The 57,671-nt window shown below is 38.1% G+C and carries 55 protein-coding genes and 1 other annotated feature (2 of these 56 running past the window's edge); of the genes, 16 read left to right on the forward strand and 39 right to left on the reverse strand.

The window, feature by feature from the left end; translation table 11 throughout:
• Positions 1-842, forward strand: the 3' portion of a protein-coding gene (locus ACXPAV_RS07545) for a tripartite tricarboxylate transporter permease (protein WP_039145512.1). It extends 694 nt beyond the left edge of the window; 842 of the gene's 1,536 nt are visible here — the last part of the coding sequence; its start codon lies off the left edge, out of view; it ends in the stop codon at positions 840-842.
• Complete coding sequence (locus tag ACXPAV_RS07550) at positions 839-2,194, forward strand: sulfatase-like hydrolase/transferase (RefSeq protein ID WP_458003136.1); 1,356 nt, start codon at positions 839-841, stop codon at positions 2,192-2,194. The genes ACXPAV_RS07545 and ACXPAV_RS07550 overlap by 4 nt, the downstream gene beginning before the upstream one ends.
• A gap of 71 nt (positions 2,195-2,265) precedes the next feature.
• Here the strand turns inward: ACXPAV_RS07550 and iscX are convergent, their stop codons facing one another.
• From iscX to trmJ, 9 genes are all read right to left on the reverse strand, one after another.
• Positions 2,266-2,460: a Fe-S cluster assembly protein IscX gene (gene iscX / locus ACXPAV_RS07555; RefSeq protein WP_458003137.1), complete on the reverse strand. Its 195-nt coding sequence runs from the start codon at positions 2,458-2,460 to the stop codon at positions 2,266-2,268.
• Position 2,461: 1 nt separating this feature from the next.
• Positions 2,462-2,800, reverse strand: coding sequence for an ISC system 2Fe-2S type ferredoxin (gene fdx / locus ACXPAV_RS07560; RefSeq protein WP_039086444.1), 339 nt, complete (start codon positions 2,798-2,800; stop codon positions 2,462-2,464).
• Between the two features lie 24 nt (positions 2,801-2,824).
• A complete protein-coding gene (gene hscA / locus ACXPAV_RS07565) occupies positions 2,825-4,678 on the reverse strand; it encodes a Fe-S protein assembly chaperone HscA (protein WP_458003138.1) in 1,854 nt (617 codons plus the stop codon).
• Between the two features lie 18 nt (positions 4,679-4,696).
• Positions 4,697-5,215: a Fe-S protein assembly co-chaperone HscB gene (hscB, locus tag ACXPAV_RS07570; protein ID WP_039134334.1), complete on the reverse strand. Its 519-nt coding sequence runs from the start codon at positions 5,213-5,215 to the stop codon at positions 4,697-4,699.
• 32 nt (positions 5,216-5,247) lie between these two features.
• Positions 5,248-5,571, reverse strand: coding sequence for an iron-sulfur cluster assembly protein IscA (gene iscA, locus ACXPAV_RS07575; protein WP_039094099.1), 324 nt, complete (start codon positions 5,569-5,571; stop codon positions 5,248-5,250).
• 49 nt (positions 5,572-5,620) lie between these two features.
• Positions 5,621-6,004 carry a Fe-S cluster assembly scaffold IscU gene (iscU, locus tag ACXPAV_RS07580; protein WP_013746572.1) on the reverse strand — a complete coding sequence of 128 codons (384 nt, stop codon included), beginning with the start codon at positions 6,002-6,004 and terminating at the stop codon, positions 5,621-5,623.
• Between the two features lie 12 nt (positions 6,005-6,016).
• Positions 6,017-7,231, reverse strand: coding sequence for an IscS subfamily cysteine desulfurase (locus ACXPAV_RS07585; protein WP_039094095.1), 1,215 nt, complete (start codon positions 7,229-7,231; stop codon positions 6,017-6,019).
• 33 nt (positions 7,232-7,264) lie between these two features.
• On the reverse strand, positions 7,265-7,741 hold the full coding sequence (gene iscR / locus ACXPAV_RS07590) for a Fe-S cluster assembly transcriptional regulator IscR (RefSeq protein WP_458003139.1): 477 nt from the start codon (positions 7,739-7,741) through the stop codon (positions 7,265-7,267).
• A gap of 89 nt (positions 7,742-7,830) precedes the next feature.
• Complete coding sequence (gene trmJ / locus ACXPAV_RS07595; protein WP_458003140.1) at positions 7,831-8,577, reverse strand: tRNA (cytosine(32)/uridine(32)-2'-O)-methyltransferase TrmJ; 747 nt, start codon at positions 8,575-8,577, stop codon at positions 7,831-7,833.
• A gap of 145 nt (positions 8,578-8,722) precedes the next feature.
• Here trmJ and suhB point away from each other — a divergent pair, with 145 nt between their 5' ends.
• The 3 genes from suhB (at position 8,723) to ACXPAV_RS07610 (ending at position 16,445) form a co-directional block, all read left to right on the forward strand.
• The gene (gene suhB, locus ACXPAV_RS07600; RefSeq protein WP_039134296.1) at positions 8,723-9,523 is read left to right on the forward strand and encodes an inositol-1-monophosphatase; all 801 of its coding nucleotides are present in this window, start codon (positions 8,723-8,725) and stop codon (positions 9,521-9,523) included.
• 308 nt (positions 9,524-9,831) lie between these two features.
• On the forward strand, positions 9,832-15,948 hold the full coding sequence (locus tag ACXPAV_RS07605; protein ID WP_458003141.1) for an RTX toxin: 6,117 nt from the start codon (positions 9,832-9,834) through the stop codon (positions 15,946-15,948).
• A gap of 35 nt (positions 15,949-15,983) precedes the next feature.
• Positions 15,984-16,445 (forward strand): toxin-activating lysine-acyltransferase, encoded by a 462-nt coding sequence (locus tag ACXPAV_RS07610; protein ID WP_458003142.1) that lies wholly within the window; start codon positions 15,984-15,986, stop codon positions 16,443-16,445.
• A 70-nt stretch (positions 16,446-16,515) separates the two neighbouring features.
• Here ACXPAV_RS07610 and uxuA read toward each other — a convergent pair whose 3' ends face one another.
• The 5 genes from uxuA to ACXPAV_RS07635 are packed head-to-tail and all read right to left on the reverse strand — an operon-like array spanning position 16,516 to position 22,725.
• A complete protein-coding gene (uxuA, locus tag ACXPAV_RS07615; protein ID WP_458003143.1) occupies positions 16,516-17,700 on the reverse strand; it encodes a mannonate dehydratase in 1,185 nt (394 codons plus the stop codon).
• A gap of 35 nt (positions 17,701-17,735) precedes the next feature.
• Positions 17,736-18,497, reverse strand: a complete 762-nt coding sequence (locus ACXPAV_RS07620; protein WP_039134288.1) for an FCD domain-containing protein — start codon at positions 18,495-18,497, stop codon at positions 17,736-17,738.
• An 18-nt stretch (positions 18,498-18,515) separates the two neighbouring features.
• Positions 18,516-20,900: a TIM-barrel domain-containing protein gene (locus ACXPAV_RS07625; protein ID WP_458003144.1), complete on the reverse strand. Its 2,385-nt coding sequence runs from the start codon at positions 20,898-20,900 to the stop codon at positions 18,516-18,518.
• Positions 20,901-20,922: 22 nt separating this feature from the next.
• Positions 20,923-22,224: a TRAP transporter large permease gene (locus ACXPAV_RS07630; RefSeq protein ID WP_039086437.1), complete on the reverse strand. Its 1,302-nt coding sequence runs from the start codon at positions 22,222-22,224 to the stop codon at positions 20,923-20,925.
• 15 nt (positions 22,225-22,239) lie between these two features.
• Entirely contained in the window at positions 22,240-22,725 is a 486-nt protein-coding gene (locus ACXPAV_RS07635) for a TRAP transporter small permease (RefSeq protein WP_039134276.1), read from the reverse strand.
• A gap of 239 nt (positions 22,726-22,964) precedes the next feature.
• On the opposite strand from ACXPAV_RS07635, the gene ACXPAV_RS07640 reads away from it, so the two are divergent.
• From ACXPAV_RS07640 to uxaC, 3 genes are all read left to right on the forward strand, one after another.
• Positions 22,965-23,948, forward strand: a complete 984-nt coding sequence (locus tag ACXPAV_RS07640) for a TRAP transporter substrate-binding protein (protein ID WP_458003145.1) — start codon at positions 22,965-22,967, stop codon at positions 23,946-23,948.
• 69 nt (positions 23,949-24,017) lie between these two features.
• Positions 24,018-24,863 (forward strand): SDR family oxidoreductase, encoded by an 846-nt coding sequence (locus ACXPAV_RS07645; RefSeq protein WP_039134332.1) that lies wholly within the window; start codon positions 24,018-24,020, stop codon positions 24,861-24,863.
• Position 24,864: 1 nt separating this feature from the next.
• A complete protein-coding gene (gene uxaC, locus ACXPAV_RS07650) occupies positions 24,865-26,268 on the forward strand; it encodes a glucuronate isomerase (protein WP_039134273.1) in 1,404 nt (467 codons plus the stop codon).
• Positions 26,269-26,383: 115 nt separating this feature from the next.
• On the opposite strand, the gene ACXPAV_RS07655 is transcribed toward uxaC, so the two are convergent.
• From ACXPAV_RS07655 to pdxA, 6 genes are all read right to left on the reverse strand, one after another.
• Entirely contained in the window at positions 26,384-26,800 is a 417-nt protein-coding gene (locus ACXPAV_RS07655; protein WP_065230681.1) for a type II toxin-antitoxin system HicB family antitoxin, read from the reverse strand.
• Positions 26,801-26,841: 41 nt separating this feature from the next.
• Positions 26,842-27,018 carry a type II toxin-antitoxin system HicA family toxin gene (locus tag ACXPAV_RS07660; RefSeq protein WP_039172947.1) on the reverse strand — a complete coding sequence of 59 codons (177 nt, stop codon included), beginning with the start codon at positions 27,016-27,018 and terminating at the stop codon, positions 26,842-26,844.
• Positions 27,019-27,113: 95 nt separating this feature from the next.
• Complete coding sequence (locus ACXPAV_RS07665) at positions 27,114-27,869, reverse strand: DeoR/GlpR family DNA-binding transcription regulator (RefSeq protein WP_039172949.1); 756 nt, start codon at positions 27,867-27,869, stop codon at positions 27,114-27,116.
• A 118-nt stretch (positions 27,870-27,987) separates the two neighbouring features.
• Positions 27,988-29,223 carry a four-carbon acid sugar kinase family protein gene (locus ACXPAV_RS07670; RefSeq protein WP_458003146.1) on the reverse strand — a complete coding sequence of 412 codons (1,236 nt, stop codon included), beginning with the start codon at positions 29,221-29,223 and terminating at the stop codon, positions 27,988-27,990.
• Positions 29,224-29,225: 2 nt separating this feature from the next.
• On the reverse strand, positions 29,226-30,221 hold the full coding sequence (locus ACXPAV_RS07675; protein WP_458003147.1) for a 2-keto-3-deoxygluconate permease: 996 nt from the start codon (positions 30,219-30,221) through the stop codon (positions 29,226-29,228).
• A 19-nt stretch (positions 30,222-30,240) separates the two neighbouring features.
• Complete coding sequence (pdxA, locus tag ACXPAV_RS07680; protein ID WP_458003148.1) at positions 30,241-31,239, reverse strand: 4-hydroxythreonine-4-phosphate dehydrogenase PdxA; 999 nt, start codon at positions 31,237-31,239, stop codon at positions 30,241-30,243.
• Between the two features lie 303 nt (positions 31,240-31,542).
• On the opposite strand from pdxA, the gene nirK reads away from it, so the two are divergent.
• Complete coding sequence (gene nirK, locus ACXPAV_RS07685; RefSeq protein ID WP_458003149.1) at positions 31,543-32,649, forward strand: copper-containing nitrite reductase; 1,107 nt, start codon at positions 31,543-31,545, stop codon at positions 32,647-32,649.
• Between the two features lie 73 nt (positions 32,650-32,722).
• Here the strand turns inward: nirK and ACXPAV_RS07690 are convergent, their stop codons facing one another.
• The 3 genes from ACXPAV_RS07690 to ACXPAV_RS07700 form a co-directional block, all read right to left on the reverse strand.
• Positions 32,723-33,052, reverse strand: coding sequence for a MaoP family protein (locus ACXPAV_RS07690; protein ID WP_039172960.1), 330 nt, complete (start codon positions 33,050-33,052; stop codon positions 32,723-32,725).
• Positions 33,053-33,121: 69 nt separating this feature from the next.
• A complete protein-coding gene (gene dsbA, locus ACXPAV_RS07695) occupies positions 33,122-33,763 on the reverse strand; it encodes a thiol:disulfide interchange protein DsbA (RefSeq protein ID WP_039153268.1) in 642 nt (213 codons plus the stop codon).
• A gap of 13 nt (positions 33,764-33,776) precedes the next feature.
• Positions 33,777-34,043, reverse strand: coding sequence for a YihD family protein (locus tag ACXPAV_RS07700; RefSeq protein ID WP_013746548.1), 267 nt, complete (start codon positions 34,041-34,043; stop codon positions 33,777-33,779).
• Positions 34,044-34,117: 74 nt separating this feature from the next.
• Between ACXPAV_RS07700 and mobA the strand changes: the two genes are divergently transcribed.
• Genes mobA through ACXPAV_RS07715 form a run of 3 tightly spaced genes read left to right on the forward strand, consistent with a single transcriptional unit; the run spans position 34,118 to position 36,349 of the window.
• The gene (gene mobA / locus ACXPAV_RS07705; protein WP_458003150.1) at positions 34,118-34,708 is read left to right on the forward strand and encodes a molybdenum cofactor guanylyltransferase MobA; all 591 of its coding nucleotides are present in this window, start codon (positions 34,118-34,120) and stop codon (positions 34,706-34,708) included.
• A complete protein-coding gene (locus ACXPAV_RS07710; protein WP_021460760.1) occupies positions 34,705-34,977 on the forward strand; it encodes an ACT domain-containing protein in 273 nt (90 codons plus the stop codon). The genes mobA and ACXPAV_RS07710 overlap by 4 nt, the downstream gene beginning before the upstream one ends.
• Before the next feature lie 10 nt (positions 34,978-34,987).
• A complete protein-coding gene (locus tag ACXPAV_RS07715) occupies positions 34,988-36,349 on the forward strand; it encodes a DUF711 family protein (RefSeq protein WP_458003151.1) in 1,362 nt (453 codons plus the stop codon).
• Between the two features lie 69 nt (positions 36,350-36,418).
• On the opposite strand, the gene ACXPAV_RS07720 is transcribed toward ACXPAV_RS07715, so the two are convergent.
• The 6 genes from ACXPAV_RS07720 to ACXPAV_RS07745 all read right to left on the reverse strand — a co-directional run bounded on the left by ACXPAV_RS07720 (position 36,419) and on the right by ACXPAV_RS07745 (position 43,843).
• Entirely contained in the window at positions 36,419-37,951 is a 1,533-nt protein-coding gene (locus ACXPAV_RS07720) for a pyridoxal phosphate-dependent decarboxylase family protein (RefSeq protein WP_458003152.1), read from the reverse strand.
• A gap of 16 nt (positions 37,952-37,967) precedes the next feature.
• Positions 37,968-39,335, reverse strand: a complete 1,368-nt coding sequence (locus ACXPAV_RS07725) for a diaminobutyrate--2-oxoglutarate transaminase (RefSeq protein WP_039148267.1) — start codon at positions 39,333-39,335, stop codon at positions 37,968-37,970.
• A 354-nt stretch (positions 39,336-39,689) separates the two neighbouring features.
• The gene (gene deoD / locus ACXPAV_RS07730) at positions 39,690-40,409 is read right to left on the reverse strand and encodes a purine-nucleoside phosphorylase (protein WP_210639963.1); all 720 of its coding nucleotides are present in this window, start codon (positions 40,407-40,409) and stop codon (positions 39,690-39,692) included.
• Positions 40,410-40,425: 16 nt separating this feature from the next.
• Entirely contained in the window at positions 40,426-41,658 is a 1,233-nt protein-coding gene (locus ACXPAV_RS07735; protein ID WP_065233100.1) for a phosphopentomutase, read from the reverse strand.
• A gap of 29 nt (positions 41,659-41,687) precedes the next feature.
• Positions 41,688-42,467: a deoxyribose-phosphate aldolase gene (gene deoC / locus ACXPAV_RS07740; RefSeq protein WP_458003153.1), complete on the reverse strand. Its 780-nt coding sequence runs from the start codon at positions 42,465-42,467 to the stop codon at positions 41,688-41,690.
• A gap of 104 nt (positions 42,468-42,571) precedes the next feature.
• Complete coding sequence (locus ACXPAV_RS07745; protein WP_458003154.1) at positions 42,572-43,843, reverse strand: NupC/NupG family nucleoside CNT transporter; 1,272 nt, start codon at positions 43,841-43,843, stop codon at positions 42,572-42,574.
• A gap of 319 nt (positions 43,844-44,162) precedes the next feature.
• Here ACXPAV_RS07745 and mtr point away from each other — a divergent pair, with 319 nt between their 5' ends.
• From mtr to hisD, 4 genes are all read left to right on the forward strand, one after another.
• Complete coding sequence (mtr, locus tag ACXPAV_RS07750; protein WP_458003155.1) at positions 44,163-45,416, forward strand: tryptophan permease; 1,254 nt, start codon at positions 44,163-44,165, stop codon at positions 45,414-45,416.
• A 2-nt stretch (positions 45,417-45,418) separates the two neighbouring features.
• Complete coding sequence (locus ACXPAV_RS07755) at positions 45,419-46,171, forward strand: class I SAM-dependent methyltransferase (protein WP_458003156.1); 753 nt, start codon at positions 45,419-45,421, stop codon at positions 46,169-46,171.
• A 126-nt stretch (positions 46,172-46,297) separates the two neighbouring features.
• Positions 46,298-46,417: a sequence feature (His leader region), on the forward strand.
• Between the two features lie 30 nt (positions 46,418-46,447).
• Entirely contained in the window at positions 46,448-47,347 is a 900-nt protein-coding gene (gene hisG, locus ACXPAV_RS07760) for an ATP phosphoribosyltransferase (protein ID WP_039172982.1), read from the forward strand.
• Between the two features lie 9 nt (positions 47,348-47,356).
• The gene (gene hisD, locus ACXPAV_RS07765; protein ID WP_458003157.1) at positions 47,357-48,643 is read left to right on the forward strand and encodes a histidinol dehydrogenase; all 1,287 of its coding nucleotides are present in this window, start codon (positions 47,357-47,359) and stop codon (positions 48,641-48,643) included.
• A gap of 62 nt (positions 48,644-48,705) precedes the next feature.
• On the opposite strand, the gene ACXPAV_RS07770 is transcribed toward hisD, so the two are convergent.
• From ACXPAV_RS07770 to ACXPAV_RS07815, 10 genes are all read right to left on the reverse strand, one after another.
• Positions 48,706-50,310 carry an ABC transporter substrate-binding protein gene (locus ACXPAV_RS07770; protein ID WP_458003158.1) on the reverse strand — a complete coding sequence of 535 codons (1,605 nt, stop codon included), beginning with the start codon at positions 50,308-50,310 and terminating at the stop codon, positions 48,706-48,708.
• Between the two features lie 130 nt (positions 50,311-50,440).
• Positions 50,441-51,844, reverse strand: coding sequence for a DHA2 family efflux MFS transporter permease subunit (locus ACXPAV_RS07775; protein ID WP_458003159.1), 1,404 nt, complete (start codon positions 51,842-51,844; stop codon positions 50,441-50,443).
• A gap of 3 nt (positions 51,845-51,847) precedes the next feature.
• Complete coding sequence (gene mobB / locus ACXPAV_RS07780) at positions 51,848-52,360, reverse strand: molybdopterin-guanine dinucleotide biosynthesis protein MobB (RefSeq protein WP_458004405.1); 513 nt, start codon at positions 52,358-52,360, stop codon at positions 51,848-51,850.
• 19 nt (positions 52,361-52,379) lie between these two features.
• Positions 52,380-53,279 (reverse strand): c-type cytochrome biogenesis protein CcmI, encoded by a 900-nt coding sequence (gene ccmI, locus ACXPAV_RS07785; RefSeq protein ID WP_065230662.1) that lies wholly within the window; start codon positions 53,277-53,279, stop codon positions 52,380-52,382.
• A complete protein-coding gene (locus tag ACXPAV_RS07790; RefSeq protein ID WP_065230661.1) occupies positions 53,280-53,756 on the reverse strand; it encodes a cytochrome c-type biogenesis protein in 477 nt (158 codons plus the stop codon).
• Positions 53,741-54,307 (reverse strand): DsbE family thiol:disulfide interchange protein, encoded by a 567-nt coding sequence (locus ACXPAV_RS07795; RefSeq protein ID WP_039134201.1) that lies wholly within the window; start codon positions 54,305-54,307, stop codon positions 53,741-53,743. Before ACXPAV_RS07795 ends, ACXPAV_RS07790 begins: the two co-directional genes overlap by 16 nt.
• The gene (locus ACXPAV_RS07800) at positions 54,300-56,258 is read right to left on the reverse strand and encodes a heme lyase CcmF/NrfE family subunit (protein ID WP_039173001.1); all 1,959 of its coding nucleotides are present in this window, start codon (positions 56,256-56,258) and stop codon (positions 54,300-54,302) included. The genes ACXPAV_RS07795 and ACXPAV_RS07800 overlap by 8 nt, the downstream gene beginning before the upstream one ends.
• Positions 56,255-56,794 (reverse strand): cytochrome c maturation protein CcmE, encoded by a 540-nt coding sequence (gene ccmE / locus ACXPAV_RS07805; RefSeq protein ID WP_065230659.1) that lies wholly within the window; start codon positions 56,792-56,794, stop codon positions 56,255-56,257. The genes ACXPAV_RS07800 and ccmE overlap by 4 nt, the downstream gene beginning before the upstream one ends.
• A complete protein-coding gene (gene ccmD / locus ACXPAV_RS07810; RefSeq protein ID WP_065230658.1) occupies positions 56,791-57,003 on the reverse strand; it encodes a heme exporter protein CcmD in 213 nt (70 codons plus the stop codon). Before ccmD ends, ccmE begins: the two co-directional genes overlap by 4 nt.
• Before the next feature lie 12 nt (positions 57,004-57,015).
• Positions 57,016-57,671, reverse strand: partial view of a heme ABC transporter permease gene (locus ACXPAV_RS07815; protein WP_039160543.1) — the 3' portion only. It continues 82 nt past the right edge of the window; 656 of the gene's 738 nt are visible here — the last part of the coding sequence; the start codon falls outside the window, past its right edge — the gene reads right to left on this strand; it ends in the stop codon at positions 57,016-57,018.

Here is a 57,671-nt window from a genome sequence, read left to right on the forward strand (position 1 = left end):
CAGATTCCGAGCAAAAAATTACCTTTGAAAATGAAAAAATGAGCCGTGAAGAATGGAAAAGCATTAGTAAGCCACTCACACTTTCTTCTATTATCGGCTCAATTATTGGGATTATCCCGGGGACAGGGGCGTCAATGGCATCTTTCTTAAGTTATGATGTGGCAAAGAAAATCTCTAAAAAACCACAATTATTTGGTAAAGGTTCTATTGAAGGTATTGCTGCAGCAGAATCAGCCAATAATGCGGTGACAGGGGCAACCTTGATCCCACTTTTAACCCTAGGTATTCCCGGTGATGGTGCCGTGGCAATTATGCTTGGTGCTTTAATGATTAATGGCTTAACACCTGGGCCTAATTTATTCCAAAATCACGGCAGCACAGTCTATGCCATTATGATTGGGCTCATTTTTGTGAATTTATTTATGCTTATCCAAGGCAAATATCTCACCCGTGTTTTTGCCAAAGTGGTGAAAATTCCAAGTGTGATCCTTGTACCAATTATTGCGGTTTTCTGCTTTGCTGGTGCTTATTCCATCAAAAATTCAATGTTTGATGTAGGTACTATCATTGCTTTCGGCATCATCTCTTATGTGATTAGTAAACTCGGATTTTCCGCCATTCCAGTATTACTCGGCTTAGTGCTTGGGGCATTAACAGAAAAGAATTTCCGCCGTTCACTGATGATTTCAGACGGTAACTGGGATATTTTCGTTACTCGTCCTTATGCCCTTGCTTTCCTTATTCTGCTCATTTTGGCATTAATAATGATTATTTACACTAACTATAAAAAATCTAAACAAACCGACCGCACTTATAAAGTGGTCAAGGAGCTTGTAAAATGACCCGTCCAAATATTCTCTTTTTCTTTTCTGATCAACAACGCTGGGACACCATAGGCGCTTATGGTCAGCCACTTGATGTTACCCCACACCTTGATGAACTCGCTAAACAAGGGGTACTGTTTGAAGAAGCCTATTCCCCACAACCAGTTTGCGGCCCGTGTCGTGCAATTTTCCAAACAGGGCTTTATCCAACCCAAACAGGTTGTTTCCGCAATAATATTGCGCTGCCGAAAAATACCAAAACTTTAGCCGATTACTTTACTGAAAACGGCTACGACACCGCCTATATCGGCAAATGGCATTTAGCGAGTGATGGCGAATTGGAGCAAGCTCCAACAGTAGATTACACTATCACTGCTATTCCTCCTGAACGCCGTGGTGGCTATAAAGGCTTTTGGCGAGCAGCGGACGTGTTAGAATTTACTTCTCACGGCTATGACGGTTTTGTTTTTGACGAAAATATGAATAAATGTGAATTCAAAGGCTATCGTGTTGATTGTATTACTGATTTTGCCTTGGAATATTTAGATCAATATAATGGTGATAAACCTTTCTTTATGACGATTTCCCATATCGAACCGCATCATCAAAACGATCGTCAAACCTATGAAGGCCCTGAAGGATCGAAAACGCGTTTTAGCCAATATCAATTACCACACGATCTCAAAGTGCTAAAAGGCAATGCAGATGAAATGTATCCTGATTATTTAGGTTGCTGCCGTAGCCTTGATGATAATTTAGGACGCATCATTGACAAATTGAAAGAAAAAAATCTGTTCGATAACACCATCATTATTTATGCCTCTGATCACGGTTCACATTTTATGACGCGTAATAAAGATGAACATCTTAACGGTTATGATGATTACAAGCGTACTTGTCATTCTTCCGCATTACACGTTCCGCTCATCATTGCCGGTCCCGGTTATCGTGGTGGTTTACGTATAAAAGATTTGGTCAGCACCGCAAGCCTGCCAAAAACATTCCTTGCAATGGCTGGAATTAATGTCGGCGATAAAATGATCGGAGAGAACTTACACGATGTTGTAAAACATACCGATCCACAGCGTCCAAATGAAATTTTCGCTCAGATTAGTGAAAGCCGCATCGGACGTTGTATCCGCACCGATAAATATCTCTACAGCGTCTATGCTCCTAATGTGCAAGGCGGCGAACAAGCTAGCAGCAATTACTATCGCGATGATTTTCTTTATGATTTAGATAAAGATCCATTTGAACTTACTAATGTTGTCGCTGATCCTGCTTATACGGAAATTAAAGCAGACTTACGAGAGCGGTTGTGTGAATTAATGGAAGAAGCGGGAGAAAAACGCCCTGTGATAGAAGATTAATCGAAAAAATACGGCATAGTAGATAATATTTTCTACTATGCCAAACACTTTCCAGTTTGTGTCAGAACAAACTACTCAAATTCATCTAACCAACATAAAAAAATCGCTTCGAGGATTTTTTCATTTGATTTCTTCGGATCATCATCAAATTCTTCTAATTCGCAGATCCAGCGATGCAAATCTGTGAAACGAACTGTTCTTGGATCAAGGTCAGGAAAACGATCATACAGTGCTTCTGCAATTTGTTGTGAATCCTGCCATCTCATCTTAATGTTCCTCTTTTGCGTGGTTAATAGTATAGCGAGGAATTTCAACCACTAAATCCTCATCACCGACAATTGCCTGGCAACTTAATCGACTATCCACTTCTAGCCCCCACGCTTTATCTAACATATCATCTTCCAAATCTGAACTTTCATTCAATGAATCAAAACCTTCACGCACAATTACGTGACAGGTTGTACAGGCACACGATTTTTCACAAGCGTGTTCAATCTCAATTCCAGAACGCAATGCGGCATCTAAAATACTTTCGCCAGTTTCAGCATCAATAATCATTCCTTCTGGACAATGTTCTTCATTAGGTAAAAATACAATTTTTGGCATACTGTTTTCCTTTTATTTATTATTTTATTCAGTAAATTGTTCAACCGAATGACCGGCCAACGCTTGTTTAATAGAATTATCCATTCTTTTAGCAGCAAAATTTCGAGTAGCTCGATCCAGTCGCTTGATACCTTCCGCAATTTTTTGACTATCATCCTGCTGTTGCAACTGTTCCAAATTTTCTATAGCTATCCTGACCTCCGCCAACTCCTGCTCATCTAATAATGATGCATCTTCCGCCAAAGCACTATACACATTTTCTAATACACGTGCCGCCTCAACACGCTGCTCTGCTAATTCACGTGCTTGCATATCCGCTTTAGCGTTTTCGTGCGAAGACTTAATCATTTGTGTAATTTCTTCATCTGTCAGACCGTAAGATGGTTTCACTTGAATTGAAGAATGAACACCGGTGGATTTTTCCATTGCTGTTACACTAAGCAAACCATCAGCATCAACCTGGTAAGTTACTCGAACGTGCGCTGCACCCGCAACCATAGGAGGAATGCCTTTTAAACTGAATCTGGCCAAAGAACGGCAATCCTGTACCAACTCACGTTCACCCTGCACAACGTGTACTGACATCGCTGTTTGCCCATCTTTAAATGTGGTAAATTCCTGAGCCCTAGCAACTGGGATTGTAGTATTGCGTGGAATAATTTTCTCCACCAATCCTCCCATTGTTTCAATCCCGAGCGATAAAGGAATTACATCCAGCAACAACATTTCACTATCTGGCTTATTACCGACTAGAATATCCGCTTGAATAGCTGCACCCAATGCCACTACTTTATCCGGATCAATAGAAGTTAGAGGTGCTTTTCCAAAAAACTCGGCAACCTGTTCACGAACAAACGGTACACGAGTTGAACCACCTACCATTACAGTTTCAATCACTTCATTAACTGAAACATCAGCATCTTTCAACGCACGACGGCACGCTAATAAAGTACGTTTTACTAATGGCTGGATAAGACTATTAAATGTTGCTCTCTCCACCACAATCGAATGATTGTTTAGATTAACTTCAACTTGTTCCGCTTGGGTTAATTCGATTTTTACTTGAGTAGCAAGCTCTAATAAACGGCGTTTTTCTTGATCGGTTGACGCCACAAATTTAGTCTGTTGTGCTAAATAATCCGCTAACAGATGATCAAAATCATCACCGCCTAGCGCAGTATCACCACCGGTTGCTAGAACTTCAAAAACACCTCTGCTTAGACGAAGAATAGATATATCAAAAGTTCCACCCCCAAGATCATAAACCGCAATAATGCCTTCCTGTCCACTATCTAAACCATAAGCAATTGCTGCGGCTGTCGGCTCATTTAATAAACGAAGTACATTTAAACCAGCTAAACGCGCCGCATCTTTCGTTCCCTGACGCTGAGCATCATCAAAATAGGCTGGCACAGTGATGACACAACCGACTAATTCACCTGCTAAACGTTTTTCAGCCAATGAACTCAAGCGACGTAAAATATCGGCTGATACTTCAATTGGGCTAATAGCTCCCTTTTGAGTAACGATCATTGGCAAGCCGTTTTCACTCGCTTGAAAACGATAAGGTAAATTCGGGTAACGGCTCTGTACATCCGCTAAACTGCGACCAATTAAACGTTTGACTGAAATAATCGTATTGTGTGGATCTTGTCCTGCATTTGCTTTGGCTTCATAACCGACTATCGGTTCTTTCGCTCCATAATAAACAACGGAGGGAATTAATGCTCGATCTTGCTCATCTAATAAAATATCAGCTTTACCGCTACGCACAGTCGCTACTAATGAATTGGTTGTACCAAGATCAATACCAACGGCTAAACGAGCCTGATGAGGTGCAGCACTTTGTCCCGGTTCTGCAATTTGTAATAATGCCATTTACCTTGTTTCCCACTGTTAAAAATCAAAAAATTTTTCTTCTAAACGTTCAATTTCTTGTTGTAATTTTCGAATAAACTTTAATCTATCGATAGTCTGTTTAGTACTATTCCAATCCTGTTGTTCAATACTGTCCGATAAAACCTCGATATTTTCTTGATAACTTTGCTCCACTTGTGAATTAAGTTGTTCCAACAACTCCTGATTATGCTCTTGTTGTGCTTGTTCAAGTTGTTCACGTAATTCCATTTGTTGCATTAAAAACTCAAGATCGTGGGTAGTATTCTCACTATCCACCGACTTATCTAAAGCTAATGCCAGAATTGCTTCTGCTCGTAAAATAGGATCTTTTAAAATCTGATAAGCATCATTCACTTGTGTTGACTTCTGCAATGCTAAACGTTGTTCTTGTTCACTTGCAGTTGAAAAATTATCTGGATGTAGTTGTTTTTGCAATTGCAAATATTGTTGAGATAGTTGTGTCGGATCAATCTGAAAACTTACCGGCAATGAAAATAGTTCAAATGGATTAAACATCATATTTTAATAACTTAGAATTTTATCAATACTTACACGTGAAAACTTTCACCACAACCGCACTGCTCTTTGACATTAGGATTAGTGAATTTAAAGCCCTCATTTAACCCTTCTTTCACAAAATCAAGTTGTGTTCCATCCAAATAGACCAAACTTTTATTATCGACAATAATTTTTACGCCGTGATCTTCAAAAACCTGATCATCATCATTCAACGTATCAACAAACTCTAAAACATAGGCCAAACCAGAACAACCAGACGTTTTGATACCTAAACGCAACCCAATTCCTTTACCTCGATTAACTAAAAAATCTTTTACACGTTGTGCTGCACTTTCGGTTAATGAAATTCCCATCGTGATCTCCCAAATGAGCAAAGTGCTATCTAACGATAGCACCTACATTTTATTTACTATTTTTTGCTTTATAATCAGCAATTGCTGCTTTAATCGCATCTTCTGCAAGAATTGAGCAGTGCACTTTTACCGGCGGTAATTCAAGTTCGGCGGCAATATCACTATTTTTAATTGCTTGCGCTTCATCCAATGATTTACCTTTTACCCATTCGGTGATTAATGAACTGGAAGCGATCGCAGAACCACAACCGTAAGTTTTGAATTTAGCATCTTCGATAATGCCGTTATCATTTACTTTAATTTGTAGCTGCATTACATCGCCACAAGCCGGAGCACCAACCATACCGCTACCAACTGCCGGATCTTTTTTATCAAATGATCCAACATTACGCGGATTTTCATAATGATCGATTACTTTTTCACTATATGCCATAATTTTCTCCTATTAATGTGCAGACCATTCAACAGTGCTAAAGTCAACGCCTTCTTTATACATATCCCAAAGTGGCGAAAGTTCACGCAATTTAGCTACTGCTTTTTTCACTAAATTAATGGTGTAATCAATTTCTTCTTCTGTAGTATAACGCCCAACAGTAAAACGAATTGAGCTATGTGCTAGTTCATCATTTAAACCTAAAGCACGTAATACATAAGAAGGTTCTAAGCTAGCAGAGGTACAAGCTGAACCAGATGACACAGCAATATCACGCAATGACATCATTAAAGATTCACCTTCAACATAGTTAAAACTCATATTTAAATTTGTACCAACACGATGTTCCATTGAACCATTGACATAAACTTCTTCAATATCTTTCAAACCGTTGTATAAACGATCTCGTAATGCAGTCAAACGAGGCATTTCAGTTGCCATTTCTTCTTTACAGATACGATAAGCTTCACCCATACCGACAATTTGGTGAACCGGTAATGTGCCTGAACGCATACCTCTTTCGTGACCACCACCGTGGATAATCGCCTCTAAACGCACACGTGGCTTACGACGCACATATAGCGCACCAATACCTTTCGGTCCATAAACCTTATGCCCAGACATAGACATCAAATCTACTTTTAATTTTGATAAATCAATCGGTAACTTACCAACTGATTGTGTAGCATCAACGTGAAAAATAATCTTACGTTCTCGACAAATTTCACCAATTTTTTCAATATCCTGAATCACACCAATTTCATTATTTACGTGCATAATTGATACTAAAATTGTGTCATCACGCATTGCTGCTTTCAGTTCATCTAAATCAATTAAACCATCTGATTTCGGAGATAAATAAGTTACTTCAAAACCTTCACGTTCTAATTGGCGACAGGTATCTAAAACTGCTTTATGCTCAGTTTTTGAAGTAATAATGTGTTTTCCTTTGGTTTGATAAAAATGTGCTGCGCCTTTAATTGCCAAGTTATCAGATTCGGTTGCTCCGGAAGTAAATACAATTTCACGAGCATCCGCACCAATTAAATCTGCAATATGATTACGAGCGATATCAACAGCTTCCTCAGCTTGCCAGCCAAATTTATGCGAACGTGATGCCGGATTACCGAATGTTCCGTCAATGGTTAAATAATCCATCATTTTTTTTGCAACACGTTCATCTACAGGGCAAGTTGCCGCATAGTCTAAATAAATAGGTAATTTCATTTTCACTCCGATTTAATTCGTTAAGCCAGCCACTTAACTATCTATATTTTCATTTTCGAGATGTTGCTGTACGCTGATCTCAGCACGATAACGCTGCTGCATTTTTTCTTGTTGAGAACTGACCAATTCAGCGACAGTAATTTCATTTAAAAAATCTTCGATACGATCACTTAGTTTTTGCCATAATGAATGGGTTAAACATTGAACGCCATCCTGACAATTTCCTTTGCTCTTACATTTTGTGGCTTGGACATTCTCATTTACTGCAGAAATAATCATACCAATCGAAATTTCTTCGCTGGCATAGCCCAATTGATAGCCACCGCCGGGGCCACGGGTACTTTTAACCAAACCGTGGCGACGTAATTTCGCAAATAATTGTTCTAAATAAGAAAGTGATATTTTTTGACGTTCAGAGATATCCGCTAAAGTAACAGGGCCATTGCCTGCATTTAATGCAATATCTAAAATTGCAGTTACCGCATAACGCCCTTTTGAAGTAAGTTTCATCGCAAATTCCCTAACCTTGTTAAAACAGGGGAAATTCTCACATAACCTACTAAAACAGTCAAGTATTATCACGCCGTTTTTAGCTATTGTTATTTCCGATGACTTTCCGTTAGCACTTTTTCTACTGCGGTCAACATTCCTTGCAGAATATTCAGTTCATTACGTTGAATTGCTGTTCTCAAATACAAACGGCGTAATTTTTTCATTACCGCACTGTTTTGAATAAAACCAAGTTGCTGATAAACCTGTTCCGTTTTATTAAAGAAATATTCTAACTCCTCTGCTACCACGCCTTTTGCCGGTATCTCTGCAACTTGTGAATGACGTAATTGATAACCTTGCTGTTTTTGCAAATACGCCATTCTTACTTCATAACTAACTAATTGCACCGCCATCGCTAAATTTAATGAAGAATACTCAGGATTTGCTGGAATATTAAGATGGTAATGACATTTCAACAGTTCCTCATTGGTTAAACCGATCCGTTCACGCCCAAAAACAATTGCCACTTTTCCGTGCGCTGAACGTACAATCGCCAACTCTCCGCAATCCCGCGGTGTTACAGCAGTGGTGGTCAAGTGTCTGGCTCTTGCACTGGTGCCAATCACCAAGGAACAATCAGCAATGGCCTCTTCAAAAGAAGAAACAATATGTGCCTGTTTAACCACATCATCCGCACCGGCGGACAAAGCAATGCTCTCTTCATTAGGCAGGACTTTCGGTGAAACTAAATAGAGTTGGGACAATCCCATTGTTTTCATTGCTCTCGCCGCAGAGCCGATATTTCCCGGATGAGATGTTTCAACTAATACAATTTTGATCTGATCTAATGACATAATGAAACGATTGGATAAAAATAATGGCGGATTTTAACATATTTTCCTTAAGAAAATGACTCGCAATTTAAACGAACATTCCCTATAATGCACGCCGAAATTTGTCAAACTTAAATCCGTTCTTTAAAATCCAGTGGAGAAAATAATGAATCCAATGTTAAATATTGCCATTCGTGCTGCACGAAAGGCAGGCAACATTGTTGCCAAAGGTTTTGAGCGCCGAGATGAAATCGAAACCAGAGAAAAAAGTGCTAATGATTATGTCACCAATATAGATCGCGCCTCTGAAGCTGCCATTATTGATATTATTCGTAAATCTTATCCAACCCACACTATTATTGGAGAAGAAAGTGGTGCGCTGGAAGGCGATAATGAAGTACAATGGGTTATTGATCCGCTGGATGGTACTACTAACTTTGTAAAAGGTTTGCCTCATTTTTCCATTTCAATTGCAGTTCTCGTCAAAGGACGCACTGAAGTTGGCGTCGTATATGATCCAATTCGCAATGAATTATTCACTGCGGTTCGTGGTGAAGGAGCAAAATTAAACGAATACCGCTTACGTTTGGACAGCCGTACCGAATTAAACGGCGCAATTATTGCCACCGGCTTCCCATTCAAAATTAAACGCTATATCCCTGTTCATCTTGAAATGATCAGTTCATTAATCAAAGAGTGTGCCGATTTCCGTCGTACTGGCTCAGCAGCATTGGATCTCTGTTATGTAGCATCAGGTCGTGTTGACGGCTACTTTGAAATGGGATTAAAACCTTGGGATTGTGCAGCAGGTGAATTAATTGTTCGTGAAGCTGGCGGTTTAGTTACCGATTTTATCGGTGGACATAGCTACCTCAAATCAGGCAACATTGTCGCCGGAGGTTCGCGTATCACAAAACAAATCCTCACTAAATTACAGCCTTGTTTAATCCCTGAATTAAAAAAATAATTTGAACGCGCAATAAAGGCGTATTTCCCAAAATACGCCTTTTCCCATTCATAGTGCTTTCCACTCTACCTTTCTACCTCATAAAGTTACCTTCTTATTAGAGGTTAGACCAGAAACCACCCTCTATATAATAATATAGAAAATTAATCAATTTACTGATATAGTTACGTTACTATTTCACACCCTTTATAGGTAGTATATAAAAATTCATTTTTCACTAATTTAATCTTTATCTCTTTAACCGCAAAACTTCAATAACTTAAGTAAAATTCATTTTATTTTTACTATTTTCACCTTGGGAGGTATTAATGTTCGATTCAGGAGTCGAAACTGTAAAAGAAACAGTGCTTTCACTAAAAGAAAAAATTACTGGAATAGATTTTAATTCAATCAAAGATAAAGTGATTTCATTAAAAAACACTGTTTCAACCATTGATTTTAATCTAGTAAAAGAAGATATATCCTCTTTAAAAAGCAATGCTTTATCCATCGCTGCATCAGATTTTAAAAATAAACCGGTGTTATTCAAAGACTCTTTAGACTTACTTACTGATGCTACAAATACACTCAGAAAGATTACCAATCAAATGTCATCAATTAGCGAAATTTCTAATAAGTCATTAGATTTGCTGGATTCTCTTTTTGAGGCTGCCAAAGATATTGTAAACATTGCCTATTCAAAAGGTGGTGTCGAAATTACTAAGTCTGCGACAGAATTAGCGGCAAAAGCGGCATTAATTGTTGATAAAAGTATCATATTAGCAAATAAAGATAATACAATTAGTGAAGCTTTTTATCATTCTATTAACAACTCATTACAAAATATTCAAAAAACAGCTATCAATATTGCTACACATTCACATAATGAAGATAAAGCTGAAATTGCTAAAGCTTCTTTTGAGCTGTTATCTCAAGTTAGTGATGTTATCAGTAATGCCTTAAAAAACTCAGGTGATATAGGTATCGAATCACAACTCTTAGCCGATATTAATCAGTTTTCTCATTCTATTTTGAACACAGCTAAAACAGTTACTGATATAGCTACTATGGATATGAATGATAAAACCTCAATCGCTAAAAATAGCATTTCATTAATAGCCAATGTGAATGATGTTATTTCCGATATTCTAGTAATGACGGATAAAGATACCGAATTATTAAATGCGATTCATAATGTTACTGCGAAAAATCTACAGAATATAGAAGAAAGTGCTGTCAATCTTGCCAATGCGGATGTGCTGTCTCAAGAAGGAAAAGTGAGTATTGCCATTAACTCTTTAACATTAATATCGCAAACCAACAAAATTGTCGCTCAAGTGCTAAATGAAGCTAATTTAAGCACCTCAAAAACCCAGTTTGTTGGTGAATTAACAGATGTATTATTAAATACAGCAAAAAGTATTACATTGTTAGCCACTGGCAATAATTCAACGCCGTTAGGAAAGGAACAACTTGCCGTTGCATCAACAAATCTTATTGGCAATGTGAATGATCTTATTCAATCTATTACAAACTTTAACGGTAAAGAGGATATTGGTAACGCCTTACATAGTGCAGTTGATGGGCAATTATCTCAAATCAAACAGCTTGCTATTGCATTATCAAATAGTGATCTTGATTCTTCTCAAGGTAAAACTGCGATAGCCATTACTTCTTTCGGGCTGATTGCACAAGCAAATAATATTATCAATAAATTCTTGGATAATATGAGTTTAAGTACTAATGTGAGTAAATCGGTTCATAGTTTGACTAATTCAGTGCTAGATGCAGCAAAAATTCTCACAAACGTAGTACAAGTAGATGCTAATAACAATCAAGGAAAGGTCGTGATTGCCAATAGTTCATTAGAACTTTCTAAAACAGCAAGTGATATTGTGTCTACTGTGTTAAAAAGCACATCTATTTCAACACAACATATTGATATAATTCATAATGCAGTAAATAAAACATTAACAGAAATGAAAGATAGTGCGGTAGCAATAGCACTTGCTTCATCTGAAAATAATAGCGCTGAAATTGCAACGCATTCATTAAGTCTGTTATCCGATGCAAGTAATATGTTGAAAGATATTATGCAAGGAATGAGCCCTAATAATGTCATTGCTCCGAAAACATTAGAATTATTTAACTCACTATTTGCAACAGCTCAAAATATCGTTCAATTAGCTGACGCAAAATCTTCAGAAAACATTGCTAAAGCTAGTGTTGATTTGGTGCAAAGCGCAACGATTATCCTCAATAACGTATTAACGTTGGCTAACGTTGATTCTTCTTTAAGTAAAGCTTTTCATCAATCATTTGATGCTTCAGTTTCTCAAATTAAAGAGGTAGCAGCTCAATTAGCTACCGCGTCTTCGGCTTCTGATAAAGCTGAGATTGCAAAACTCTCTTTTGATTTTATTAGTCAAGTAAGCGATTTAGCAACCAACACCTTAACAACAGCTAATACCGGATTAGATACAACACTACTGAATAACGTTAATAGTCTTTCTCATTCTGTCTTAGATGCAGCAAAATCAGTAACTAATATTATTGTTAGTGATAACCCAGCGAATACCGCCAGTTTATCCGTTTCATTAGTTAATAATGCTAATGAAATTGTTTCAAATATCTTAACCTTATCTGGAAAACAAAACGCACTCTCTACGGCAGTACACGATGTAACAGCTAAGCATTTAGCGCCGATTGAGAAAATAGCGATTAACCTTGCGAATGCCGATAACTCAAGCAGTGATGGAAAAGTTGCTATTGCGTTAAACTCATTAACATTAATTGCACAAAGTAATCATTTAATTGAAGAGGTGTTGAAAGAGGCTAACTTAGATAATGCTAAGACTACATTCGCTCACAATTTAACTGATTTAGTATTAGATACTGCGAAAACGATAACTGCATTAGCATCTGCTGACACCAATAAAGTAGATGGCAAACAGCAAATTGCCTCTGCTTCTACACATTTAATCGGACAAATTAATGAGATTGTAAAATCGATCACTACAATAACCAATTCAGAAACAAAAGTTGGTAATGCAGCATATCAATCTTTAAAAAATCATTTAGATCAAGTAGAAAGTATCGCGATGAAACTCGCTGCCGCAAATGCTTCAACAGCGGAGGGCAAAACAGAGATTGCTATTGAGTCTTTCAATTTAATCTCAAAAACCAATGGCATAATGACCGATTTCTTAAATCAAATTGGAATAAAAGAAGAGTTAACCAAACCAATCCAAGGTTTATCTAATTCTATTTTAGATACTGCCAAAACCTTAACTTATGTTGTACAAATTGACCCAACAACAGACAAAGGTAAACTTTCTATCGCAGATAGCTCATTTGAATTGGCAAAATCTGCTAACCAAATTGTCTCATATATTATGGATTTATCCGGCAGCTCAAGTGAACTAAGCCATAATATTGCGAATACGGCTCATCAAATCTTGTCTATATCCCAAGACAGACTATTAAGCATTGGAAATAATATTTCTGCATTGGCAAATGCCGATAAACTCACAAAAGAAGGCGTGAAAATTATTGTAGACAGTTCATTTGCCATCACCAGCGATGTAAATGGCTTTATCACTGATGTGGTGAAAACAGTAGGCAAAGACGGCAATCCTAAAGTGGGGTCAGCCCTATCATTATCCAACTCCATTATTGATATGGGACATTCTATCGCAAACCTAATTCAATCGGATGTTAATACAAGTAGCGGAAAAGCGGCTATTGCTGAAGGCTCAATTAAATTAATTGGCAATATTAATGGCTTAGTCAGTGATGTGTTAAGCCTTTCTAATGCCTCTACCGCCGTTTCTGAAGCAATAAGTTCTTCTGCAGGAGGTATTTTAACTAATTTATCTTCTTTGATAGGTTCATCAATTAAACTTCATAATTGGTCTAATATGACCCAAGCCGATCAAATTGCAGTGGGGTTTGATATTGGATTGAAAGCGGTAAGCACTATTGCGACAGGAGTTGGCACAACAGCACAATCCATTGCAAAAATAATTGGTACTACTACGATGTTGCCACAAATTGGTGCTGCTGTATCAGGAATCGCTCTGGCAGCAAGTCCGTTAGAGATAAAAGGCTTAGTTGACGAACATAAATATGTAAAACAAATTGATTCTCTTGCATCAGAAACAAAAACTTATGGTTATCAAGGTGATGAATTATTAGCCAGCCTTTTAAATGAAAAATTTGCACTTAATACCGCATATACAGCTACAGACATTGCTTTAAATTTAGCAACTACAGCGATCTCTGTGGCAGCAACAGCAAGTGTCATTGGTGCACCGATTGCGGCAATTGCAGGTGTAGTGAGAGGAGCTATCGGCGGTATTATGTCGGCGATCAAACAACCAGCATTGGAACATATTGCTAAACGTTATGTCGATCAAATTGAAAAGTATGGTGATATTCAAAAATACTTTGATCAAAATACTGAGGCGACATTAAATAAATTCTATGCTAACCAAGAAGTGATTCAATCATTTAAGCAATTACACAAATTATATAATGTTGATAACATTATTACTCTGGATGGCGTTTCCAGTTCAAATAGTGCTATTGAATTAGCCGCTATTACCAAATTAGTTGATCAAATGAATAAAGCAAATAATTATGCTCAACTAATTCGTAACGGTGAAATAGATAAAGCTCTCAGCGCTCAATATTTGAGTATGGACGCTAAAACTGGCGTATTAGAAATTACTGCTCCCGGCAACTCATTAATAAAATTTAATAGTCCTTTGTTTGCACCGGGTGTTGAAGAAGCTCGTAGAAAAGCGGTTGGCAAAAATAATTTCTATACGGATCTTATTATTAATGGTCCAAATGAACATACTATTAATGACGGCGCAGGTAATAATATTTTTATTTCTAATGATAAATATGCCTCCGTTTTATATGATGAAAATGGAAAATTATTGAAGCATATTAATCTCAATATCAATGCTGGCGATGGAAATGATACTTATATTGCTGATAACGGACATTCTCTATTTAATGGAGGTAATGGAACAGATAGTGTAAGTTATAATAATGAACATATTCACGGCATTGTTGTTCATGGGCGAGACGCCGGTACTTATTCTGTAACAAAACATATTGCTGATGCAGAAGTGACTGTTGAAAATATTAAAGTGAAAAATCATCAATACGGTAAACGACAAGAACGAGTTGAGTATAGAGAGTTACATATTGAAACAAAATCTTATGATGCAAGCGATATGCTTTACAACGTCGAAGTTATCAGTGCCAGTGACTATGATGATGTTATGTATGGTAGTAAAGGTAATGATTACTTCCTCGCACAAAATGGTAATGATCTCGTTTATGGTAAAGAGGGTGATGACATTATTTTCGGTGGTGCTGGTGATGATAAACTTTATGGAGAAACCGGTAACGACACCTTAAATGGCGGTTTAGGCAAAGATTTAATTTATGGTGGCGAAGGAAATGATACCATTATTCAAGATGATGCTCTTAGTTCCGACACTATCTTCGGCGATGAAGGGATTGATACATTAGATCTTCGTCATTTAGTGATTAATGATGAAGGACTCGGTGTTGTTGCTGATCTCCAGTCCGAGAAGCTTTATAAAGGAACCATCTTTGATCATATCTATGATATAGAGAATATTATAGGTACATCAGGAAATGATAACCTTATTGGAAATCATAAAGATAATATCTTAATCGGTAATGATGGCGATGATATTTTAGAAGGCTATAGCGGTAATGATGTACTTGCCGGAGGAAGTGGCATAAATAAACTTTATGGCGGACAGGGAGCAGATATTTATCTCTTATCCACCAACGCCACAAATTATATCTTCGATCTGACAAAAAATAATTTAGCAAAATTAGAGAATTCAGAAGATCTTAACCTTCAATTCACTAAAGATAGCGATGACAATGTTACCTTATCTTTCAACAAAGATGGCAATACTATCGGTAAAACCATTATAGAAAAAGCGAGCCAATTTGGCACATTCTCAATAGGTGATGGATATTACTTAGATCTTAATGATGGCAAATTTAAGTATATTTTATCCGGAGAAAGCGCCAATGCCGATTTAGCTCAAAATACATTACATTTTAATAAAGGTGAAGAACTTCAAGTTCATGCTGCTGCCAAGGATAACCAAATTATATTAGATCACGAACATCAGCATTACATTAATATTTATAGTAATACGCAGACTAATATTAAAGGCTTTGAAGTTGGTAAAGATAAGCTACAATTATCACTGCTCAGCAACAATTTAAGCTCAGACACCACATTAAGGTTCAGTGGTTATGATGTTGAAGGAGGAGATGTTAATATTACTTCCGGCAATACCTATATTACGTTGTCCGGTGTGGGGCATACAGATTATGCGAGCAAAACATTTAATGAACTGGTCACTATGTATCTTGTTTAATTATTATGGATAACTTCTCAACTTTAGGAAAAGTAATGTGGCTGTGGAGCCATTCGGCTCTACATCGTCGCTGGCCAATTGAATCAGCGATACATTACATTATTCCTGCAATAGAAAAAGCGCAATGTAGACTACTGGTCAATGAGGAAGGAATACCTATCGGCTATGCCAGTTGGGCGTGGTTAAGTGCGGAAGCTGAAAAACGCTATATCTTAGATCCTAACTCATTACGCTACCAAGATTGGCAAAGTGGAGAGCGACTATGGTTTATTGACTTCATTGCGCCATTCAGTTTTCGTGATACGATTAAATTACGCCGATTAATGGGGAAAATTCACGGAAACAGCTATCTTGCTCGCTCAATACGTTTGCGAAAAAACAATAAAGCAGAGGTATTTGAACATATGGGCGGAAGTGTTGATGTGAATGAAAGCAGGAGAATGAAAGAAGCTTTTTATCAAGAAATCAAGGCTTCTTTTATGAAGGGAAATTCATAACTACTTGATAGCAAAAGACTAATTTGCCATTTAGCAAATTAGTCTTTTTTCATATTAACAAAAAATAATGTTATTTTTGAAAATAAATTTTCTTCAGTGCCAACTCTAATCCTCTAAATTCTGCTAAACCACGTAACCGCCCAATCGCAGAATAACCTGGATTGGTTTTCTTTTTCAGATCATCCAACATTTGATGACCGTGATCTGGTCGCATAGGAATTAAACGTTTTTCCCCATTATTCAAACGGCGATATTCCTCATCTAATAAAGCTTTCACTACATTAAACATATCCACATCCCCTTCTAAATGAGCAGCTTCGTGGAAGCTCAAAGGATTATCTTCACGACAAGTTGAACGCAAATGAGCAAAATAAATACGATCAGCAAACTGTTTCGTCATTTTAACAAGATCATTATCAGAACGCACACCATAAGAACCGGTACACATTGTAAAACCGTTCGCTTGAAGAGGTTCAGTTTCCACAAACCATTGCATATCTTCTATTGTTGATACAATGCGAGGCAAACCTAAAATCGGACGTGGAGGATCGTCCGGATGAATCGCCATTTTAATGCCAACTTCCTGTGCAACCGGCACAACTTCGTGCAAGAAATAAGTCAAATGAGTGCGAAATTTTTCTGGAGAAATATCCTTATAGCGATCTAACTGAGCTTGAAATTCATCGAGCGTATAGCCTTCTTCCGCCCCTGGTAAACCAGCAATAATATTACGAGTAAGTTGCTCAATCTCCTCTTTTGACATCTTATCATAATAGACTTTTGCCGCTTGACGTTCCTGTTCAGTATAAACTGTTTCTGCTCCAGGTCTTTTTAATATATATAATTCAAACGCAGCAAATGCAATTTGATCAAAACGAAGTGCTTTAGAACCATCTGGCAATTGGTATGCCAAATCTGTACGAGTCCAATCCAAAACAGGCATAAAATTGTAACAAACCGTATCAATACCGCATTGTGCTAAATTACGCAAAGTCTGCTTATAATTTTCAATCCACTGTTTATAATTGCCTGTCTGGGTCTTAATTTCCTCGTGTACAGGTACACTTTCCACCACAGACCAAGTCAATCCCGCCTGTTCAATTAACTGTTTACGCTGATTGATTTCATTAATATCCCAAATTTGACCGTTTGGAATATGATGTAATGCTGTCACAACACCAGTTGCTCCAGCTTGTCTGATATCCGCTAATGATACAGGATCGTTAGGACCGTACCAACGCCAAGTTTGTTCCATAATTTACTCCTTAATAGTACTTTTGGTCGTTATATTTATTTTGTTTCAATTCCCACCACTACAGGGCTTAGATTAAATAGATACCCATCAAAATTTGGATCATCTACGTCAGAAAGTTCAAACAATTTCTGTTTTACATTTTCTAAATGCTGCCACATTGCTTTACGAGCTAATACTGGATCTTTTTTTTGCATAGCAAATACAATATTCTCGTGATCTTTTATCCATAAATAACGATAATTTTGATTTGGTATATGGGCGTGTAATCCTTGCCACATTTTGCTATTTGTTCGCAAATCCCATAACACTTTCTGCATATGAATAATCACTTCGTTTTGAGTAATCTCCGCAATAGTGCGATGAAAATCTTCATCAGCTACATAATCTTCATCACCGTGTTCTAAAGTTTGCCGCTCACGTAATAGGATTTCTTTTAATTTAGTAATATCTGCTCTTGTTGCTTGAATAGCTGCAAACTCTGCAATACTACTTTCTAAAAGTTGACGAGCTTGTAATAACTCAAATGGTCCAACATCTATTTGTTCTAATGAGTCGTCATTTTCCGCAATACGGGGCAAATCAATAAGATAAACTCCAGATCCTTTTCTTACTTCAACAAACCCCTCAATCTCCAACATAATCAGAGCTTCACGGATTACGGTACGGCTAACATTAAAAAACTCAGCTAAATCCCTTTCTGTAGGTAATTTATCACCAATATGATAAGTACCATTAAATAGTTGTTTTTTTAATTCATTTCCTATTTTTTTATAAGAACGCAAATCTTCAGTAATCATTATGATTTCCTAGTTAATTCAATTAATTTCAGATAAAGAAACCGATACACTCGGAATCCACTGTTTACCATTAACAAATAAAACTCGGCTTTCATTTTTTGGTAATCTGAAATGTAACACGTCATATTTAGGGCTAAAAGAACCTGAACGTTTTAATTTGAGATTAATACTGTTTTCATCACAAATCATAAGGCAATTTATTAACAAATATTTATTCTCTAAATACCCAAAACTTTCACCATCATCATCAAAAATTTGCAATTCCACTTCACCTTTATCAATAAAAGGAACAATGAACAACTCACGATAATCATCTTGTTTTGTATTACTTCCACTATAAGGGTTCAATGGCAATATTGTGCCTGCCTTAATAAATAAAGGTATATGTTCTAAAGGCGCTGGTACAGTGATTGTTTGTTTACCGCTATACCATTGTTCCGTCCAAAAGTCATACCAACCTACGTTATTATCAGGTAAATAAACGGTTCTTTCTCTCTGATTTGGTTCAACTATAGAAGCCACCAATAAATCCCGTCCTAATAGATAATCATCTGTTTCATCAAATGTCTTATGATCACTTTCATGATCTAAAAAAGTCGGTCTTAGTATTGGTTCATCATATTTGTGTGCCATCCATAACAAATTATAAAGATATGGCATTAAATGATAACGAAAACGTATAGTTGCTCTAATGATTTCTGTTACTTGCGGATACATCCAAGGCTCATTTACTGTATGATCATCATTCCAAGAATGAATAGTAAAACGAGGGTGCATTACACCATTTTGAACCCATCGCACAAATAATTCTGGATCAGGTTTATCTCCTGCAAAACCACCAACATCGTGCCCAACATTGTAGAGTGCTGAAAGGCTCATTCCTAAGCCCATTCTGATATTATATTTTAACGTATTCCAACTGGTTCTATTATCGCCACTCCAAGTTTGAACATAACGGTTCATCCCCGGAGAACCGGAACGAGAAATTAAATAAGGTCTTATATTTGGTTTATATTCTAGCTGTGCTTCATAAGAAGCTTTCATCATTAATAATGGCATTAATGGGCGTAATAATTTTATTGGCTTTTCATTACCAAAATAATAACAACGTGCCTGTTCATCCCACACTTCAAATTCATTATTATCATTCCACGTAGAATCAATACCATATTCTAATAATTGTGTTTTTACATTCTGCTTCCACCAATTTATTGTCGCTGGATTGGTAAAATCTAAATGAGAACCTTCATCATCCCAAAACATAGATCTTTCCGGACCTTCAGATTGAGAATCTTTAATAAATAACCCTTCTTCACACGCTTGTTGATATTTAGGATGATCTTGCAATAAACAAGGCTTAATATTAGCCGCTAAATTCATTCCCCCTTGATGGAAATAATTGGTCATTTCCTTTGGTTGAGGGATTTTTTCCCTATTCCAATTAAAAACATAACGTTTATCTTTAATAGAAGTATAGCCGGAAGATAATTGAAATGAATCACAAGGAATATTATATTGTTTACATAAATCAACAAATTTTTTTAACTGTTCTTGTGCATCCGTAGCATCTGTATAATGCATTGTCGAACCGCTATAACCTAAACTCCATTTAGGTCCAAATATAGTTCCACCAGTAAGGCGACAATATTTTTTAGTAACATCAATAATTTTAGGTCCTAAAATAAAATAATAATCCAAGTCTCCATCTTCTGCCCGATAAGAACGATAATAAGCGTGATAATTATCCAACTCATTACCTAAATCGAACCAACAATTTGATAAATTATCATAGTAAATTCCATAACTTCCCTGCTCATTATGTGTAATATAAAATGGAATATGTTTATAAAGAGGATCCGTTTTCTCTGCATTATAACCCATTGCATCAAGATTTCTCATTTCAAATCTACGACCATAACGATTCAAATTTCCTGTTTTTTCTCCTAATCCATAATAATATTCTGAAGTATTTCTTTGCATAAAATGAGAAGTTTTATTCTGTGATATTCCCATTAAATATGCACCTGTCTTCCTATCTCTAGCAATTGTTTTCCAATTTCCTAATTCTGTTTTATATTGCCATTCCAACCATAATGGATGGTGAATAATCACTTTCAACTTTTCAGTTGAAATTTCTAACGTTTCATCTCCTTTAGTCAACTGATATTGAGGCAAACTAAATCCATCTACGGACCACTTATCTCGTCCCGTCCATTCAATATCAGGTTGATTCGGTGAAATAGCCCAAGTATTAGGCAATCTAAATTGATGATCTTTTGCAAAAGCAATTCTAAATATATCTTCTTCTAATACAAAAATATGCAGAAAAAAACCATATTCACATTCAATATCTATTCTATTATTTTGCTGATATTGTAAATTCCAATTCTTTAATGTTTTCATTTTATTTCTCTCCCAATTTTAATTAATATCCTAATAAAACTCTCGGTAAAAATAGGCTAATATCAGGGATATATGTAATTAATAACAAACTAAGAACTAATGCAAAATAAAAAGGTAGCAATGGTTTAATAACCTGATTTATTTTTACGCCACCTACTGAGCAACCAATAAATAATGCACTACCTACTGGCGGTGTACAAATACCGATAGAAAGATTGAATGCCATTAATATACCGAAATGAACAGGATCCATTCCTAATTCAGTAACAATAGGTAAGAAAATTGGTGTGAAAATAAGTAATGCCGGAGTCATATCCATAAATACTCCAACAACCAACAAAATAATATTGATGATAAGTAAAATAATGATTGGATTATCTGAAACGGCTAATAAAGCATCGCTGATTGTATAAGGTATATCAGCATTCGCCATTGCCCAAGACATCCCCATAGAAGTTCCAATCAATAACAAAACAATCGCTGTGGTCACTACAGAATCTAAAATAATTTGTGGAAGTTCTTTTAATTTCACTTCTCTATAAATAACCATTGCTAAAATTAAGGTATATACAACAGCAAACGCAGATGCTTCTGTAGCAGTAAAAATACCACCAATAATACCGCCCATAATTACAATAATTAATCCAAGACTTGGTAAAGCATCTAATGTTTTTTTCAAAGCCTCTTGGCAAGTTGGTTTTGGCGAAACCGGATAATGACGTTTTTTCGCAATAAATCCGATAATCAACATAATCGATAATCCCATCAAAATCCCTGGAATATATCCAGCCAAGAATAATGCTCCGATGGAGGTACCACCTGAAATTAATGAATAAACAATGAAGGTATTACTTGGCGGAATTAATAATCCTGTAGGGCAAGAGGCGATATTTACTGCCGTTGAAAAAGCAGGATCATAGCCTTCTTTTTTCTGTAATGGCGACATTATACCGCCCATTGCCGCCCCAGAAGCCACCGCAGAGCCTGAAATAGAACCAAACATCATATTGGCAAGCACATTAACGTGTGCCAATGAACCAGGTAATCGGCCACCAATTACTTTAGCAAACTCAATAAGGCGTAATGCAATTCCACCTCTGTTCATAATATTTCCTGCGAGAATAAAAAAAGGAATTGCTAAAAGAGAAAAACTATCCAAGCCGGACGCCATTTTTTGCGAAATAACAGCAATAGCTGAGTCAAACGGCAATGACAACATTATGGTTAATAATGATGCAATACCAATTGAAAAAGAGATAGGAACTCCTATAAAAAGGAGTATGAAAAAGCTAGAACTTAATACAATAACTGTAGACCATTCCATAATATGCCTCCGAAACTAATGAGAAATCATTTTAACGTTATCCAATACATCACGAATTAGATAAATCAGCATAAAAATACCGCTAATTGGAATAGCCATATATACCAAGCCCATTTCAATACCCAGTACTGGTGAGATCTGACCGTGAACTATTGTATCCTGTACCAATTTAAATCCACCGTAACACATAATAATGGTAGAAAAGGCGATTCCAACAAGATTAATAAATAGATTTAACAAACACTGTTTTTTAGGATCTGCTTCCAATTTCGTGGCTAATAAATCAATCGCTAAATGTTTCTTTTTCCCTAATGCATAAGCTGCACCGATAAGACCAACCCAAATAAACAAAAAACGCGCCATTTCATCAGTGTAGGTACTAGGCGTATTAAGGATATAACGAGAAAAAACCTGCCATACCACGCAGCACACCAATACTGAACACAAAATGACACACATTGTTGAAAGGATTTTATTAATTAAATTAATGAACTTTTCCATACCAATTATCTCCCCTTTTCAAATTGGTATTCCAATTCTGTTCAAAATAAGAAAAAAATCAACAAGAAGATTTAAATTTTGTGATCTGGTTCACCAATTTAGAAAAATTGGATTGAACTCTTTTTCAATATGATTATATTTAAGCCAACAACGCATTTAACATCGTTGTAAAGGATATGATTGGTTCACCTCTTTAACCTTTCATCTTTTTATTTTGCTAACTGGCAGGAGTAACTTTTATGAAAAAAACTATTCTTTCTACCGCTTTAACAACGCTTTTATCAATGGGTGTTGCCTTTTCAGTTCAAGCTAAAACCGTATTGAAACTTAGCCATAACAACGACAAAACCCATCCTGTACATATTTCTATGCAATATATGGCTGATGAAGTAAAGACACTGACTAACGGTGAAGTCATTATTCGCATCTATCCAAATAGCCAACTCGGCACACAGAGAGAATCAATGGAGTTATTACAATCAGGCTCATTAGATATGGCAAAATCAAATGCTAGTGAAATGGAAGCCTTTGAAGCAGAATACGGTGCATTCAACTTACCATATTTATTCAAAAACAGAGAACACTATTATAAAGCCTTAGTCGATAAAGATGTTGGGCAAAAAATTCTTGAATCTTCTAAAGACAAAGGATTCATTGGTCTTACTTATTATGATGGTGGTGCAAGAAGTTTTTATGCGAATAAACCAATTAAAACACCTGCCGATCTTAAAGGTCTAAAAATTCGTGTACAACCAAGCCCAACAGCAGTTGAAATGATCAAATTAATGGGAGCCTCACCAACTCCTCTCGCCTACGGTGAACTCTATACCGCATTACAGCAAAAAGTTGTTGATGGTGCTGAAAATAATGAAACAGCATTAACTCTCGCTCGTCACGGTGAAGTTGCAAAATTCTTTAGTGAAGATCAACACACTATGATTCCAGATGTTTTATTAATCAGTACTAAATCTTGGAATAAACTTACTCCAGAACAACAAGCCGCCCTTAAAAAAGCAGCCAATGACTCTATGATGTATCACAAAGATCTCTGGACCAAAATGATTGCTGAAGAGGTTGAAAAAGCAAAAACACAATTAAATGTGCAATTTATTGAAGTAGATAAACAACCATTTATTGACGCAGTTAAAAGTATGCACGATACAGCCAAACAAAATCCTGTATTAAAAGGCTATATCGAGCACATTGAAGAATTAGGTAAATAAATCAAATAGATAGCGACATTCTAATACCAATAGTGTGTCGCTTAAGATTTTAAGAGGTATTATATTATGATAGAGATATCCAAAAACCATAATTTCAAAGACAAAGTAATTGTCATTTCCGGAGCTGGCGGTGTGCTTTGCGCCTTTTTGGCAAAAGAATTAGCAAAAACTCAAGCAAAAATTGCATTACTTGATATCAATTTAGAAGCGGCAAATAAAGTAGCTAATGAAATCACCCAACAAGGTGGAATCGCAAAAGCTTATAAAACCAATGTACTTGATTTAGAAAGTATTCAACAAACACGTAATATTATTGCAGAAGATTTCGGCACTTGTGACATTTTAATTAATGGTGCTGGTGGTAATAATCCTAAAGCAACAACCGATAACGAATTTCATCAACTGGATTTACCGGAACATACTAAAACTTTCTTTGATTTGGACAAATCAGGCATCGAATTTGTATTTAATCTCAACTACTTAGGCACATTATTGCCAACCCAAGTTTTCGCCAAAGATATGATGGGGAAAGCAGGAGCAAATATCGTCAATATTTCCAGTATGAACGCCTTTACGCCGCTCACTAAAATCCCTGCTTACTCGGGAGCCAAAGCGGCAATCAGCAACTTCACTCAATGGCTTGCCGTCTATTTCTCAAAAGTGGGGATTCGCTGTAACGCCATCGCCCCAGGCTTTCTTGTCAGCAACCAAAATAGGGCATTATTATTTGATGAAAATGGCAATCCAACCGCCCGAGCCAATAAAATTCTCACCAACACCCCAATGGCACGTTTTGGTGAACCAGAAGAATTATTAGGGGCATTATTATTTTTGATCGACAGCCAATATTCCAGTTTCGTTAATGGTGTCATCATTCCTGTTGATGGTGGATTCTCTGCATATAGTGGGGTGTAAAATGAAAGCGTTTATGGATCAGGATTTTTTATTATCCAGTGAAACAGCAAAATTGCTTTATCATCAATACGCCGCACCACAGCCGATTTTTGATTATCACTGCCACCTTAGCCCGAAAGATATTGCGGAAAATCGTCAATTTAACGATCTCAGTGAAATTTGGTTAGAAGGGGATCATTACAAATGGCGAGCAATGCGAACGGCGGGCATTGATGAAAACCTCATTACAGGAAATGCGTCAAACTATGAAAAATACCTCGCTTGGGCGAAAACCGTTCCGCTTTGTCTTGGTAACCCGATTTATCATTGGACGCATTTGGAATTACGCCGCCCTTTTGGCATTACTCAAATCTTATTTAACCCTGACTCAGCCGAAAAAATTTGGCATCAATGCAATGAAATGTTGCAACAGCCCGAATTTTCAGCACGTGGCATAATGCAGCAGATGAATGTTCAGCTGTCTGGCACAACAGACGATCCAATTGACAGCCTTGAATATCATCAACAAATTGCCAATGATCTTAGCTTTAATATTGAAGTTGTGCCAAGTTGGCGTCCAGATAAAGCATTCAAAATCGAGCTTGATGGATTTTCCAAATATATCTCTCAACTTTCAGAAGTAAGTGATATTGAGATCTGTTCCTTTGATACATTGAAACAAGCCTTATCAAAACGCCTTGAACATTTTGATCGTAATGGCTGTAAATCTGCTGATCACGGGATGGAAATTGTTCGTTTTGCCCCAATTCCTGAAGAACGAGTTTTAGATCAAATTTTACAACAACGTTTACAAGGTAAAACATTAGACGAAGAAAAAATCGCTCAATTTAGCACCGCACTTTTAGTTTGGCTTGCCAAAGAATATGGTGAACGCCAGTGGGTGATGCAAATGCACATTGGAGCTTTACGCAATAATAATACGCGAATGTTTCGTTTATTAGGGGCAGACAGTGGTTTTGATTCCATTGGCGATCGCACTTATGCAGAACCGTTAGCAAATTTGTTGGATTTAATGGATCAAACCAACCAGCTTCCAAAAACGATCTTGTATTGTCTAAACCCCCGCGATAACGAAATGATCGCTAGTATGATTGGTAACTTCCAAACAGGAGGCATTGCAGGAAAAATCCAATTCGGCTCAGGCTGGTGGTTCAACGATCAAAAAGACGGAATGCAACGCCAACTACAACAACTGGCTCAACTTGGACTGTTAAGCCAGTTTGTCGGAATGCTCACCGATTCCCGTAGCTTCCTCTCTTTCACTCGCCACGAATATTTCCGCAGAATTTTATGTGAAATGATGGGAAATTGGGTAGAAAACGGCGAAGCTCCTAATGATCTCGATTTACTCGGACAAATGGTCAAAAACATTTGTTTTGATAATGCGAAACGCTATTTTAAATAAGAAAAAATACTTAATCAGGCAGATTCAGCTAACGGTAAATCTGTCTGATTAACTAAAAAAGAAAAAGGACGCTATTTCTAGCATCCTTTTCCAGCCCTCGATGGGAGTAAGTGCATTACAAAACAGAAATTTCAAGTCTTTTTCCTAATGCCTGAAATGCTCTATTTAATGTATCTATTTTTGTACTATGATTTAAATTAGTAATACGTTGAACCTCTTGTGGTTTTACATGAATACGTTTTGCTAACTCTACATTTGATATATTTTGTTTAATCATTTCATTTAATAACATCACCTTAGCTGTAACACTAGGCGGCAACTCAATTAATACTTCGCCCTCTTTTGCCTCGCTCGGCATTGGCACGCTACGTTTATCTTCAAAATAGAAATCCATTGCAGTAACTAGTGCATCTTTTGCCATAACTAAAGCATCTTCATAGTTATCGCCACAAGTAATCGCTTCCGGAATATCTCTAAATGTTACCGAATATAAACCGCTCTCTTCTTTCTCAAAAATTGCCGGATATAACATATAAATCTCCTCTAAAGATAGCCCTCTTCAGAGGGCTATTATTATTTTAGACCTAATTGCTTTTTAACAGCCATTTCAGTTCCTTTTGCTATCTCTTTGCCGGAATGGCGAGGTAACACGGATTGCTTGCCGTTTAAGTAGAGTTTAATATGATTGCTTCCATCTTTAACTTCTACTCCTTGTGCTTTCAGCCATCTTAAAAACTCACTTTGTTTCACTTAGACCTCCGTTCGTTTTAAGACATAACAACAATAAACAAAAATGTTTACAAGATCAATGAAAATTAACAAATTAAGAAAGCAAAATTATTTGCTCACACCAACACTAATTTAAAATTTTCTTTCGATAAAACAGGACGTATGGAACTAATTAAATTATCATCCGTCACAATATCAGTAAATTCAGATAGTTTTGCTACACCAAATAAAGAATACTTGCCATATTTACTGCTATCAGCAACTAATACTCGACGTTTAGCGTGCTGTAATAAAGCACTTTTTAACTCGGCTTTTTCTTCTGTTGGAGCAGTTACTCCTCTCTCTAAACTCCACGAATTACAGCTAATAAAAGCTAAATCCGGATAAATATTATTCAATAAAGAAAGGCTGTGATTACCAATGCATGATTGGCTAGAACTGTCGATATAGCCTCCTGTAATCATCAATTCAATTTGTTTATATTCGGACAAGAAAAGCGCAATATGAAGATCTGTAGTAATTACTCTTAATGGTAAATGAGCAATTTTTTTTGCAATGCTCAGCGTTGTTGTTCCTGCATCTAAAACGATAGAATCTCCTGCACTGATAAAAGAAGAAACATATTCTGCAATCCGATCCTTTTCCACCATAAACTTCAGTTGCTTTTCATTAGTGGTAGGTTGAAATGGAATAAACTGATTTAGACTCACACCGCCGTGAGTTCGGATAATCGTTCCTTGCTGATTAAGTTTAATCAGATCGCGGCGAATTGTTGCTGGCGATGCATTTGTTGCTTTCACTAGCTGATCAACAGTTGCCAAATTATGATTTTTTAAAAATAACAGGATTTGATCTAAACGGTCTGCAGACATATTCGCCCCTAAGTATGAGAAAACACGCATTAAAGACAATGCGTGTTGAAACGTTTAAGAATATATTAATTATTCACTAAATTTTTGTTTTTCTCAAATAGTCGGCAATACATTAATGTTAATTCAATTTCATAATATCACTTAATAAATGATTATTTCCGAAACCTCCTGATTTTGTCATTACAGTTAAATTTTCATATTGACTATTTTGAATCTGGCAGACCGGCACTCCTGGAACAATCGAATAAAGCAATTTCATCTCTGTTACATTCATTTGTTCCAAAAGTGTAGCTGCCCCGTCACCACCAAATAAAATTAAATGATCAAAATGTTTATGATTTAAACAATATAAACTTAATTCAGCCAAATCTTTTGCAAGCGTTCTAGCGATCATATTTATATCGTTTTCTGCATTAACAACCTTTGTTGGATTAGCTCTAATGATGACATCAGATTCACTAGAGGTAATTAATGCATTTAATTGTTCTCTTAATGCTTTTGCCGAAATTTTATGATTGAGTAATTGCGACGGAGATGGGTTAAAAACTATTGCATCACCACCATTGTGTGCAATATATTCATCCACTTGATTTTGGCTAGTTTCGTGGATAGATGTTACCAAGATTAGGCTTCTTCCATTAGTTAAAGCTCTCTTATTATTTGAAGAGGGTAATGTCTGAAGTTTTAATTTATTAGCCAAACCTGCTGACCCTACAGGAATCACTGACTTACCTAAGTGATCAATAACATGAGCAATTATTTCTAAATCATTTTCTGTTTTTGCATCAACAACTATTTGCTCTAAAGTGGAAGATTGCACTTTTTGCAATAATTCTTGTTCTGTACTGAATGAAACTTGCTCTGCATTCGGTAAAAGATCCGTCATAATTGAAGAGGTTACTGGGCAAATAACATCTTTTCCAGATGGAGTATCTGTAACAGGAATCCCATTAACATACAATATGCCTTTTTCTATTGTTCTTCCCATTTCCGGATACGCTGAACAAATGATTGCTTTTGCATTTGGGTAGCGCGTTTTCCACGCTTTTAATGCACCATCTATCTGATATTGAACAGATCCCCTCATAGTTGAATCTATTTTCAAATACAGTTGAGAAATACCGTTTTCTATAGCAGAGCGAATCACTTTAAATGTTATATCTTCTGCTTTTTGTCGTGATGCCCTTGAATCTGTAGAAACTGTAAATACATCTGCTTGAGAAAAATTTGTTTGATTTAATAATTGCCTATTTATCTTTAAAATAGTCGAATAACCTTTTTCTGCAAACATTACCCCCGTATCATTAGCCCCTGTAAGATCATCAGCAACAACTAATAAACAATTTTGACTCATTTTTAAATTTCTCCTTTTGATTCATTCGCTAAACCACTTTGTTTTTTCAACACCCAAGCAGCAAGCAAAGGAGCAACAATGGCTGATACTAAAACAGCTGCTGCAATTTGAGCTGTTGCAGTTTGTACAAATGGTGCAAAAGTTGGATCAGCTTGAGCTACAATTTCCGGTGTAATAATAGCATTTCCAGCTGTTGTTCCTGCTGCGAAACCTATACCAGATAAATTACCTCTTCTTAAAATTGTCTTATATCCAATGAATACTAAGAATCCGGTTAATACGGATGATATAACCCCTAAAATAACGCCTGTCGCCCCACCTGTAACAATCGCGTGTAAATTAATACCTGTTCCCAAAGCAAAAGCGAAAAATGGGATAACTATTGCGCCTGTTGGTTTCATAAGATCTGTCCATTTAGGATCTAAATTTCCTATTACCATACCGATAATTAAAGGAATAACAGCAGCTAACATTAGTGATAAGGGAATATCCGCTAAGCCTGATGCACCTAAAAACAATAATACGAAAAATGGTCCATCATTCACTGCTGAAGCAATATATGCTCCTCTATCACGATAATCGCCATATTTACCTGTAAATGCCAACCAAATACCACCATTAGAATTAGCAACTACTGTTAACATAGCGAGTAATGAAATTCCTAATACGCCATCATTACCGACAAAAAAGCCAAAAGCAGTTACTAATGCTGCTGGCAAAATGGTTTTAAAGAAAAGAATTACACCTGTATGAGCAAGCACTGGACCAGAACTTTTTAAAGTAATTTGCATCCCTGTAGAAAAAATTAATAATGCGATCAATGGTCCTGCAGAAGATTTAAATAATGCCGTTGTAAACGAGCCTAACCCTAAAAATTCAGGAAAAAATGTACCTATAACAGAGCCTAAGATTAAAGGAATAACCATTGCTCCACCTGGTATTTTATTCATTCCATCATACAGAGGAATAATAGATTTGGTAGCTTGTTGTGTAGACATAATTCGCTCCTAATTAAACTTAATTTCCAAATTTTATCTGTGCCATTTGAGCGGCAAGATAAAGTGATTCAGTCATACTCTTACTGTCCGCGATCCCTTTACCTGCAATCGGGAATGCCGTACCGTGATCGACAGAAGTACGAATAAACGGTAGACCGACAGTAACGTTTACACCGGTATCAAATCCCAACAATTTAATTGGAATATGACCTTGGTCGTGATACATCACCACCACAATATCGAATTCATTTAAATTGGCAGCACGATGAAACACAGTGTCCGGTGGGATCGGGCCACTGACATTAATTCCTAACTGTTTTGCCGCCTCAACAGCCGGTACGATTTCTTTACTATCTTCATCACCGAACATTCCGTTTTCGCCTGAATGCGGATTTAATCCCGCTACTGCAACTCTTGGTTGTTTAAAACCAAGCATTTTTGCGTTTTCATCTGCTAATTTAATGACTGTCAATACCCGTTCTTTTTTCACTAAATCACAGGCTTTACGAAGCTGAACGTGCGTTGTCACGTGAATAACACGAAGTTTTTCACTCACTAACATCATTGAATAATCTTTTGTGCCGCTTAATTGCGCCAAAATTTCAGTATGACCCGGAAACATTTTCCCACCGGCGTGTAACGCTTCCTTATTCAAAGGTGCTGTCACCACCGCTTGAACTTTATTCGCCATAGCGTATTGAACTGCCTTTTCCACATATTCATACGCCGCCTTACCCGCTCGAGGATCTACTTGAGAATAAGGTAAATCCGACGGCACATTGTCCAAATCGACTAAATCGATAGTTCCATATTTCGTATTTAAATTATCTAAATTTGTTACAACATTTATCTTTAACGGTGATTGCAATAAATCCAATGCTCGTTGCATCATTTTCTTATCGCCAATGACAACGGGTTGAGCAATTTCATAAAGATGTTTATCCGCCAGAGATTTAACAATAATTTCAGCCCCAATCCCTGCAGCATCCCCCATTGTTATTCCTAAAACTGGTTTCATTTAACACTCCTATTGATTAAATTTAATCACAAAAATATAAGGAAATCACATAGCACTCCTCATACCTCCTAAATTTCGTTGGAATTATATGCAAAATAAGCTGTAAAAACTGTGAACAAGATCATAAAATGATTAAATTAAATCAAAAAGATTTTATTTAATCATTTTATAGGTTAGATGTGATGATGCGATAAATGATCTATTAAAAATAGGTTGAACTAATAAATCTTTATGATTATTGGAAAAATCTATTTCATTCACTAGAATAGTTCGATTGATATTCTCCTTATACCATTTGAAACTATGAAAAAAACAACTCTAAACTTACTACTTTCTGCATTTTTAATCGGGAATTTGAGCTTATCTGTTGCCGCACAATCTACAGATGCGCCGCATAAGGTGGAGCAAAATGGTCAAGACGAAGTTTCATCTCTTCCGGTTATTGATGCGGAATTGACTGTTGCGCCAAATGTGCCGGCACCCATTAAACGTGATTATCCGGCTCGTGTAATTGTGAAATTAGAAGCGTTAGAAAAAATTATGGAAATTATGCCGAAAGTGCAATTTAAATATTGGACTTATAACGGTTCTACGCCGGCGCCGTTTATTCGTGTGCGTGAGGGCGATACGGTGGAAGTGCATTTATCCAATCCGATTAACTCAAAACTACCGCACAGCATTGATTTCCACTCTTCAGCAGCACCTGACGGAACGGCAATGGCGAGTAATACATTGCCGGGGCACACCAGTATCTATCGCTTCAAAGCACTCTCTCCCGGACTTTATCTTTACCATTGTGCCGCAATGCCCGGCGCACCGACACATATTGGTAAAGGAATGTTCGGGCTAATGCTGGTGGAGCCGAAAGCGGGATTGCCGCCGGTTGATAAAGAGTTTTACATTGTACAAAACGAATTTTATACCAGTGGTGGGTTTGGCGAAGAGGGATTACAAGTTTTCAGTTCACAAAAAGCAAGTTATGAACTACCAGATTATGTCGTATTTAATGGTCATTTTGCCTCAATGATGGGAGATAATGCTTTGAAAGCCAAAGTTGGTGAAAAATTACGTTTTTATGTTGGTAATGCTGGTCCAAACAAAGTGTCATCTTTTCATTTGATTGGGAAAACTTTTGATACGGTATATGTCGAAGCCGGTTCATTAAAAAATCATAATGTACAAACTACCCTAATTCCGGCTGGAGGGGCAATGATTGCAGAAACAACTATTCCAGTGCCGGGTCAATATACTTTTGTAGATCACGCTATTTTTCGTACAGAGATAGGTGCAAAAGGAACACTAATAATAACAGGCGATGAAAACCCTAAAATATTCAGTGGAAAACTAAAAGATGAATCTTATCAAAAACGCAACCCTGACGCAGATGTTTCAACAGGGTTCCAACATTAACAAGAAATTTCAAACAATAAAAAACGGCAACTTATGTTGCCGTTTCGTTTTTTACCATTCACTAGCTTTGAAATTAATCTGCGTTGTAATCATCAACCGCATCGTTTGCCAATACGCCCGATAAGGTATAAACACGTTTTGTGCGAGAAATACGCGCACGATATTTTTCCCAAGTTTTTTCAAAAAAAGTTTCTGCCGGACGTTCACCACGGCAAAAAGCCACAAATTGTTTTTCTTCTTCAGTAACCGGTTCACGATTACCATTTTCTAGCTCAAGAAAAGCTAAACCGTGATTTTCTAACGCTTGAGATTCACGAATAGTATAATCTCCGTGTCGAGCAAAACCACGCGGATAATTTTTATCATCAAAGAAACGGCGAGTAACGCTAAAACTTTCAGACATAGTTAAAATTCCTTCATTTTAATCAAAAAGCGAAAAATCGCATTTAAGCAACTTTTCGCCGTAAGTCAATTATTTTTTCAAAAGATATTGGGTTAAATCGACATAACGCTGAATAAACTCTTCAATCGTCTGCACTTTTGAGAAACCGCTGTCATTGCCGGTTTCGATATGGTAATTCCCGTTGATATAGAAATCCGGCACGCCACGAACTTTAAATTTCTCTGCTGCCATTTCTTGTGCGGATACTAATGCATTAACAGCAAAACTATTAATTGCACCATCGAACTCTTTAGCATCAATACCGTTATCAATAAAGATTTGACGAATATCGTCCATTGAAGATAGGCTGTTTTTCTGAGCTGCTTCAAATAAAGGCGCACGCACTTTATCTTCAGCACCAATCGCCATTGCTAACGCCCAAGCTCGAGTTAGATTTTCTGATTGAGCACCTAAGAAATTAACGTGATATTGTTTAAATTCAACATTTTTCGGCAAAGATTGTTTAATTTTTTCCGGAATATGGAATTTCATTTCATAATCATAACAATGAGGACAATAAAAGGAGAAAAACTCAATCACACCACCATCAGGATGCGGTTTAAAGCCAAGCGAAGTGTAATCCTTTCCTTCAGTAAAATTTTCCGCCGCCACTGCCGGTGACACATTCACCGCAAAAAACAAGGTTACGATTGCCAATAACAATTTTTTCATCGTTGTTAAACTCCTATTTAATAATTCCTCGCGCCTTTAATAACGCCGTTTTAAAATCTTCTTCGTAATCTTTTTTAATTCCCGGAATCGGTTCATTTTTATCTTTATCCGCCATTTTCAGATGATAAATAATAACCTCATCACTTAACTCGCTTAATTCGCCATCAAAACCAGCTTCTTTAGCAATTTTTTGCAAAATTTGCATTAAATTCAAATCCGGATCTTTTGACCAATAAGGTTGCAATAGTTCTAAAACTTCATTTAAACGATGACATTTCATCGGATTTTCCTCACAGTTTTTAGTTGGTGTGCGATAATACCACTTAATTTTTTAATTGCCAAAAAGAGATTACAATGCAGGAACAGATTAGTGCAGTTATTTTGTGTGGTGGGCAAGCTCGGCGAATGAACGGTGTTGATAAAGGCTTACAGCGATTACAAGGAAAACCATTATATCAATGGGTTTATCAAGCAATTGCAACGCAAGTCGATGAAGTGATCATCAGTGCCAATCGTTCATTATCACAATATACCGAAAGCGGATTGCCTGTGATTTCAGATCATATTGAAGGCTTTCTTGGGCCGTTAAGCGGAATGTTTAGCGGATTACAGACAGCTAAACACGATTGGGTGATATTTGTGCCTTGTGATACGCCTTTTTTACCTGTAAATTTAGTAACTCGTTTGTTGAATAAACGCCGTGAGAACACGGAGGTTGTTTATGTTTCTGATGGTGAACGTGAACACCCTACCTGTTGTCTGTTAAAACGAACTTTAAGTGCCGATCTAAAGAGTTATTTGCAACAGGGAAATCGGCGTGTATTACAATTTTTTCAACAACATAATTATGAAACTGCTGATTTTTCCGCACAAAAATCCTGTTTTGCAAACATAAACTCACTTGAACAACTAGCTTTTTATCACCAAAGAGGGAATTTGAAATGAATCAATCTGTATTAACTGTGATCGGCAAAGACCGAATCGGTATCGTCTATGATGTTGCAAAATTACTTGCCGAACAACAAATCAACATTGTGAATATCAGCCAACAATTAATGGATGGTTATTTCACAATGATTTTATTGGTTGATACCACTGAATGTAAAAAAGATTATCAAACCTTAGCCGCTTATTGCAGTACAGAGGGACAAAAATTAGGGTTAGATTTACGCCTACAAAACACTGAAATTTTTAACGCAATGTACCGCATTTAAAGGTGGATATATGAGCAACAGTATTCAATCTTATGAAATTCTAGAGACATTGCGAATGGTATCGGATCAAAATTTTGATGTCCGCACCATTACTATCGGTATCGATTTACACGATTGTATCAGTGATAACATTGATGTATTAAATCAAAATATTTATAACAAAATTGTGCGTATTGGCGGTGATCTGGTGCAAACTGCTCGAGAACTCTCAGCTAAATACGGCATTCCTATCGTAAACCAACGCATTTCCGTCACACCTATTGCACAGATTGCTGCAGCTACTAAAGCAAATTCTTATGTTTCAATTGCACAGACTTTGGATCGTGCCGCCAAAGCTATCGGTGTATCTTTTATCGGCGGTTTTTCCGCCTTGGTGCATAAAGGGATGAGTCCTTCTGATGAAGTGTTAATCCGCTCTATTCCGCAAGCAATGAAAACCACTGATATTGTTTGTAGTTCGGTCAACATCGGTTCAACCAAAGCCGGCATTAATATGGATGCAGTTAAATTGGTTGGCGAAATGGTTAAACAGACCTCTGAAATCACGCCAGAAGGTTTCGGTTGTGCCAAAGTAGTGATTTTCTGTAATGCGGTGGAAGATAATCCTTTTATGGCTGGTGCTTTCCACGGTGCCGGTGAGGGTGATGCGGTGATTAATGTAGGAGTATCAGGTCCCGGTGTGGTAAAAGCTGCTCTAGAAAATAGCCAAGCGGTAACCTTAACTGAAGTAGCAGAAGTGGTGAAAAAAACAGCTTTCAAAATTACTCGAGTAGGGGAGCTGATGGGGCAAGAAGCAAGTAAACGTTTAGGCATTCCGTTTGGCATTTTAGATCTCTCACTGGCACCAACTCCTGCAATTGGAGATAGTGTTGCTCGTATCTTAGAGCAAATGGGGCTAAGTGTCTGCGGAACACACGGTACAACTGCTGCGTTAGCGTTACTTAATGATGCAGTGAAAAAAGGTGGAATGATGGCGAGCAGTTCTGTCGGTGGTTTAAGCGGTGCTTTTATCCCTGTTTCCGAAGATGAAGGAATGATTGCTGCTGCTAAACAAGGCGCTTTAACATTGGATAAATTAGAAGCAATGACGGCTGTTTGCTCTGTCGGCTTGGATATGATCGCCGTTCCCGGCTCCACTTCCGCCAGTACCATTTCCGGCATTATTGCTGATGAAGCAGCAATCGGGATGATTAACAGTAAAACCACCGCTGTGCGTATTATTCCTGTTCCGGGCAAAGATGTCGGTGAGATGGTTGAGTTCGGTGGTTTACTTGGTTATGCACCAATTATGCCGGTTAAAGAGGGATCTTGCGAAATTTTCGTTAATCGTGGCGGACGCATTCCGGCACCGGTTCAATCATTGAAAAATTAATTAAACAAAAGAAAAGCAGACAAAAGATTTGCTACTCTTGTCTGCTTACAACTAATGGTGCTTAGTGTTTTACGCTATCGGCGGCACATAATTGCCGGCAACAATAGCATCCTTAATTCTAGCCGCTTCAGATAAAACCTGATCTAATAAAGATTTCACATCATCCAAAGTCGCAATCGGACTTAATGTCGTCATTTTTAAGGCTTGTTGTTCACCCACTTTTGTTACGCCAATATTGGCTTCACCGCGTGCAAACAGCTCATCCGCCACATTCTGATTTAACAGATCAACATATTCTGCCGGATAACCTTGCGGATTAACACGGAACAGAATAGAGGCAAATTGCGGCTCAACTAACATTTCCAAATCATCGGTAGCATTAATATAATCACGAATTTCTCGCGCCAAATACACGCCGTGATCGATCATCGATGCATAAAGATCTTCCCCTAATGCTTCCATTGTGAACCACAATTTTAAGGCATCAAAACGGCGTGTTGTCTGCAACGATTTCGCCACTAAATTCGGTACGCCATACTCCTCATCATATTCAGAATTGAGGTAATCTGCTTTGTAATCAATGAAACGGAAGTTTCGTTCATCTTTCAATAAAAACGCACCGCAAGAGATTGTTTGGAAGAAATGTTTATGGAAATCCAACGTCACCGAATCGGCTTTCTCCAAACCATTTAACCAATGGCGGAAATCTTTTGATAACAATAATGCACCGCCCCACGCCGCATCAATATGCAACCACGCACCATATTGATCGCTGATAGCACGAATCGCTTCAATATCATCAATCGCACCGGCATCGGTTGTACCGGCAGTTACCACCACACAAGCAACCAGTTTGCCTTGCGCTTGAAGTTCGGCTAGCGTTTTTTCCAATGCCGCAATATCCATTTGTGCATTTTCATTGGTCGGCACAGTCACCACTGACTGAAATCCCATTCCCATCATTGCCATATTTTTTTGCACCGAGAAATGCGCATTTTCCGAACAAACCACTTTCACTTTTTGCAGAGCATCCGGCGGCAGACCGTTTTGCTGCACTAACCACTCCGAGCCATCTTCATTTTGCCAATGTTTAGCAATGCAGGCATCTCGTGCCAACAATACGCCCATCAAATTGGATTGCGTTCCGCCGGAAGTAAATACCCCTGCAGTGCCTTCGCCATAACCGACTTTTTGCCGCAGCCAATTAATTAGCTGCTCTTCCATAATTGAACCGGCAGGGCTTTGATCCCAAGAGTCCATTGATTGATTGGTCGCATTAATCAACACTTCAGCAATTTGGCTGGACACCATTGTCGGACAGTGTAAATGTGCCAAAGAGTGCGGATGATGCACTTTTAAACTTGGATTGAGGAAAATGGTTACCAATCGTTGTAAGGTATTTTCTAAACCGGCGCCCTCTTTTGTCGGCGCAAATTCAATCGTTGAACGTAACCGGCGGATACTGCCACCGGTATACATTTTGTCATTCTGCAACCATTGACAAACAGCCTCGACCGCTTTATTCATTGCACGCTGATAATCTTGAATAGATTGCTCATCGCGGCAAAACAGTGCCTGTTTATGTTGAGATAACATTGACATTGTTTTTTATCCTCAATTAACCACGAACCGCTGCTAACGCTTCCGCTAATGATTTGGTAAAGCGTTTGATCATCTCTTCGCACTCTTGCTGGCTGATGATAATCGGGCAAAGCACACGCACCACATTACCGTTACGTCCGCCACGTTCCAACAACAAACGATTGTCAAAACAGGCTTTTTGGATAGCCACCGCTAAATCGGCATCGCCCGGGAATGCGCCGGTATGATCGGCTTTCTGGCGTTCATCAACAATTTCAATGCCCATCATTAAACCGCGTCCGCGCACATCGCCGATACAAGGATACTGTTTTGCCAATGCTTGTAATTCAGCTTTTAGATAGTCACCGCGTTCTTGCGCATTTTTTGCTAAATTTTGTTCGCGCATAATTTTTAAAGAAGCATAACCGGTCGCCATCGCTAATTGATTACCACGGAAAGTGCCGGTATGACCTGCCGGTTTCCACGCATCAAATTCCTTGCGAATAGCCAACACTGCTAACGGCAAACTGCCGCCAACCGCTTTCGACATCACCACAATATCCGGTTCAATCTCGGCGTGTTCAAAAGCAAACATCTTACCGGAACGGCAGAAGCCGGCTTGAACTTCATCGACGATCATTAAAATCCCGTGTTTTTGTGTAACTTCACGCACTTTCTGCAAAAACTCAATTGGTGCCGGCACTACGCCGCCTTCCCCTTGAATCGCTTCTAAAATAACCGCTGCTGGTTTAACTACACCACTTTCAACATCTTCAATAAAGTTTTCAAAATAATGGGTAACAGCTTTTGCTCCTGCCTCTCCACCAATACCAAATGGGCAACGATATGAATGCGGATAAGGCATAAATTGCACACCAGCCATAAGATTTTGTACCGCATTTTTAGCACCTAAATTACCGGTTAACGATAATGCGCCGTGAGTCATTCCGTGGAAGCCACCTGAAAATGCGATCACATTACCGCGTCCGGTATAGGTTTTGGCTAATTTAATCGCCGCTTCGTTTGCATCCGCACCTGATGGGCCACAAAACTGTAAGCAGTATTTATCTTTCGGAAAGAAAGAGAGCAATTCTTCAGTGAAAGCGTCTTTCAATGGCGTAGTTAAATCTAAAGTATGCAATGGCAAACCGCTTTCAATGGTATCTAAAATGGCTTGTTTAATTGCTGGATGATTATGACCAAGTGCCAATGTACCAGCACCAGCTAAGAAATCTAAATATTCATTCCCTTCCACATCAGTTACCCAACAACCAGATGCTTTCGCAATCGCTAAAGGTAATTTTCTTGGGTAACTACGCACATTGGATTCCATTTTATTTTGGCGATCCAAATAATAGGCATTAGTGGCGTTATCGATTGATTTTACAGGAGTGATAATTGTCATAATAAAACTAAACCTTCTAATAGAGGTGAAAAAAATAAGTCGGGTGCCTTGCGGGAAGCCTAAACTTTCTGTTCCTGAAAAAACAGATGCCATGGGGCATTTTGACTCGCTACTTATTAAAAAAAGCGTTTCAGCTTTTTTAGCTTTCTCCGGATCAATTCAAGGATGATTGATGGAGAGTAGATGAATTGCAAATAAATCACCATAGATTAATAATTCATTCACAATGAGGGCGGTATAGTACCGATTTTTATTAAAAAAGAAAGTGTTTTTTGATACAAATAATGCAATTTTTTATTTGCTTCTTACAAAAAAATAGGGTGCTTGTCAGCACCCCGATTCAATCATTAAGATTTATTGTTGATCGCCGATTAAAACCGATTCCAATGCAATTTCGATCATATCATTGAAGGTTAATTGACGTTCTTCAGAGCTGGTCTGTTCTCCGGTACGGATATGATCGGAAACGGTACAAATCGCCAATGCTTTTGCGCCATATTCCGCCGCCACCGCATAAATACCGGCTGCTTCCATTTCCACGCCAAGAATACCGTATTTTTCCATAACATCGAACATCTCAACATCCGGTGTATAGAACAAGTCAGCAGAGAAAAGATTACCGACACGCACTTTTGCCCCTTTCTGTTTTGCTGCCTGAACAGCTGCTTGCGTCATATCAAAATCGGCTATCGCCGCAAAATCATTATCTTTAAAGCGGATACGGTTGACTTTAGAATCAGTACAAGCCCCCAAGCCGATAATCACATCACGCACTTTCACATCTTGGCGCACTGCACCGCACGAACCGACACGAATAATTTTTTTCACGCCATATTCAGTAATCAACTCTTTGGCATAAATAGAGCAAGACGGAATGCCCATTCCGTGCCCCATCACCGAAATTTTACGACCTTTGTAAGTGCCGGTATAACCAAGCATATTACGCACATTGGTCACTTCAACCGCATTTTCTAAAAAGGTTTCCGCAATATATTTCGCACGAAGCGGATCACCCGGCATTAATACAACATCTGCAAACGCACCATCAACTGCATTAATATGTGGAGTTGCCATATCTAATTTCCTCTTGTTATTTATTTTCAAAATTAATCATTGCTGTACCATAATCCATTGCACTCAAACCAAAATAATTGGCAATGGTCTGTCCAATATCAGCAAAAGTTTCACGTTTACCAAAAGATTGTTTCGGTACATTTGCACCATACAAAAGAACCGGAATATGTTCACGTGTATGATCGGTTCCACTCCAAGTTGGATCACAACCGTGATCAGCAGTAATGATTAATAGATCATCCCCAGTAACCAATTTGAGCAATTCAGGCAAACGTTTATCGAAATATTCCAATGCTGATGCATATCCTGCCACATTACGGCGATGCCCAAAATCAGAGTCAAAATTCACAAAGTTAGTAAATACAATGGTTTTATCTCCGGCTGCCCGCACCTCTTCTAATGTGCGGTCAAATAACTCTTCCAAGCCGGTTGCCTTAATTTTACGAGTAATGCCTGTATGAGCATAAATATCAGCAATTTTACCAATTGACACCACTTCGCCCTGTTTTTCATCAACTAATTTTTGTAATACCGTTGCTGAAGGCGGTTCAATAGAGTAATCGTGACGATTTCCGGTACGTTGGAAATTACCTGCTTTATCGCCAATAAACGGACGCGCAATAACACGACCGATATTGTACCCCTCCAACTCTTCACGCACTAAATGGCAAAGTTCATATAATTTTTCCAAACCGAAAGTCTCTTCGTGGCAAGCAATTTGGAATACAGAGTCAGCAGACGTATAAAAAATTGGTTTACCAGTACGCATATGTTCTTCACCCAATTGATCCAAAATAACAGTACCGGATGAATGGCAATTACCTAAATAGCCTGGAATGCCTGATTTTTCCACAATACGATCCAATAACTCCTGTGGAAATGAATTTTCGTGTTTTGGGAAATAACCCCAATCAAATAAAACTGGCACACCGGCAATTTCCCAGTGACCAGATGGCGTATCTTTACCTGATGAAATTTCTTTCGCATAAGCATAACCGCCAATAATCTCCGCATTTTCATCCAAACCGGCTGGAAATACGCCACACGACTCTTTCGCTGCCAATCCTAGCCCTAATTTAGTCAAATTAGGCACTTTCAATACGCCTTCACGCCCTTCATTAGCCAATCCATCAGCACAACGTTGTGCAATATGACCCAAAGTATTAGAACCAGCATCACCAAATTTATCAGCATCTTCCGCCGCCCCAATACCGAAAGAATCCAACATCATAATAAATACACGTTTCATAATATCCCTCTTTCATTTGATTATGATGATTAATAACCGGCACGCACCGCAGTTGTCTTCTCACCCAAAGTTGCTAATAAATTATTTAATAGCCCTGAAGCCCCAAAACGGAAATGACGCGGTGTAAGCCACTGTTCACCGAACAAATCCGCTGCAAGTTGTAAATATTGCTGAGCCTCTTCAGCAGTGCGAACACCTCCTGCTGCTTTAAAACCGACACGATCTTGAACACCTAAATCACGAATAGTTTCCAACATAACTTTTGCCGCATCCAAAGTTGCATTAACCGTCACTTTTCCAGTTGAAGTCTTGATAAAATCAGCACCAGCACGAATGGCAATTTCAGAAGCTTTACGAATCAACTCCGCCGTTTTTAATTCTCCGCTTTCGATAATCACTTTGAGTACTTTATTCCCACATACCTGTTTACAAGCTCTTACCAATTCTGCTCCAATTTTCTCATCGCCTGCCATTAAAGCACGATATGGAAATACTACATCCACTTCATCAGCTCCGGCTTTAATTGCCATTTCCGTCTCGGCTTTCGCCAATTCAATATCTGCTGCGCCTTGTGGAAAGTTAGTTACAGTTGCCACTTTCACTTGCGGATAACCGAGCTGTTGTAATCTTGTTTTTGCAGTTTGAATAAATGGTGGATAAATACAAACCGCTGCAGTCTGTCCGATACTATTTTGTTCTTTATCACAAAGTGAGATCACACTCTCATCAGTATCATCGGTATTTAATGTGGTTAAATCCATTAAGGATAGGGCTAATTCAGCCGCTTGAGTAAGAGTAAGTATTGTCATAATTATTCCTTTTTTATAAAAAGCAAACGTTTTCTATCCCCTGATAACAGAACACCACGACAAATTGTCGTGGTGTTTCACTATGCGCTATTCTAGCACAACTACTATCCCATTAATACAGGCCCAACCAAACCGATGAATAATCCTGCAATTGCCGCACTCATTAAATTAGAAAGCGAACCGGCAATAACCGCTTTAATACCAAGACGAGCAATATCCTTACGGCGATTCGGTGCCATTGTTCCCAATCCACCGATTAAAATAGCAATTGAACTGAAGTTAGCAAAACCACAAAGTGCAAAAGTAATAATTGCTTTAGTTTTTTCTGCCAATACTACGGAAGACTCAGGTGAAAGGTATTTAACAAAATCAACGTATGCAACAAATTCATTTAGTACCAATTTTTCACCGATCATTGCACCAGCAATTTCAGCCTCATTCCAAGGTACACCGATTACCCAAGCTAGCGGACGAAATACCCAACCAAGAATAGTTTGCAAATTAAGTTCGCCATAACCAAACCAGCCTCCAACGCCGCCGATAATACCGTTCAATAACGCAATTAATGCAATGAAAGCAAGTAACATCGCACCGACATTCATTGCTAATTGCATACCTGATGATGCTCCCATTGCTGCCGCATCAAGCACATTGGATGGCTTTTCATCAACATCATTTGATTTCAAATCATCGTTCGTTTTTTCAGTTTGTGGGAATAGAATTTTTGCAAATAATAATCCACCCGGTGCTGCCATAAAGGATGCAGCGATCAAATATGGAAGCGGTACGCCCATTTGTGCATAACCGATCATTACTGAACCAGCCACAGAAGCTAATCCACCACACATAATTGCAAACAATTCAGATTGGGTCATTGTGGCTATATACGGACGCACGATTAACGGAGCTTCGGTTTGCCCTACAAAAATATTGGCAGCGGCTGACATAGACTCTGTTTTAGATGTGCCAAGAATTTTTTGAAGGAAACCACCGATTAAACGGATAACCCATTGCATAATGCCTAAATAGTAAAGCACAGAAATTAAAGAGGCGAAGAAAACGATTGCCGGCAAGACCCGGAAAGCAAAAATAAAGCCGCCACCGCCAAACAATTCAAACATTTTATCGCTGACCAAACCACCGAAAAGGAAACTAATTCCTTCATTACCGTATGCAATAACTTTGTTCACAGCTTCTGCCGCACCGAGCAATGCTTGACGCCCTAACTCCGAGTAAAGCACCAATGCGCCGATACCGATTTGAATTAAGAATGCGCCACCGACCGTTCTAAGACTGATCGCTTTGCGATTATTTGATAATAGAAAGGCAATTGCCAATAACACAACAATGCCGATAATACTCATAAGTGAGTCCATAACTACCCCTAATTGGAAAATGGCTATTAATTGATAGAAGAAACCCTCAAGTTATCCCATAGCATCAAATATTCTCTACCTTAGGATAAACGCTGATAACTATACCTTTTTTCTGAAAATTTTGCTGAAAAAATTGTAAAAATGAGAACGGAATCGATTACTTAAAGCTCATTTTTACCATTTAAAACGATTTTTTATAATAAAAAAATGTTTCCGTTCTTTTATCTGCAAATTATCTACAGAAAAATACATTAGTTTCTCTATTTACTTTTTATGATGTACTACTATAATAGTGCAAAAATTTATCGGAGAATATATTATGAACCAAAAATTTCCTTCTTTACTTGGTGGCGCAATGATTATTGCTGGAACGGCAATCGGCGCTGGAATGTTTGCCAACCCAACCGCAACCGCCGGATTATGGTTTGTTGGTTCAATCCTAGCGTTAATTTATACTTGGTTCTGTATGACTACCTCCGGATTAATGATTCTAGAGGCTAATCTTCATTATCCTACCGGAGCAAGTTTCAGCACCATTGTTAAAGATTTGCTTGGTAATGGTATGAATATTATCAATAGTTTATCACTTGTGTTCGTGCTATATATTTTAACTTACGCCTATATAACCTCAGGTGGTGGCATTACAGAAAATTTGCTTAATCAACTACTTACCACCGATAGCAATGCAGTTGAACTGGGAAGAAGCTTTGGTTCACTTATCTTCTGCTTAATTCTTGCCGCATTTGTTTGGTTATCAACTAAAGCGGTAGACCGTTTTACCACAGTGTTAATTTTCGGTATGGTCGTTGCTTTTTTCCTTTCCACCACCGGCTTGTTAACTTCAGTAAAAACTGATGTTTTATTCAATACCATCGCACAAGGAGAGCAAAGCTATCTACCTTATTTGCTTGCAGCATTGCCTGTCTGCTTAGTTTCTTTCGGTTTCCACGGCAATGTGCCAAGCTTAGTGAAATATTATGATCGCGATGGTAAACGAGTACAAAATGCGATCATTTTAGGTACATTAATCGCATTATTTATTTATGTATTATGGCAGCTGGCAATTCAAGGAAATTTGCCTCGTCAGGAATTTGCACCGGTTATCGAAAAAGATGGTGATATTGCCGCATTGCTCGGCGCTTTAAATAAATATATTCAAACAGAATATATGGCGGTTATTCTGAATTTCTTTGCCTATATGGCAATTGCCAGTTCATTCTTAGGTGTTACTTTAGGGCTTTTTGATTACATTGCTGATCTCTTTAAATTTGATGACAGCATTAGCGGTAGAACTAAAACAACGTTGATCACTTTCTTACCACCGCTATTACTTAGTTTGCAGTTCCCTTTCGGTTTCGTTATTGCCATTGGTTATGCCGGTTTGGCTGCAACAATTTGGGCTGCAATTGTTCCGGCATTATTGGCTCGCGCCTGCCGCAAAAAATTCCCTGAGCAAAGCTATACTGTATTCGGTGGCAATTTTATGATTTACTTCATCATCCTATTCGGTGTGTTAAATATCATTGCACAGTTAGCTGCTCGTTTCGGCTATTTGCCTATATTTAAAGGTTAATAATGCAAACCAGCATCTATGATCAAGCGGATTTTTTCGAGTTATATCAAAAACTTCGGAAAAATCCGATTAGCTTAAATGAAGTTGTTGAAAAACCAACGATGTTTGCAATGGTTGGGGATGTGAGCAATAAAACTATCCTTGATCTCGGTTGCGGAACTGGTTCGCATTTATTGCACTATTTACAGCAAGGCGCTAAACAAGTAACAGGCATTGATTTATCAACAAAAATGCTAGAACAAGCGGCTATAAATCTTAAAAGTGCCGGATTTAATACTAATCAATTTAAATTGTTTGCTGGAGCGATGCAGGATCTATCTCAATATACCGATCTGCAATTTGACATCATTACTAGCTCTTTTGCTTTTCATTACATCGAAAATTTTCCTGATTTATTACGACAAATTTACGCAAAATTGCTACCGCACGGACAGCTCATTTTCTCTCAGGAACACCCAATTGTAACCTGCTATCAAGGTGGCGATCGCTGGTTAAAAGATGAAAATAAACAGCAAATTGCTTATCGGCTCAACTTTTATCGTGATGAAGGAGAACGACAACGAAATTGGTTTAAACAACCATTTAAAACCTATCATCGTACTATATCAACTATTGTTAATGATCTGATCAATAACGGTTTTCAAATAGCACAATTACAAGAACCTATGCTTACCGATCAAAAGCAATGGCATCAGGAGTTTAAAGATCTACAACATCGTCCAGTACTCTTATTTGTGAAAGCAATAAAACAATAAAGGTTACCAAGAGTTTAAAATTTATCCTTTTTTAGAGAAAAAACTTGCATAATCAAAAAAAATCGCATAGTTTAAATAAAGTTTTTCAATTAGAATTAAGCAAATGTTATTTATTCGTTACTCTCATCATCACCATCACGTTACTGAATAATCTTTCAGGCGTTTGGTATTGCTTGGAAGATTCAACTTCCGAGAGTACAAATTTCAGCTACACCCTTCGGAAGTTATTTCGAAGGGTTTTTTAATATTTAACAAGTAAAAAAAGGAAGTTACACAATGTCAGATAAATCTCGTTTACGCATTGCAATGCAGAAATCAGGTCGTTTAAGTAAAGAATCACAAGAATTACTCAAACAATGTGGGGTAAAAATTAATTTAAATGAACAGCGTTTAATTGCTTACGCAGAGAATTTACCAATAGATATTTTGCGTGTTCGTGACGACGATATTCCCGGATTAGTTTTCGATGGAGTGGTAGATCTTGGTATTATCGGTGAGAATGTGCTGGAGGAAGAAGAACTTCGACGACTATCCAGCGGTGAAGAAGCCAATTATAAAATGTTGACTCGTCTTGATTTCGGTGGCTGCCGTTTATCATTAGCCGTGCCTCAAGATGCCGAATATGATGGACCAGAATCACTCAATAATATGCGTATCGCAACGTCTTATCCGCAATTATTAAAACGCTTTATGAATGAACGTGGCTTAAAATTCAAAAGCTGTTTATTAAACGGCTCGGTTGAGGTAGCGCCTCGTGCCGGATTAGCCGATGCCATTTGCGATTTAGTTTCTACCGGTGCGACTCTTGAAGCAAATGGATTACGTGAAGTCGATGTTATTTATCGTTCAAAATCCTGCTTAATTCAACAAACCGGAACTTTAGAACCGACAAAACAACAATTAATTGATAAATTATTAACACGTATTCAAGGCGTAATGCAGGCTAGAGAATCTAAATACATTATGTTGCACGCGCCTAAGAGCAAATTAAAAGAAGTTGTCGCTTTATTACCGGGGGTTGAAGATCCAACTATTTTGCCACTGGCAAACGAAGATGATCGTGTAGCACTCCATATGGTAAGCCAAGAAAACCTATTTTGGGAAACAATGGAACAATTAAAAGCAATCGGTGCAAGTTCTATTCTAGTATTACCAATAGAAAAAATGATGAATTAAGGAATCGTTATGAAGACTCTTATTTGGAATAATTTAGATCAACAACAACGCCGCCAAGCAATGCAACGCCCAGCTATCGGTAGTTCAAAAACGATTCAAGCGGCAGTGGATGAAATCCGTGAATTAGTTCTTTCTCAAGGCGATGCGGCGCTGTTTCAACTCAATGAGCGTTTCGATAAGGTTAAATTGCCCCAGCTAAAAGTAACCAAACAACAGATTACCGAAGCTGAAGCTCGTATTGATCCACAATTAAAACAAGCTATTCAGACTGCACAACGTAATATTGCAACTTTTCATCAAGCACAAAAACCACAACCTGTTGATTTAGAAACTCAATCAGGCGTTCGTTGCCAAGTGTTAACTCGCCCAATCAACAAAGTTGGACTTTATATTCCGGGTGGTTCTGCGCCGCTGTTTTCAACAGTATTAATGCTAGCAACACCGGCTAAAATCGCTGGTTGTCAACAGATTATTCTTTGTTCCCCACCGCCTATTGCAGATGAAATTCTATATGCAGCTTCTTTATGTGGATTAGAAACCATTTATCAGGTAGGCGGCGCTCAAGCGATAATGGCGATGGCATTTGGTACAGAATCTATCCCGAAAGTAGATAAAATTTTCGGACCGGGAAATGCTTTTGTTACTGAAGCAAAACGTCAAGTTAGCCAAGATCCTAACGGTGCTGCAATTGATATGCAGGCAGGACCTTCAGAGGTATTAGTCATTGCAGATGAATACGCTAATCCAGAATTTGTAGCGGCAGATCTGTTATCACAGGCAGAACACGGTGCTGACTCTCAAGTTATTTTGGTTACCACCAGTGAAACATTGGCACAGCAGACAGAATTGGCAATTCAACGCCAGCTTGCACAGCTGCCACGTGCGGAAACGGCTGAAAAAGCGTTATCACACAGTCGTATTATTTTGGCACAGGATTTAGCGCAATGTGTTGAAATCAGTAATGATTATGCGCCTGAACACTTAATCGTGCAGGTTAAAGAAGCAAGATCACTATTACCTCAACTGGATAACGCCGGCTCTATTTTCTTAGGTGCCTATTCACCGGAGAGTATGGGAGATTATGCCTCCGGAACAAACCACGTTTTACCAACCTATGGTTATAGTAAAACTAGCTCCAGTCTTGGTTTAGCAGATTTTAGTAAACGAATGACCGTTCAGGAATTAACGCCGCAAGGCTTCTTAGATCTTGCGCAAACCGTTGAATTAATGGCAGAAGCAGAACAGTTACAAGCACATAAAAATGCCGTTACCTTAAGATGTAACAGCTTAAAATAAGCAAATAATTAAGCAAACAAAAAGCGGGTAAATCAAATTACTCGCTTTTGCTTCTTTAAACTTTACTCAACAACATCAACACCATAAAACGCATTATAGCCAAAAGGACTCTGTGCATAATTACGAACACGAGGGCTTAACGGTGTATAGCTGACCGAGTGAGCCACAGGAATCCACGGCACCGCTTTATGGAAAATTTCCTGTGCCTGTTCATATAACGGAATACGCACATTTTTGTCTGAAGTAACTATTGCTTTTGCCAGCAAAGCATCAAACTCTTTATTACACCAACGAGAATAGTTACTACCGTTATTGGCATTTTCACAACTTAACAACGGCGATAAAAAGTTATCCGGATCACCGTTATCACCTGACCAACCATAAATTCCGGCAGTAAACTCTCCAGCACGAGTGCGCTTAATATAATCACCCCATTCATAACTGACCAATTTTGCTTTTACACCAATCTTTGCCCAGTCATTCTGTAAAATTTCTGCGGTACGGCGAGGATTAGGGTTAGAAGCACGCACCACCGGCTGCACCCATAGTTCAGTTTCAAAACCATTAGGGAAACCTGCTTCCGCTAAAAGCTGTTTCGCTTTTTCTAAATCAAATGGGTAATCTTGAATACTGTTGTTATAGCTCCAAATTGTAGGTGGCAAAGGGCTTTTTGCAGGAATACCTGCCCCTTGATACACAGATTCAATAATCGCTGATTTATCCGCAGCATAATTTAATGCCTGACGTACTTTTTCATTATCAAACGGCTTTTTCTCAGTATTAAACGCAATATAAGCAACATTTAATCCCGGTTGAGAAACTAATTGAACTTTAGGATCTTTCTTCATCCGTTCAAGATCTGCAGCATTCGGGAAATCAATCATATCGCACTGCCCTTTCTGCAATTTTGCATAACGTGCTGTGGCATCCGGCGTAATACTAAAAATTAAAGTATCAATCGGGGTTTTACCACGCCAATAATTTGGGTTAGCTTTATAACGCAGTGCCTGATCCAATTTTGCACCTGCAAAAACAAATGGACCTGTTCCAATCGGATCGGTATCTACTTTTTCCGGCGTACCTTTTTTCATCATTTGATCTGCATATTCCGATGAGTAGATAGAGAGGAAATCCATTCCTAATGTCGGTAAAAAGGTAGCATCTGGACGAGTTAGGGTAATTTCTACGGTATTATCATCCACTTTTTTAACCGATTTTAATAATTGCGGAAATTTCATCGCATTAAAGTAAGGATAGGTGCCTTTCGACACGTTGTGATAAGGATGATTAGGATCAAGCTGACGCATAAAAGAAAAAATCACATCATCAGCGTTGAAATCACGTGTTGGCTTGAAATTTTTACTACTGTGGAATTTTACACCTTTTCTAAGATGTAGAGTATAAGTCAAATTATCGGTAGAAATATCCCAACTTTCTGCTAATCCCGGTTCAATCTCAGTCGATCCTCGTTTAAAGTTAATTAAACGATCATAAACTTGCTGTGAACTGGCATTATAAGAAATGCCATCCATTACCAATGCCGGGCTAATTCCCTGCGGATAACGGCTGGTACAGTTAATAAAGGTTTTATCTGCATAAACAAAATTAGCTGCTCCTAATAAAGTCGCTGCCACTGCACTTAAAGCAAAAACTGATTTTAACTTCATCTGATTACTCCTAAGTAATGTTTTTATTATGCGTCCAAGATCAAACTTACGCACTATAGCGATATAGCATAGTCAATCAGAACTGAAACTGAAATAACAAAAAGTTTCGTTTTATAACCAAATTGAATAACTATGATTCACCACGTTTATTTTGCATTACAGCCCCAACATCTGTTCGATAGAACAAGAATGTTACCAACGATAATATGCCAAAAATAGATAAGGTAAAGAAGGTATAACTAAAACTCGCCATCAACTCCGTACCTTGTGCTGTATGCTGATAGTATAAGTTTAATACCACAGAAGCAGCGGCAATTCCTAAACTGATACCGATCTGTTGTACCACACTTAATAGCGTTGTACCAGCACTAACTTGATCATCTTTTAATTCGCTGACCATCAAAGTATTGACACTGGAGAAAATCATTGAAATACAAGCACCATAAAACATTATGCTGATAATGGTCCACCATAATTGCTGATAAATACCGACCAAGCCCAAACATAGAATAGCCAAAGTTAATAAAATGCTGACACAAATTAAAGTCTTTTTATAGCCGAATTTCGCAATAATTTTAGTATTAATCGGCTTCATAATAATTGAACTGATTGCCAACGGCACCATCATCATTCCGGCTTTATCCGGCGGATAGCCCAAACCCAACTGCAACATTAACGGTAATAAAAAAGGTACGCCGGCGGAAGAAAGTCTGATCAAAATGTTGCCGATCATACTTAACGAAAACGTAGAATTTCTAAAGACTGAAAGCGGAAATAGCACCCGTTTTTTACCTTTAGCATACAACACATAACTCCCAACCAGTAAAAATCCAATAACAACGAATGAAGAAGCCAAATCCTTATCACGCATAGCTTCACCAATAAAATCTAAACCTAATGTAGCCAGAACAATTCCACCGGAAAACAGGGCAAAACCAATAATATCAAATCTACTTGCTGTTCCTATCAAATTAGGCATATAAAAACGTGCACACCAAATACCGATGACACCAACCGGAATATTAATTAAAAAAATCCAATGCCAAGACATATAAGTTACCAAAAAACCACCAAGTAACGGTCCCATAATCGGTCCGGTTAATCCTGCCATTGCCATTAAATTCCACGCCGATAACAACTGACTTTTCGGCACTGTTTTGATCAAAGTTAATCTGGCAACTGGCATCATCATTGCGCCACCAACACCTTGCACAATACGAGATAAAATTAAAACATTTAATGAAGAGGAGAAAGCACAGAATATCGAGCCGATAACAAACATCGCTACTGCATAACGGAAAACTTTTAATGTCCCATAACGATCAGCAATCCAGCCACTAAGTGGCATAAATAATGCTACAGTTAATGCATAACTAATGATGGTTAACTGCATATTTAGCGGTGATTCATTTAAATCGTGTGCAATGGTCGGTAATGAAGTATTTAAGATAGTAACATCGAGAGTTTGCATAAAAAACGCAATCGATGAGATCCACGCCAAGCCTTGATACTCTTTACTTAGCTGAGAAGCCATAAACTACTTCCCTTGATTATGATTGAAATATTTAACAATAAAATCGGCGATCTGCTGTGGTTGATTAATATCTAACTGAGGTACATCTGTTGTGCTTAAGGATAAGCGATAATCTAACGCCAATGCAATGGTGTAATCATCTATTTCAGGCAATGGCTTTTCCAATTGTTGACGATGCAACAAAATTTTTGCAATAGGTTCCTGTTTAAACCCCTCTACCAAAATGAGATCGACCAACTGCGGATCAAATTGAGTGGCAAGATAATTCAGTGAAACCGGTGCGAGCGTTTCCGTCATCAATGCCCAGCGTTGATCACAAGTCATAATAACCTGTTTTGCCCCTGCCTGTTGCATTCTCCAACTATCTTTTCCCGGTTTATCCAACTGCACATTGTGGTGAGTATGCTTGATCACTGCCGTACGAATCCCACGTGCTGCTAATAATGGCAATAACTTTTCCAATAATGTCGTTTTTCCGGTACCACTATATCCTGTAATACCCAGCATCGGGATCATTATCACTACCCCCTCTTTTTTATTTTTGTGATGAATTTGGCTGTTGCCGTTGCATTTCTTGACGCGCATTTTCAATGCTACGCTCCAATAATTCACGTTTCGGATCATCTTTTGGCAACAGTTGCAACATCATATTCCAACTGACAATCGCCATTTTATAATCACCACGCTGAAAACTATCAAATGCCAACAAGCCTAATGCATCGGCATTACTATGATCTTGACGAATTACTTCCGATAATAACGCCCGTCCTTTGCTATTGTCATTTTGATCTTGAGAAAACATTAAAATTCTGGCGTAAGCCAATTTATAGGTAAGATCACTTGGCTGTAATTGATAGGCTTTGGCATAACTATCCATCGCTAATTGTGCTTTATCTGTTGCCATCGCCATCTGTCCCATTAACCACCAATATTCAGCATTTTCAGGATTACGCTGCAATTCCTGGCGCAACGCAACAATAAACTGCTCCAATTCAGCATTGGATAATGGTTGTTTTTGTTCATCTTTCAAACGCTCAAAAAAGTGCGGTAAGTTTTGATAAGATTGCTCCAACATCTGTTCAGCTCGCCAAGATCCAACTGCAAAATAACTTGCTGACGCCATTGTTAGCAACAACAAAAAAGCGGAAACAAACCATATTTTGCCGAAGTTCCTTACTGAAAGCGGTGTCGCGTTAGACTGTTCCGGAATATCGGATAATAACGACTGCTGTAATTCTGTTTTTAATTGTTGCTCGTTATCCAATAATCCCTGCTTTGCAGCCTCCTCAATTTCTCTCACACGATCGAAATAAAAGGCTTTATTAAATACTTCACGTTTTATTTCCGTTGCTTCTTTAGTTTTTCGTAACAACGGTAAAAAACAGATAACGGCAATTACCAATGTTAATGCTAAAACACTTAACCAAAAATTCATCTATGCTTTATCCTTTTTTAATAACTGCTGTAACCGCTGTTGTTGAGCATCATCTAAATCTTCTTCAATTGCATTATCTGCTAATGAATGACGTTTACGCCAAAAAATTATCACACCAACAACTAAAAGAAATAATGGCACCAACCATAAAACCAGTGTCGCAGCAGTAAGTGGCGGATCATAAGTAACAAAATTACCGTAACGAGCTACCATATAATCAATAATTTCTTGTTTGCTTTTCCCTTGTTGTAGCAGTTCAAACACTTTGCCACGCATATCTGTCGCCACTAAAGCATTAGAGTCAGCGATATTGTTATTCTGACATTGCGGACAGCGCAACTCCTGAGTTAATTGATGATAAGTTTGCTCCTGCTCAGTAGAACTGAAATGTAACGCCTCAATCGCAGCATTGGCAGCAACAACATATCCGAAAGATAACAACAGAACAAACAACATTTTTTTTATTTGGCTGAACATACCGCCTCCTCCGCATATTTCTCATAAAGCGGCTGTAATTTCTGCTGCCACACTTGCTGATTTATGTCTCCAGCGTGGCGGTAACGAATAATGCCTTGGCAATCAACAATAAACGTTTCCGGTGCACCATAAACACCAAGATCCAAACCAAAGCTTCCCTTTTGATCGTTAATCACTTCTTGATAAGGATTACCTAAATCATTCAGCCATTTTTTTGCTTTTTCAACATCATCTTTATAGTTGATGCCAATAATGGTAATTCCTTGTTTCGCTAATTGATTTAAATACTGATGTTCAGCAAAGCAGGTTGGGCACCAAGTTGCCCATACATTTAACAATAGCGGTTTTTGCTGTAAAAACAGTTGATCGTTATAAGATTTGCTCTGATCAAATAGATTCATTAAGTGTGCTGTAACCGGTACTTTTTTACCAACCAATGCAGATTCCAAGGCTTTCGGATCTTCTCCCTGTGCATTACGAATCAACGCTACTGTTGCAACAATCACAAAGATTAAAAAAATAATTAACGGCAAATAGAGTTTTTTATTCATAAACTGCACCCTTAACCAATTTACTGAAACGATAACGGCGGTCACACATACATAAAACACTGCCGAATGCCATCAATAAACCACCAAACCAAATCCAACGGATAAATGGTTTATAATAGAGTCTTACCGCCCAAGCACCATTATCCAAACGTTCTCCTAACGCTGCATAAAGATCGCGTGTAATGCCAGCATCAATCGCCGCTTCGCTCATACTCATTCGACTTACTTGATAAAAACGTTTTTCCGCTTCTAATCGAGTAATTTTTTTGCCCTCTCTACTCACATCAATTTCTGCAGTAGCACCTAAATAATTAGGCCCATTACTCTCTTTAACCTGACTGAAAGTAAATTGATAACCTGCGACCTCGACACTATCTCCGACACTCATTCGCACATCTTTTTCAATGCTGAAATTCTGACTAAAAGCAATGCCGAACACGGTTACTGCGACACCAATATGGGCAAAAAACATTCCCCAATGTGAACGAGAAAGTTTACTGATACCTTGCAAAAATGAACTGCGATGTGTAGCACGTTGCTGTAATTCATAAGCACCTAACAATACGATAATTACCGTCATCATTGTACCTAAGACAACACTAACTGTTATTTTATCTGCTAATATTAACGGCAAAATAAAACCTAATAACGCCATTACAATTACACTGATCACAACCGGTTTTCTAATAACGGAAAATTGATCACGCCGCCATTTCACTAAAGGCCCAATGCCTAACAATAAAGAAAAAGGCACCATAATGATTAAAAACATCTGATCAAAAAACGGTGCACCAATTGAGATTGAACCTAAGCCCAACTGTTTATGCACCAATGGCAATAATGTACCTAACAACACTACCGCCAACGCCGTCATCAATAACACATTATTGAGTAACAGCATTGATTCTCGTGAATAGCGTTGATAATTATCCCGAGAGCGAATTTGGCTACCTTTATAAGCATATAACGCCAGCGAGCCGCCAATCACAACCACTAGATAAGCCAGAATATACAATCCTCGAGTTGGATCAGAAGCAAACGCGTGCACGGAAACTAAAATACCGGAACGCACTAAAAATGTGCCTAATAAACAGAGAGAAAAGACTAGAATTGCCAATAAAACCGTCCAAGCTTTAAAACTGCCACGTTTTTCTGTTACCGCAAGAGAGTGCAATAACGCTGTACCGGCAAGCCACGGCATAAAAGAAGCGTTTTCTACCGGATCCCAAAACCACCAGCCACCCCAACCGAGTTCATAATAAGCCCACCAAGATCCCAACACAATTCCCAAAGTTAAGAAACACCAAGCCGCTAATGTCCAAGGTCTTGACCATCTTGCCCAAGCAGTATCCAAATTACCGCTCATTAGAGAAGCAATAGAAAATGCAAAAACCACTGAAAAACCAACATATCCCATATACAACAACGGTGGATGGAAAATCAGCCCGATATCCTGCAACATCGGATTCAACTCTTTACCATCAACCGGTAGCTCCGGAAATGTTCGTGTAAATGGATTAGACGCAAAAATGACAAAAATCAGAAAGCCGATACTGATCATTCCCATTACTGCTAATACTCTGGCAATAGAATCTTGAGGTAAGCGACGGCTAAAAACAGCAACTGCCAAACTCCAACAGCTTAACAACCAAATCCACAATAACAAAGATCCTTCGTGCGATCCCCAAACGGCGGATAAACGATAATAGATCGGTAACTGACTGTTTGAGTTATTTACCACATATTGCACACTAAAATCGTTAATCGCAAACAGATACATTAATGCAAAAAAGGCAAAGGAGAGGGTTAAAAATAACCCCACCGTCATCGGTCTTGCTAAGGAAATTAATAATGGATTATTTTGTTTAACACCCCATAACGGCACGATTGTCAGTAAAACAGCTATCGCCAATGACAACGCTAACGCATAATTCCCGAGTTCAGCAATCATTGTTTCTCCTCAGCTTGCGATTTTTGTTCTAACATCATTTTATCCCGTTCCGATTCTGAGCTAAGATCTTTCTCAGATACGCCCATTGGATTATGAACTTTTTTCATTTGTTCACCCAATTCAGGCGGCACATAATTCTCATCGTGTTTTGCCAATACTTCACTTGCCACTAATGTCGTTGCATCTTTTAACGTACCTTGTGCAACTATACCTTGTCCTTCACGGAAAAGATCTGGCAAAATCCCTTCATATTCCACATTAATTGCCGGTCCAATATCGTTTAATTGAAATTTCACTTTTAAACTCTGCGGATCTCGTTCAACCGTTCCGGTTACTACCATTCCACCAACCCGAATACGTTGTCCAGGCTCAGGCTTCAAAGCAGCATCATTATTTTTGCCATATATTACTTCGCTCGGTGTATAAAAAAGATCAATGTTTTGACGTAACGCATACAGCATTAGCCCAGCCGCAATAGCAATACCGGCAAGTACAAATAACACTAAATACAGTCTTGATTTACGACGTGGGTTCATAATCTTTTCTCCGATGATACTTGTTGTTTCATTCGTTGTTGACGTTGTTGCTCTTTTGCAACTTCCTGCAAAATTTTTTCTTTATTTCTATGGCTAATGACCACTAATGCCAATACCGAAATCACTGAAATACCATAAGAAAGCCACACATATAAACCGTGGTTTCCCATCTGCCAAAAAGCACTCCAACTGTCAAAAAATGGTGTCATTCTTTCTTCCTTCTACTTTTTTGCGACCAATGTTTGCACCCACGCACGTTTCCTATCCGCACTGAGCAATTCATTACGATAACGCACCACTGTTAAATAAACACTCAATAACATAAAACCTAAAATCGCTAACAATAACGGGATCAACATCTCTGTAGCAATAGATGGTTTTTCAAATTTTGTGATACTTGCCCCTTGATGTAAGGTATTCCACCATTGCACCGAAAAGTGAATAATCGGTAAATTCACCACACCAACAATTGATAAAATACCTGCCGCTTTAGCACCGATACTTTTGTCTTGAAATGCACTATATAATGCAATAACACCAAAATAGAGAAATAATAAAATTAATTCTGAAGTTAAGCGGGCATCCCAAACCCACCAAGTTCCCCAAGTCGGTTTTCCCCATACCGCTCCTGTTACCAATGCCAAAAAAGTAAACACTGCACCAATCGGTGCCATTGCCACCATCGCAAGATTTGCCTGTTTAATTTGCCAAACCAATGCTACTAAAGCGGCAATTGCCATTGAAGCATAAATTCCCATCGACCAAATTGCTGCCGGTACGTGAATATACATAATACGAAAACTATTGCCTTGCTGATAATCTGCCGGTGCAAATGCCAACCCCCAAATCATCGCGACCATAAGTACAAGCAGTGAAG

It is taken from the genome of Gallibacterium sp. ZY190522 (assembly GCF_054166015.1).

Bases quoted from the DNA above. Each gene is read 5' to 3' on its own strand.
- ACXPAV_RS07700 (WP_013746548.1), bottom strand. From the start codon at position 34,043: ATGAAATGTCATCGTTTAAATGAAGTTTTAGAACTATTGCAACCTTAT.
- fdx (WP_039086444.1), bottom strand. From the start codon at position 2,800: ATGCCAAAAATTGTATTTTTACCTAATGAAGAACATTGTCCAGAAGGA.
- ACXPAV_RS07710 (WP_021460760.1), top strand. From the start codon at position 34,705: ATGAATCAATCTGTATTAACTGTGATCGGCAAAGACCGAATCGGTATC.
- ACXPAV_RS07725 (WP_039148267.1), bottom strand. From the start codon at position 39,335: ATGACAATTATCACTCCTGTAAAATCAATCGATAACGCCACTAATGCC.
- ACXPAV_RS07550 (WP_458003136.1), top strand. From the start codon at position 839: ATGACCCGTCCAAATATTCTCTTTTTCTTTTCTGATCAACAACGCTGG.
- ACXPAV_RS07610 (WP_458003142.1), top strand. From the start codon at position 15,984: ATGTGGCTGTGGAGCCATTCGGCTCTACATCGTCGCTGGCCAATTGAA.
- ACXPAV_RS07770 (WP_458003158.1), bottom strand. From the start codon at position 50,310: ATGAAGTTAAAATCAGTTTTTGCTTTAAGTGCAGTGGCAGCGACTTTA.
- ACXPAV_RS07790 (WP_065230661.1), bottom strand. From the start codon at position 53,756: ATGTTCAGCCAAATAAAAAAAATGTTGTTTGTTCTGTTGTTATCTTTC.
- iscX (WP_458003137.1), bottom strand. From the start codon at position 2,460: ATGAGATGGCAGGATTCACAACAAATTGCAGAAGCACTGTATGATCGT.
- hisG (WP_039172982.1), top strand. From the start codon at position 46,448: ATGTCAGATAAATCTCGTTTACGCATTGCAATGCAGAAATCAGGTCGT.
- ccmI (WP_065230662.1), bottom strand. From the start codon at position 53,279: ATGAATTTTTGGTTAAGTGTTTTAGCATTAACATTGGTAATTGCCGTT.
- mobA (WP_458003150.1), top strand. From the start codon at position 34,118: ATGCAGGAACAGATTAGTGCAGTTATTTTGTGTGGTGGGCAAGCTCGG.
- ACXPAV_RS07775 (WP_458003159.1), bottom strand. From the start codon at position 51,844: ATGGCTTCTCAGCTAAGTAAAGAGTATCAAGGCTTGGCGTGGATCTCA.
- deoD (WP_210639963.1), bottom strand. From the start codon at position 40,409: ATGGCAACTCCACATATTAATGCAGTTGATGGTGCGTTTGCAGATGTT.
- ACXPAV_RS07635 (WP_039134276.1), bottom strand. From the start codon at position 22,725: ATGGAAAAGTTCATTAATTTAATTAATAAAATCCTTTCAACAATGTGT.
- ACXPAV_RS07585 (WP_039094095.1), bottom strand. From the start codon at position 7,231: ATGAAATTACCTATTTATTTAGACTATGCGGCAACTTGCCCTGTAGAT.
- ACXPAV_RS07720 (WP_458003152.1), bottom strand. From the start codon at position 37,951: ATGTCAATGTTATCTCAACATAAACAGGCACTGTTTTGCCGCGATGAG.
- iscR (WP_458003139.1), bottom strand. From the start codon at position 7,741: ATGAAACTTACTTCAAAAGGGCGTTATGCGGTAACTGCAATTTTAGAT.
- ACXPAV_RS07655 (WP_065230681.1), bottom strand. From the start codon at position 26,800: ATGTTATATCCGGCAATTTTTGAGAAAGAAGAGAGCGGTTTATATTCG.
- uxaC (WP_039134273.1), top strand. From the start codon at position 24,865: ATGAAAGCGTTTATGGATCAGGATTTTTTATTATCCAGTGAAACAGCA.
- ACXPAV_RS07670 (WP_458003146.1), bottom strand. From the start codon at position 29,223: ATGAGTCAAAATTGTTTATTAGTTGTTGCTGATGATCTTACAGGGGCT.
- iscU (WP_013746572.1), bottom strand. From the start codon at position 6,004: ATGGCATATAGTGAAAAAGTAATCGATCATTATGAAAATCCGCGTAAT.
- ACXPAV_RS07640 (WP_458003145.1), top strand. From the start codon at position 22,965: ATGAAAAAAACTATTCTTTCTACCGCTTTAACAACGCTTTTATCAATG.
- ACXPAV_RS07605 (WP_458003141.1), top strand. From the start codon at position 9,832: ATGTTCGATTCAGGAGTCGAAACTGTAAAAGAAACAGTGCTTTCACTA.
- hscA (WP_458003138.1), bottom strand. From the start codon at position 4,678: ATGGCATTATTACAAATTGCAGAACCGGGACAAAGTGCTGCACCTCAT.
- suhB (WP_039134296.1), top strand. From the start codon at position 8,723: ATGAATCCAATGTTAAATATTGCCATTCGTGCTGCACGAAAGGCAGGC.
- ACXPAV_RS07630 (WP_039086437.1), bottom strand. From the start codon at position 22,224: ATGGAATGGTCTACAGTTATTGTATTAAGTTCTAGCTTTTTCATACTC.
- ACXPAV_RS07800 (WP_039173001.1), bottom strand. From the start codon at position 56,258: ATGATTGCTGAACTCGGGAATTATGCGTTAGCGTTGTCATTGGCGATA.
- trmJ (WP_458003140.1), bottom strand. From the start codon at position 8,577: ATGTCATTAGATCAGATCAAAATTGTATTAGTTGAAACATCTCATCCG.
- ccmE (WP_065230659.1), bottom strand. From the start codon at position 56,794: ATGAACCCACGTCGTAAATCAAGACTGTATTTAGTGTTATTTGTACTT.
- ACXPAV_RS07675 (WP_458003147.1), bottom strand. From the start codon at position 30,221: ATGTCTACACAACAAGCTACCAAATCTATTATTCCTCTGTATGATGGA.
- nirK (WP_458003149.1), top strand. From the start codon at position 31,543: ATGAAAAAAACAACTCTAAACTTACTACTTTCTGCATTTTTAATCGGG.
- mobB (WP_458004405.1), bottom strand. From the start codon at position 52,360: ATGATCCCGATGCTGGGTATTACAGGATATAGTGGTACCGGAAAAACG.
- dsbA (WP_039153268.1), bottom strand. From the start codon at position 33,763: ATGAAAAAATTGTTATTGGCAATCGTAACCTTGTTTTTTGCGGTGAAT.
- hisD (WP_458003157.1), top strand. From the start codon at position 47,357: ATGAAGACTCTTATTTGGAATAATTTAGATCAACAACAACGCCGCCAA.
- ccmD (WP_065230658.1), bottom strand. From the start codon at position 57,003: ATGACACCATTTTTTGACAGTTGGAGTGCTTTTTGGCAGATGGGAAAC.
- ACXPAV_RS07735 (WP_065233100.1), bottom strand. From the start codon at position 41,658: ATGAAACGTGTATTTATTATGATGTTGGATTCTTTCGGTATTGGGGCG.
- ACXPAV_RS07715 (WP_458003151.1), top strand. From the start codon at position 34,988: ATGAGCAACAGTATTCAATCTTATGAAATTCTAGAGACATTGCGAATG.
- pdxA (WP_458003148.1), bottom strand. From the start codon at position 31,239: ATGAAACCAGTTTTAGGAATAACAATGGGGGATGCTGCAGGGATTGGG.
- ACXPAV_RS07795 (WP_039134201.1), bottom strand. From the start codon at position 54,307: ATGAATAAAAAACTCTATTTGCCGTTAATTATTTTTTTAATCTTTGTG.
- ACXPAV_RS07625 (WP_458003144.1), bottom strand. From the start codon at position 20,900: ATGAAAACATTAAAGAATTGGAATTTACAATATCAGCAAAATAATAGA.
- ACXPAV_RS07690 (WP_039172960.1), bottom strand. From the start codon at position 33,052: ATGTCTGAAAGTTTTAGCGTTACTCGCCGTTTCTTTGATGATAAAAAT.
- hscB (WP_039134334.1), bottom strand. From the start codon at position 5,215: ATGTTTAATCCATTTGAACTATTTTCATTGCCGGTAAGTTTTCAGATT.
- ACXPAV_RS07620 (WP_039134288.1), bottom strand. From the start codon at position 18,497: ATGATTACTGAAGATTTGCGTTCTTATAAAAAAATAGGAAATGAATTA.
- uxuA (WP_458003143.1), bottom strand. From the start codon at position 17,700: ATGGAACAAACTTGGCGTTGGTACGGTCCTAACGATCCTGTATCATTA.
- ACXPAV_RS07755 (WP_458003156.1), top strand. From the start codon at position 45,419: ATGCAAACCAGCATCTATGATCAAGCGGATTTTTTCGAGTTATATCAA.
- iscA (WP_039094099.1), bottom strand. From the start codon at position 5,571: ATGGGAATTTCATTAACCGAAAGTGCAGCACAACGTGTAAAAGATTTT.
- ACXPAV_RS07745 (WP_458003154.1), bottom strand. From the start codon at position 43,843: ATGGACTCACTTATGAGTATTATCGGCATTGTTGTGTTATTGGCAATT.
- ACXPAV_RS07665 (WP_039172949.1), bottom strand. From the start codon at position 27,869: ATGTCTGCAGACCGTTTAGATCAAATCCTGTTATTTTTAAAAAATCAT.
- mtr (WP_458003155.1), top strand. From the start codon at position 44,163: ATGAACCAAAAATTTCCTTCTTTACTTGGTGGCGCAATGATTATTGCT.
- deoC (WP_458003153.1), bottom strand. From the start codon at position 42,467: ATGACAATACTTACTCTTACTCAAGCGGCTGAATTAGCCCTATCCTTA.